Origin of the sequence: Kitasatospora sp. NPDC056181 (assembly GCF_042266225.1) — a bacterium.
In the GTDB taxonomy this organism is placed as follows: domain Bacteria; phylum Actinomycetota; class Actinomycetes; order Streptomycetales; family Streptomycetaceae; genus Kitasatospora.
In genome coordinates, this window is sequence record NZ_JBHJUK010000060.1 from 1 (window position 1) to 49,742 (window position 49,742).

Sequence of the window (49,742 nt, forward strand, 5' to 3'; positions counted from 1 at the left end):
CCGTGTCCTATTTTCCGCGGCGGGCTTGTTAAAATTTTGTCTAATAATTGTGGGGGTTACACCTTTATTCACTTGCAAAATCGCTACAACCCCGACCGGCCCGAGTACCGAATTCCGGCGCTGAAGATGGAGATATGTACCTCATCCATGTGCGCCTGCGGGCCTCGGGCGGCGCGACCGCCCCGCCCGGCCTGGCGGGAATCATCAGCTCCTATGCGGAAGAGCGCGACGGCCTGGAGCACGTCGCGGTCCATCCGGACGGGTCCGGCGGCGTGACGCTGGGGATCTTCAGCCTTGCGCCCGCCCTGGCGGAGGCCGAGGCCAGCGCGGCGCGGCTGTCGGCCCGCGCCGTGGCCGACCACCCCGGCCTGGCCGGTTTCGCCGTCCTGTCCGTCGGTGCGGCCCTGGTCCCGGGCCCGTGGTGGGACGCCTGCTGACCGGTTCGGGCCGGCCGTCACCGACGGCCGCAACCGGGTACGTCACCGCAGGTCGGAGCGGGTTTCCCCACACCGCTCCCGGGGGCCCGGCGCCGGCCGCCGAAGGCCCGGGGTGGACGGCTTAGGACAGTGCATGTTCCGTCCAGGCGACGCCTGTTCCCACCGGCCCGGCGGTCCAGCACAGTAGAGGTGTCGGCAGGGAGCGAACGCCGGCGAAGGCCCCGGGAAATCCCACCCGGGAAGAATGCGGAAAACCAATCGAGGAGAAATCCATGCTGGCCACCCGTGTCTCCAAGTTCGTCGCCCTCGCGCTCATCGCTTTCGGCGCGGTCACCGCTCAGGCGGCTTCCGCGGACTTCTCCAAGAACGCCTCGCACGAGAGCGCCGCCGTCCAGATCACCACGAACAACGACCGTGACGACGACGTCACCTGGGGCTGAAGGCCCCGGAAATGACGAACACCGGCCGGATGTCACGAAGATGACCGACAGCTCCCGGGGAAGGGCGCTGCATTCGGGCGAAGCAAAACGGGGGCGAAGATGATGGAATTCCTGGTCCTGGGTGCGCTGGAGACGCGCCAGGCAGGCGAACTGGTGGACGTCCGGGGCATGCGGCAGCAACGGCTCCTGGCCCTGCTCCTCCTCAACGCCAACCGGGTCGTTCCGATGGACGTGCTGGTCGACGAGCTCTGGGAGGACCCGCCGCTGTCGGCCCGGCCGCAGGTGCACAACGCGATCCGCGACCTGCGCCGCGTCCTGTCCGCCTCCAGCGAGTGCCGGCTGGTCACCGTGGACGTCGGATACCGGCTCGTCGTCCCCGAGGACGCCGTCGACGCACACCGCTTCACCAGCCGGGTCCGCGAGGCCAGGGCGGCGGAGCGCGAGGGCCGGCCGGCCGAGACGATCCGACTGCTCCAGTCCGCCGTCGACCTCTGGCGGGGCGACGCGTTCGCCGGAATCCACTGCCCCGCCGTCACCGGCGCCGCGGTGAAGCTCAACGAGCAGCGGCTGACCGCCGTCGAGGACCTCATGGCGCTGCGTCTGCACGTCGGTGAATCCAGCTCCCTGGTCGGCGAGTTGCACGCGCTCCTGGCGGAGTACCCGCTCCGTGACTCGCTGCGCGCCAGCCTGATGATCGCGCTCTACCGCAGCGGCCGGCAGGCCGACGCGCTCGCCGTCTACGACGAGGGCCGGCGGTTCCTCGCCGACGAACTCGGTCTCGAACCGAGCCCCCAACTACGTGCGCTCCACTCGGAGATCCTCGCCGACGCCCCCGGCGTCCACGGGCCGACGGGCCCCGGAAGCACGATCGACCGCGCCGCGGCGGCCCCCTCGCCCGGACCGGACGGCCGCCCGGCGCCCGCCGAGGCCGCGCCGCCGGCGCCGCGGAACCACCGGAACTGCCTCCCGCACGACCTCACGGACTTCACCGGCCGCACCGCCGAACAGGACACCCTGCTGGGCGCGGTCGGCCTCGGCCCCGCCGGCACGCCCCTGATGCTCGCGATCGACGGCATGGGCGGGGTCGGCAAGACGACCCTGGCGGTGCACGTCGCGCACCGGGTCACCCCGCAGTACCCGGACGGCCAGTACTTCGTCGGGCTGCACGGCTTCAGCGCGACCCGGCGGCCGCTGCCGCCCGAGCAGGCGCTCGCCACGCTGCTGCGCGCCGACGGCCTCGGTCCGGACGAGATCCCGAACGGCCTGGAGGAGCGCAGCGACCTCTGGCGCTCCCGGCTGGCCGGCCGCCGCTGCCTGGTCGTCCTCGACGACGCGGCCGACACCGCCCAGGTCAGGCCGCTGCTCCCGGGCACCGGCGGCTCGCTGGTGCTGGTGACCAGCCGGCGCAAGCTCACCGCGCTCGACGGCGCGCTGACCCTCCCGCTCGACGTGCTGCCGCCCGAGGACGCGGTGACGCTGTTCGGCCGGATCGCCGGTGAGCACCGGGTGGCCCGCGAACCGGCCCGGGTGGCGGAGGCGGTCGAGCTCTGCGGCCACCTGCCGCTGGCCGTCCGGATCGCCGCGACCCGCCTGCGCGACCGTCCGGCCTGGGACGTCGCCGACCTGGTGGACCGGCTGGCGAGCTCGGCGCGCCGCGCCCGCTGCCTGCAGACCGCCGACCGCGACGTGATGTCCCTACTGCGGGCGTCCTACCAGCACCTCGACGGCGCCCAGCAGCGCTTCAGCCGGCTGATCAGCCTGCACCCGGCCGCCTCCTTCGACCTCGACCGGGCGGCGGCCATCACCGGACTGACGGCCGACGAGGTCGAGTGCCACGTCGACGTGCTCCTGGAGAACAACCTCATCCGGCAGGAGGCGCCGGCCCTGTTCTCGTTCCACCGTCTGGTCCGGGACTGCACCCGCGAGTTGCTCGTCGAGGGGGCGGTCGCCGAATTCCCCCCGGACGCACTCCCGGTGGGGCGGCCGGCCCTGCTGGACGCGGTGTAGCAGGGGGGGATTCCCGGCCGTCGGCGGAGCAGGCCGAAGGACCCGCCGCCCGTACCCGTCGACCGCGCACCCCCCTCCACCTCGGTGTTCGTCCCGCCGTCCGTCCGGCCCACGAGGCCGACATCTTCCGGGAACGCCGGAGTCAGCACACGGCTACTCAAGGTCAGTAAGCTCCCCCCCAGATGAATCGCTGGCGCTGATCGAGGGGGTTCGCATCAATGCTGGATGTCTTGGGACTGGACGCCGAGGCGGAGGCCATTTACCGGGGAATGCTCAGCAATCCCCGGGGTGGTGTCGCGGCGCTCGCAGCCGGACTGGGAATGACCGAGGAGCGGGTCCGCACCGGCCTGGACCGGCTCAGTGAACTCGCGCTGATACAGCCCTCGGCCCGGGAGGGGATAGGTTTCCGGGCGGTCGGCCCGGAAACCGCGATGGAGGTCCTGCTGGCCAGGCAGCAGGCGGAGTTGGCGGCCCAGCAGATGCGGGTCGAGGCGTCCCGTGCCGCCGCGGCCCAGTTGATCGCCGAGTGTTCGGCGCTGCGTCCGGCCGCCACCGACGAGGCGTCCGAGCAACTGATCGGGCCGGAGGCGATCCGCGAACGGCTGGCGGAGCTGGCCGGATCGGCCCGGCAGGAGGTCGCCACCTTCGCGCCGGGCGGCGCGCACACCGAGGAGGACCTCCGGGCCAGCCGGCAGCCCAACTCCGCCTTACTCGAACGCGGGGTGCAGATGCGGACGGTCTACCTGGACAGCGTCCGCAACCACCGGCCCACGCTCGACCACGTGACCTGGCTCAACTCCCACGGCGGGCAGGTGCGCACCGTCCCGGACCTGCCCATCAGGATGATCATCTTCGACCAGCGCCAGGCGGTGCTGCCGATCGACACCGACAACACCCGGGCCGGTGCGGTGGTGCTGCGCGGTGCCGGGACGGTCGCCGCCCTGTGCGCGCTGTTCGAGAGCGTGTGGACCATGGCCATCCCGGTGGGGGACACCCCCAAGTGCGACGCCAACGGGATGCCGCCGCAGGAGCACGCCGTCCTCAAGATGCTCGCCCAGGGCTACACCGACGAGGCGATCGCCAAGCGGATGGGCGTCTCGCCACGGACCGCCCGGCGGTTCGCCGCCAACCTGATGGAACGCCTGGACGCCCGGAGCCGGTTCGAGGCCGGGGTGCACGCCGTACAGGACGGCTGGCTCCCCGCCACTCGCTGACTCCGGACGTCCCGACGACGCCTTCGGGCAGCAGGCGTCAGGCGTTCGCCCCGCTCAGGCGCGCCTCCCGGCGGTCCGCCGCGAGCAGCGCCAGGGCGGGGACCAGCGTGAGCGCGTAGACGCCCAGCAGCCAGCCGAAGGAGTGCGCGAAGGCGGCCGGCACCAGTCCGTGCCGCTCCTCGGCGGCCTGGGTGAGGACCACCGTGACCACCGCGATGGCCAGCGCCCCGCCGATCCGCTGGGTCAGGTTGAGCTGGGAGGAGGCGTCGGGGATGGACTCCTGACGGATCGACTGGAACGCCCGGGTCATCGTCGGCACGATGGTCAGCCCGGTGCCGAGGCCGCGGACCACCAGGCTGGCGCAGATCAGCAGGTAGGACGTGTCCGAGGTGAGTGTGGTCAGCGGGGCGGTGGCGAGCATCGTGAGCGTGATGCCGATGACGACGGTGGCGCCGCCGCCCAGCTTCCTGAGCAGGACGCGGGACAGCCAGGCGGCGGTCACCACGCCGAGGCCGCCGGTGGACATCAGCAGACCGGTCGTCACGGAGCTCTCGCCGCGCGCACTCTCGAAGTACAGCGGGATGAGCATCATCGGCGAGTACAGCACGAAGCCCAGGCAGAACACGTTGATCACGGCGGTCGCGTAGACGCGGTTCCGGAACAGGCGCAGATCGAGCAGCGGGAACCGGGCGCGCAGCTGGCGGACGACGAACACCGCGCCGCTCACCACGGCCAGGGCCAGCGGGGCCAGCAGGACGGGGGAGGCGGTCACGCCCTTGTCGGCGAACTCGTGGATGGCCAGCACCGTGCAGACCGTGCAGGTCGCCGAGGAGAGCAGGCCCACCACGTCCAGCGGCCGGGCGCCCCGGCCGTCCGGCGCGTCCTTGCGCACCCAGCGGAGGGTGACCGCGAACAGGGCGACGCAGAGCGGGATGTTGATCAGGTAGACGGCGGACCAGCCGCCGGCCGCGACCAGCAGGCCGCCGATGGTCGGTCCCAGCAGCGGACTGATCAGCATCACGCTGCCGTTCAACGCCTGGACGCGGCCCAGGTGTTCGCGCGGGACGCCGCGGGTGAGCAGGATGGTCGACACGGGCGTGAGCACGCCGGCGGCCGCGCCGGAGAGGCCGCGGGCGGCGATCAGCTCGGGGAGCGTCTGGCTGGCCGCGCAGCCGGCCGATCCCAGGGCGAAGAGGGCGGTCGCGGTGGCGAACACGCGCTTGGCGCCGAAGCGGGTGGCCAGCCAGCCGGTGGCCGGCATGACGGCGGCGAGGGCGATCAGGTAGGCGGTGACCACCCACTGCACCTGGTTGATGCCGCCGAACCGGGCGGTGGTGTCCTCGATGGACACGTTCACGATGGTGGTGTCGAGCAGGGCGAGGAAGCCGCCGGTGATGGCCGCGGCCATGGTCAGGAGGGCGGAGGCGGAGGGGCCGGAGGAGTCGGGGGCAGCCTCGGCCCCGGTCTTGGACCCGGTCTCGGTCTCGGCCTTGGGCTCGGGTCCGGTCTTCGGCACGGCTTCTGACGCAGCGTCAGGGATTGGCTCGGTGGCTGCTTCGGGAGCCGGTACGGAGGCCTTCCCGGTGGCGGACTCCTCGGTGTCGGCCTTCGCAACGGCGGTCTTCCCGGTGCCGGTCTTCGCGGCGGCGGCGGGCTTCCGGCTCCTCTTGGCGGCGGCCTTGCGGGTGGTGGTCCGCTTGGCGGGGGCCTTGCGTGCGGCGGGCTCGGAGACGGCCTCGGCCTGGGCGGCCGGCTCCTTCGCCGGGGCGGGGTCCGCCGGGGGTTCCACCGGTCCGGGCGGGCTCGGGGCTTCCTTGGTGCTCAGCTTGGTCGTCGGCATCTTCGAACGTCCTTCATCGTCAGCAGGGTGGTTGAGCCACGTCAGTCCGCGTCGGCGAGGCCGCGCTGGACCTCGTCGAGGACCGCCTCGGCCGCCTCGCGCGCGCCGGGGCGGTTCCGGCAGGAGAGGGTCACTTCGGTCCGGTCGTCGATCTGGCAGGTGCTGAGGAACATCTCGGCGTAGGGCACGAGCATCGGCAGCGTGAAGTACTCGGTGGGCCGGAACCGGTCGGTGCGGTAGAGCTCTGTGTCGATCCGGCCGTGGTCGGTCAGGATCGCCGTGCAGGGGAACGTGTTGCCGTCCAGCTCCTGGGCCTCGCGCAGCGAGTTGGCGAACGGGTTGCTGCGCAGGAAGTCCCGGTCCAGTACGGCCACTTCGCGCTTGCGCAGCATCGCGGCGAGGAGCTGGCTGTGCACCCGGTTCCAGCTGTCGTCCCGGTGGAGGTCGAGGACCAGCTGGGAGGTCAGGTTGGCCGTGGAGCGCACCGAGCGGTCGTGCCGGCGGAGGTCCACCGGGACGATCAGCCGGCCGGTGTCGGTGGCCAGCCGGCGGGAGACGGCGGCGGCCACCCGGGCGGTGACGGCGGACGGGCAGGCCCGCACGCTCCGCCGGAGCCAGAGCGGGGTGCCGTCGGCCGGGCCGCTGCCGAGGACCGCGGGGAAGCCTTCGACCCGGGCGGGGGCCGGTGCGGGGCGCACGGTGCCGGCCGCGGTCCGGAAGTGGGTGTCGTCGACGGTGGCGGCGGCACCGAGCGGCTCCTCGCCGCGCAGCACCCGGAACACGTCCTCGATCCAGTGCCGCAGCCCCCGGCCGTCCGTGACGATGTGACTGGCCCGCACGACCAGCCGGGTCACCGGCCCGTCGGCGAGGCCGACCTCGCAGACCGGACCGGCCACGACGTCCAGGTCGCGGTGGAAGAACGGGTGGTCGAACCCGGCCTGGGCGGGCAGTTCGACGACCGGCGGGGCGGTGCCGTCGGAGCGCCAGGACGCCCCCCGCCGCCGGACCGCGAGGCCGGGGCCGGCGAGGGTGGCGGCCCGGACCGCCTCCCGGAGGTCCTGCGGGTCGATCCGTCCCTCGCCCTCGATCACCATCTGGATCAGCTGGGGCGTCCCGGTCGCCGCGGCGTTCAGGTAGCCGCGCTCGATCTGCGAGATCCGGCGGGTGTACGGGCGGGCGGCCGGGCGGGCGGCCGTCGCGGTCGTGGTCGCGGTCGTCGTCGCGGTGGCGGTCATGCTGCTGGCTCCAAGGTCAGGGCGTCGGTGCGGGTGGCGGGCGCGGCGGGGCGGTCCTGCCACCACCACCGCACCGGGGCGGCCGCATCGGTGGCGAGGGCCAGGTGCAGGCCCCGGCCGAGGTCGGCCGACCGGACGAGGTACCCGGTGTTGGTCGGGCGCCAGCCCGGCTGCCAGGCCGGCAGCCGGACCCCGGCGAAGGTCTCCTTGCGGATGTGCGAGGCCTTGATCAGTGCCTCGCACTCGGCGAAGTCCCGCATCGTGGCCGGTTCCCCGGCCGGTCTGCCGAGCAGGTCGCCGAGCCACTGCATGGCGGCCGGGCGGTCCCGGTGGTCCTGGAGGTCCACCCCCACCTGCGGGCCGGTGGAGAAGGCGACGGTGCTGTACTCGGCGCAGTGCGCCACCGAGGCGGTCAGGCCGTACGCCGGCAGGCTCCAGCGCCGGTGCTCGTCCCGGGCGAGGTCCCGCCCGGTGACGGTGAGCCCGTACAGGCGGGCGGCCGCCCCGGTGATCAGCCAGCGGCCGGCGTCGTTCAGGCGGTGGCCCATCCGGTCCCGCGGCAGGTGGGGGTGGCGGGTGACGAGGCAGTCGATCACCGCCCCGTCCGCCCGGCCCTCCCCCGACGCTGCGTCCATCGGCGCCGTGCCCATCAGGACCTCGCGTCGAACACTGCCGCGGCGTAGCTGCCGCCGTAGGCGAAGCTGGACAGCAGCAGCCGTCCCTGCGGCTCCCCGCCGCCGAGCGCGGCCACCAGGCCGAGCGCACCGGCGCTGCCGTAGGTCTCCCCGAGCAGCGCCTTCGGCGCCACGGTGGGGCGGTCGGCCAGCCCGGCCAGGCCCAGGGCCCGGGACTGCGCGAGGTCGACCAGGCTGTAGCCGGAGGCGGCCGACACGACGGTGTCGATCTCCTCGGGCGAGGATTCGGCCTCGGCCATCGCGGCGCGCAGGGCGCGGGCCCAGGCCTCGCCGTCCCGGCCGAGCCGGCCGATGCCCACCGACTCGCCGGAGGCGCCGAAGCCCTTCACCGAGGCGAGGACGTCCGCGCCGCGGCCGGCGGCCGAGGCCTCGCTCTCCAGCAGGATCGCGGCGGCGCCCTCGCTGAGCACCGTCCCGGTGCGGCCGCCGGGGACGATCTCGGCGGTCCGCGCGTACCCGGGCAGCCGGGCCTGGGTGGCCAGGGCCTGCTCGGGGAACTCGTCGGCGACCACGACCATGATCCGGTCCGCGGCGCCGCGGGCGATGACCCGGGCCGCGAGCTGGAGGGCCAGGACCGAGCTGGTGCCGCCGTTGGCGATGGTGGCGGTGTAGCCGCGGTAGCGGTGCAGCATCGCGACGTGGCCGGCCGCCGCGTTCACCACGGTGTTGGCGAACATCGCCGGGTTGGCCCCGGTGATGCCCTGCTCCAGCACGCCCCGGTGGAACTGGAGCACCGAGGTCACCGGGCCGTAGCCGGTGGCGAAGACGATGCCGGTGCCCTCGGCCTCGGCCCGCGAGGGCTTGCCGTGCCGCTCGTACAGGTCGGCGACGGCGCCGGCGGCGAGCAGGCCCAGCGGGTCCATCCGGCGGGCCTTGCTCGGGTTGAGCTTGCGCGAGACGGCCTTGACGTCCACCCGGCCGATCGGCCGCTCGCCGACGCCCTCGACGTGCTGGAGGCCGGCGAAGCTCACCCGGCCCTCCGCCAGGGCGGCGGTGAGCTCGGCGGTGGAGCCGGCCGCCCCGGCCAGGCCGGCGACCCCGGTCACCACGACCCCGTGCACCGGGGCGGTCCGGCGCGGCGCCCTGGTCGGGCGGCCGGGCTTGTTCAGGACCACGGTGGCGTTGTTGCCGCCGAAGGCGAAGGAGTTGGAGGCGACGACCTCCAGCGCGGCCGGGCGGCCGGTGTCGGGGACGATGTCCAGCCCGAACGGGGAGGGCACGCCCCGGGTGTTGACGGTCGGCGGGATGACGCCGCGGTCGATCGCCATCGTGCTGACGATCGCCTCGACCGCCCCGGCGGCGCCGAGGGTGTGGCCGAGCATCGACTTGGTGGAGCTGGCCGGCGGCAGTTCGGAGCCGAACAGCAGCTTGACCGCCTTGGGCTCGGAGACGTCGTTGGCGGGCGTCCCGGTGCCGTGCAGGTTGACGTAGTCGACGTCCTCGGGGCCGAGGCCGGCCGTCTCCAGGGCCTGCGCCATGGCGGCGGCGGCGCCCTTGCCGCTCGGGTCCGGCGCGGTCTGGTGGTAGCCGTCGCAGGAGAGGCCGTACCCGCCGAGCTCGGCCAGGGCGCGGGCGCCGCGCTCGGCGGCCCGGTCCGCGGCCTCCAGGACCATGAAGCCGGCCCCTTCGCCGAGGGTCAGGCCGGTGGAGGCCGACATCGGGGCGCAGGGCTCCGGGTCGAGGGCGCCCAGGGCGCTGAACCCGTAGGCCGAGAGCTCGGCCAGCGGGTCGACGCCGCCGCAGATCACGTGGTCGACGTCGCCCTTCCAGAGCAGCTCCGCCGCGTAGCCCAGCGCCACCGCGCTGGCGGCGCAGGCGTTGGAGAGCACCACGCGCGGGCCGCGGAGGTCGAACTCGGCCGCGATGTAGTCGCCCACGCAGGGCAGTTGGGAGGCGGCGGCCTGCGGGGCGTCCAGCTCGCCGTTGTGCACCAGGCCCCGGTGGACGCTCTCCAGGGTCGGCATCGCGCCGAGGCTGGAGCCGACCACCACGGCGACCCGGTTCCGGTCGACCGTGTCCAGGTCGAGGCCGCTGGTGCGCAGGGCCTCCCGGATCGCGGTGGCGGCCAGCGCGTAGCAGCGGTCGAGGTCGGCCGGCTGCTCGCCGGTGACCATGCCGGCCCAGTCGGTCAGCAGCTCGGTGGTGTCGAAGAGGGTGTTGGTCTTGATGCCCGAGACCCCCTGGGAGATGGACGACCAGCTCTTCTCGACGTCGTCCCCGGCCCCGGTGATCAGCCCCAGGCCGGTGAGGGCGATGCGCTCAGTGGTCATCAGGAGATCCTCGTGGTGAGCGAGCGGGCGATGACGCGGGGCAGGGTGACGGTGCGCAGCGGGCTCTCGGCGCCGTCCTCGTTCTGCGCGGCGAGCTCCAGGCCGGGGACCCAGAACGGGGCGTTCAGGAGGGCGAAGACCAGCTCCTCGTCCGGGTTGGCGGACGGGGCCTGCCAGAGGACGGTGCCGACGCCCTGGCCGCCGGCGGTCACCTCGGTGCCGGCGGTGAACGCGGTGCCGGCCGGGGCGGCCAGGGCGGTCAGCCTGGCCAGCTCGGTGGTCGGCTTGACCAGGTCGTCCGAGCCGGTGAACTCGCCGATCCGGTTCCAGTCGATCATCCAGGCGAGGTCGGCCTCGTGGACCGGCAGGCCGGCGAAGCCGGCCGCGTAGACGGCCATGCCGGCCTCGGCCTGGACGCGGGCCAGGCCCTCCGGGCCGACCTCGGCGCCGCCCTCGGCCAGGACCGCGGCGACCGCGGCCTCGTGGGCGGCCTCCGGGGCGTTGGAGATGAGCAGGTAGCCGTACTCGCCGGTGGTGCCGACGCGGGCCAGGTGGGCCAGGGCGGTCGGGTCGGACGGCACCGAGGACTCGGTGACGCCGTGCAGGGTCAGGCCGGAGACGTCGAACTCGACGAACTTCGCGGCCGCCGCCCAGGCCCGCGGGCCCTCGAACGCGGTGGCGCCCCAGCCCTCGGGCTCGATCTCGACGGTGACGTCCCCGGTGGTGTCCAGCTCGTCGAGGTAGCTGCGCAGCGCCTCGGTGGTGATCGGGGTGCGCGGCAGCAGCCAGGAGTCGTCGCCGATCTCGAAGTGCAGCACGATCGCGAACGGGGTGCCGTCGGCGTTCAGCGCGAGGGCCTCGCGGACGGAGTCCGGCTCGACGTACTCGCTCGACTTGGCGAGGAACTGGTCGAGCAGGGTGTAGCGGTCGCCGCCCGAGACGCGCACCAGCGGGGAGCTGATCCGGTAGACGCCGATGGCGGTGCGAACGGTGGTGTAGTCGTCCTGTGCGGTGCGGGGCACGGCAACGGTCGTGGTCATGATGGGCGGTTTCCTCTCACGGGTTCGGTGTGGGGTGGTGCGCGGTGGTGCGTGGGGTGGAGCGGTGGATCAGAGGACGGGTTCGCGGTGCACGGCCAACTGCCAGGCGGCTTCGGCTCCGTGCGGGCCTGCGGCCGAGACGCAGCCGATGAGCAGGCCGGAGGCGGTGGTGCGCAGGACGATCTCCGGCTCGCCGGTACCCGGGTGGGCCGGCCGGACGTCGAGCCAGCTGCCGTCGGCGAGCCGGACTGCGGCGGCGGTGGCCCAGACCTGCCGGAACTCCGAGGAGTCGAGCTCCCACCGGGTACCGGCCGAGTCGAGCACCACGCCGGTGCGGGACGGGGTGTTCGGGGTGATCCAGAGGACGATCTCCTCCTCGGCGCCGGGGGCCCGGACGTCGACCCGGACGGGTTCGGCGGCGGACTCCGGCGCGGTGACCTCCCAGTCGATCCGCTCCTGCGGGGCGGACAGGCTGAGCGGGTGCTTCTCCTCCCATGCCGTGCCGGCCGGCACGCCCCAGCCGAGGCCGGTGGCGAGGCTGAACCGGCTGTGCTCGCGGGTGACCCACATCCCGGCCGTCCAGCGCGGGTTGCAGCCGAAGGCGCGGGTGCGCGGGTGCGGGCTGCGCAGGACCTTGACGGTGCCCTCGGTCCAGGAGGTGACCCCCGCGGCGGCGGCCCGCACCTGGAGCCTGCGGGTCTCCGCGGCCGGCCGGGCCGCCGCGGTGCCGCGTGCGGCGGCCCCGGTGGTGCCGGCGTCCGCGTCGCTGCGGAACACGGTGCGCAGCCGGGCCACGCCGTCCGCGTCCTGATCCAGGTGACGTTCGATCAGTCCGCTGTGGATCAGCCGGATCGGCCGGCCGGCCGGCACCTCGATCCGGGTCGTGCCGTCGCTCCAGGCCAGTTCGCTGCCGGCCGGGGCGACCTGGGAGGCCGCCACCACCTCGGAGGCGTCGCGGACGCCGATCCCGGTGCCGAGCAGGTGCCGCCCGGTGGTGCCGTCCGCCGGGTCGGACAGGGCGAAGGCGCCCTGCCGCAGCCCGATGGTCTGGAAGATCCGGCCGGGCCGGGTGGTGAAGGTGAAGTCCTGGCTCAGCACCCCCTCGGTGAGGGTGATGGTGCCGACGACCTCGTCCTCGCCGGACCGCTCGGCGACCCGGACCCCGTTCTCGACCGGGACGACGTCCAGGTCGCGCGGCTGGCCCTCGCGCCAGCCCGCCGACCGGTCCGCCTCGCAGCTGGGCCAGGTGGAGACGAGCAGCGGCCCGTGGTGGCCGGGCGAGCGGACGCTCACCGTGCCGTCGCCGCCGTCGACCTCGCAGACCAGGCCGTCGGACTCGAAGCGGTGCGGCTCGGCCTGCCGCGCGGTGCGGACCCGGTAGGGCGGTTCGGCGATCCGCAGCGGCCGGCTGGTCCCGTCGGGGGCGGTGAGCTCCGCGCCGAGCATCAGGCCGCGGTCCACGTCGATGTCCGCGTCGATCCGGTACTCGCCGAGGGCCAGAGCGTAGGCCACCGTGCGGACGCCGTCCAGCAGGCGGACGTCGGAACGGAGTTCGTCGTCACGGCCGCCGGCGACGCTGCCGAAGCTGCTCAGCCCGCCCAGGGCGGCGACGGCCTCGGGGTCGAGGTCGGCGAAGACGCTCCGCAGGATCAGCGGGATGTAGTTGTGCAGCTCGACGTTGCCGTCCTCGCCGGGCACGGTCTCGCCGACGGAGACGCAGCCGACCCGGCGGTACAGCTTGAACGCCACGGTGTTGGCCGGATTGACGGTCAGCCGCAGGACGAGGCAGCCGCACTTCATCATCCACTCGACCGCCTCGGTGAACAGCCGCCCGGTGATCACACCGTTGCGGTAGGCCGGGGCGACGAAGAACATGTCGGCGATGAGCTCACCGGCGCGGGCGGACCGCCGTCCGGTGCTGTGGAACAGCCCGAATGTGCCCACCACACGCCCGTCGTCGACGGCCACCAGGAACGTCGCGGTGTCCCGCTCGGCCAGCTCGCGCTCCAGTTCGTCGCCGCTGATCCCGCCGGCCACCGGGTTGGGGTTGTCGCGGTGACGGCCGTAGAGCTCTGCGATGTCGTGCGCGTCGCCCTCCTGGTACGGGCGGATCGTGATGGACATTCCACACCTCCTTGTCTTCTGGTTCCGCTGGGTGGGGGCGGGGGTCTAGCCCTTGCGTTCCGTGGTGACGATCAGCGAGCCCGCGGCGGCCAGTTCGGTGCCGACGGTGGCCCGGACGGAGACCGAGCGGAGCCCGCCCAGCTTCTGGCCGAGCTTGGCCTCCAGCTGGAGCTGGTCGCCGGGGACGACCAGCCGGGAGAACTTCATGGAGCTGATCGAGCCGAGGTAGCCGACGCTGGCCGACGGGTCGCCGGTCCCGGCGTTCTCCGACTCCAGCAGCTCGGCCACGTAGACCACGGCGACCAGCTGGGCCATCGCCTCGACGATCATCACGCCGGGCATGATCGAGTGGTCCGGGTAGTGGCCGGCGAAGAACGGCTCGTTCACCGAGACGCTCTTGATCCCGCGCCCGGACACCCCGGGCACGACGTCGTACGCACGGTCGATCATCAGCATCGGCCAGCGGTGCGGCAGCATCCGCTTGATGTCGTCCGAGGAGTAACTGAAGGTCTCCTTGGGAGCCTTGGGCTCCTTGACCGCCACGGCCCGGCGCGCGGGCGCGGTCTCCGGCGCGATCGTCATGATCAGACCTCGCGGGCTTCGATGAAGTCGACCAGGGCGTTGATCGAGCCGAAGGCCTCGAAGTCGTCGTCGCTGATCAGCACGTCGTACTCGTTGTTGATCATGACGACGATCTCCAGGGTGTCCAGCGAGTCCATCTCCAGGCCGCGGCCGAACAGCGGCTGGTTGTCGGAGACGACCTCCGGCTCGGCGTCCAGGCCGAGGCGGTCGATGATCATCGACTTGATCTTCATGTTCTTCTCCAGGCGCTGCTCGGCCTGGGCGCGGACGTCCTCGAAGGTGGCGACGGACATGGGGGTTCCCTTTCTCGGGATTGACGATTGGTCGGTTCACTTGCGCGGTGGCGCGGTTGGTCAGCTGTAGAGCATTCCGCCGTCGACCGTGAGGACCTTGGCGGTGATGTAGGACGCCGCCGGGCTGGCCAGGAAGACGGCGGCCTGGGCCACCTCCTCCGGCGTCCCCATGCGGCCGAGCGGGATCGCCTGGGCGGCCTCCTTGAGCTGCTTCGGGGGCACCTTCTTCACCATGTCGGTGTCGATGAACCCGGGGGCCACCACGTTGACCCGGATGCCGCGGCCGGCGGTCTCGTACGCCAGGGTCTTGGCCATCGAGATCACACCGCCCTTGCTGGCGGCGTAGTTGGCCTGGCCGACCCGGCCGGCGATGCCGCTGGTGGAGGCGATCAGGACGATCGAACCGCCGCTCGCGTACATCTGCTTGGTCGCCTCGCGGGCGGTGAGGAAGGCGCCGGTCAGGTTGGTGCCGATGACCTCCTGCCACTTCGCGGAGCTCATCGCGGCCATGTGGCCGTCGGCGGTCACCCCGGAGTTGAGGACGGCGACGTCGAGCGAGCCCCAGGCGGAGCGGATCTCCTTGTACATCGCGGCGACCTGGGCCTCGTCGGAGACGTCCGCCGCGACCAGCAGGGCGCTGCGGCCCAGGGCCCGGATCCGCTCGGCGACCTCCTCCGCCTTCCCGGCGCTGGAGCGGTAGTTGAGGGCGACGTCGCAGCCGTGCTCGGCCAGTGCGATCGCGATCGCCGCGCCGATGCCGCGCGAGGCGCCGGTGACCAGGGCCTTGGTGCCCTCGGCGAAGAGCCGTCCGGGGGCGCTCATGCCGTACCTCCCACGAGGGTCGAGGTGACCTTGTGGCTGCCCGGGTCGAAGCCCTCGACCTCGGTGCCCAGGCCGGCCTTGGTGGCGGCGGTGAGGACGGCCTCCGCGACCGCGAGGTCCAGGACGCCCAGGCCGAAGGGCGAGAAGACGACCGTGCGGGCCACGTCGCTGGGGGCGGTCCGCCCGTCGAGCACGGCGCCGATCTCGGCGTGGACGAACTCCCGGTGCCCGACCTGCTGTTCGGCCCGGTGCAGGGAGGTCTGCTCGCGGACTGCGTGCTGGGCGTCGTCCACCACGTTGTAGGCGGCGAGCACCGAGGAGGCGCTCAGGTCGCGCAGCGACAGGTGCAGGATCACCTGGCCGTGCGGCCGGTCCGGGTGGTCGGCCAGGTCGAGCCAGTAGCTGGAGTCGGTGGTGGCGATGGAGACGGTCTCGGCGCTCAGCGCCCGGGCCACGTCGACGGCCTGGAAGGTGATCCCCGGGTACTCCGCGGCCAGCTCCCCGGCGAACACCTTGGCCCGCTCCGGGAAGGCGTCCTGGAGGAACACCGTCTCGATGTCCGGGTGGACCTGCGTCAGGTAGGAGACGACGCGGTGGTTGATGGTGCCGCAGCCGATCAGCCCGACCGTGCGCACCGGGCGGCCGCCGTTCAGCAGACCGCTGGCGAGCGCGGCACTGGCCGCGGTCCGCACCGAGGAGATCTGGCTGCCCTCCATCAGGGCCACCGGGTAGCCGGACTCCAGGTCGTTGAGGATGCAGAGCGAGGAGGCCCGCTGCATGCCCCGGTTCAGGTTCTCGGGGAAGGACGAGATCCACTTGAGGCCCATCACCGGGGCCGGTCCGCCCAGGTAGGCGGGCAGAGCGATGATCCGGGAGTCCGGGCGCCCGAGCGGGCGCAGGAAGGTGGAGAACGGCAGGTCCGACTGGCCCTGGCCGTGCAGGACGTAGGCGGTCCGTACCGAGTCGAGGACGGCGGAGTCCAGGCCCTGCAGCGCCGCGCGGACGTCGTCGCGGCCGAGGATCCTCATGACTCACTCCTTTCGTGGTCGTGGTCCGGCAGGTACTGCCGGAGGTAGGACTCCACCCACTGGTCGGAGTAGATGGTGTCGAGGTAGCGGTCGCCGCCGTCGGGCAGCACCGCGACGCAGGTGGCGCCCGGCTCGATCCAGGCCGGGGCCTGCCGGAGGGCGGCGATGACGGCGCCCGAGGACCCGCCGGCCAGGATCGACTCCTTCGCCAGCAGCTGGTGGCAGCCGCGGATGCACTCGGAGTCGGTCACCTTGACCACCCGGTCCGCGAGCCCCGGCAGCAGCAGCGGCGGGACGACCGCCGCCCCGTGCCCGGGGATGGTGCGCTTGTGCGAGCTCTCCCACGGCTCCGGCGGGCCGAAGATGACGCTGCCGACCGCGTCCACCGCGACGACCTTGGTCTCCAGGCCGTTGTCCCGGATGTACTCGGCGCAGCCGCGCAGCGTGCCGCAGGTGCCGGCCGCCAGGAAGAGGTAGTCGGGGCCGCCCGGGATCGCCTCGCAGATCTCGCGCATCGTGGTGCGGTGCGCCCGGGCGTTGTACTCGTTGGCGTACTGGTTGGGCCACCACGCGTCGGGGACGCTCTCCAGCAGCGCCCGGACCCGGGCGATCCGGGCCGGCAGGTACTCGCCGGTCTCCGGGTCGCGGTGCTCGACGACCTCGACCCGCGCACCGTACGCCCGCATGATCGCGAGGTTCTGCGCGGTGGTCCGGGGATCGACCACGCAGATCAGGTTGAGCCGGTAGAAGTTGCAGAGCTGGGCGAGGGCGATGCCGAGGTTGCCCGAGGAGGACTCCACGACGGTGGAGACCCCGGGGACGAGCCGGCCGGTCTGGATGGCCTGCTCGATCATCGACTTGGCGGCGCGGTCCTTGATGGAGCCGCCGGGGTTGAACCGCTCGCACTTGGCGTACACCTGGAAGCGCGTGGGCGGGAACAGCCGGTCGAGGGCGACCAGCGGGGTCCCGCCGATCGTGGCCACGATGTCGGGCTTCGTCGGGGGGCGCGGGCGGACCCGCGGTGCCGCGCTGTCGGGGACGAGGACGGTCATTCCGGCACCTTCCTGCTGATCTGGAGCCGAAGCTCGCTGACGTAGCGCTCGCCGTCGGCGTCTGGCAGCCAGGACTCCTCCGGGGCCGGCAGCGGCTCGCTGACGGTCACCACGGCGTCGGGGTCGAGCTGCCGGGCCCGGCGGACGAGGTTGGCGAAGGAGAGCACCAGCGTCGGGCTGGTGAAGTCGACCAGTGAGGGCTTGGTCTCCTCGGGGAACTTGACGAAGGCCCGGTCGGGCAGGGAGTTCCCGGTGACCCAGCGGCGCACCGCCAGGTAGTCGCGGTGCCGGTCGGCCTTCGGGGCGAGGGCGACGCCCTCGGCCGGCAGCCGCCAGGTCTCGCGGAAGAGCACCAGGTTGTCGAGGGTGATCCGGGGGGCGTGGCTGCGGTCCAGGCCGATCTTGAAGGCGTCGCAGGCGATGATCGAGATCAGCACCGCGAGCAGCTCCGGAACGGTCCAGGTGCGTCCGTCCGCGGTGGTGGCGGTGACGGTGCCGCCGTCCTCGGCCAGGGTGATGGAGACCGCCGGCTCGATCCGGTCGCGCTCGTCGAACGGCGCCCGGGTGAAGCCGATCAGCCGGTCCCCCGCGCCGATCGGCGCCGGCACCATCCGGCCGCTGTTGCGCTTCCAGCCGACCGGCAGCAGCGGCACCAGCCGCGGCGCGCCGATCGCCTCGTTGACCTTGTCCCGGAGCGACCCCCGGTCGGTGGTCCAGTCGAGGAACGGCAGGTCGAGGGTGGCCAGGCAGGCGTGCAGCTCGCCGAGGACCACGGTGTGCTCGCCGGCGTTCACCGCCTCCACGGAGGGGGCGACCACCTGGAGGTCCGGGCTGTGCACCGCCAGGTGCGGCGAGCGGACCGGGCCGGTGGCGAAGACGGCGCGGGCGCGGTCCTCGATCCCGGAGACCGAGAGCCGGACCGGCTCGGCCGGCGGGGCCTGCGGGTCCAGCGCGATGACCTCGCGCCACTTCTGCGCCAGCTCGCGGGTCGCGGCCTGCACCGGGGTGTTGTGCTCGCCCCAGAACAGGGCCAGCACCTGCGGCCAGACGTCGGCCAGGTTCACCGTGCCGTGGCGCTGCGCGGCGGCCCGGACGAGGTCCGCGACCTCCGCCTCGACCAGCTCGGCCAGTCGGTTGCCGAACCAGTCCGCCGCGTCGGCGACCAGGGCCAGCGGGCGGGCGATGCCGTCCAGGAAGTCCCGCCCCAGGTCCATCCGGCAGTCCCGGAGGGCGTCCTGGTAGCAGAGCGTGCGGCCGGCGTACGCCTTGCCCTCCTCGCGGGAGGCGGCCTGCCCGGTGGTGGCCGTGAAGAACGCGTCGAGCTCGTCGAGCGCCCCCACCAGCTCCTCGGCGGTGGCCGCGCGGTCGATGCCGTCGCGCAGCCGGCCCAGTTCGGTGAGCACCGCGTCGAACCGGACGAACAGTTCCGGGTCGCCGACGGCCGACACCCGCCTGCGCAGGACCTCCTCGGCCCGCACGTCGACCGGGATGTTGGCGTCCCAGGCCAGCACCCGCTGCCGGAGCAGCCGGTTCAGGACCTTGTCCACCCGCTCCCGCGCCGTCGCCGCGTCCCACTGCCGTCCGGCGACCAGCGCGTCGGCGATGGCCTCGCCGTTGCGGTCGCCGTCGGCCAGGCGCAGCACCAGGACGTCGTCCTCGCGCAGCCGCAGCACCTTGCGGTTCGACAGGACCAGCCGGTCGCCGTCGAGGTGCACGTCGGGCCGCAGCACCGGCGGGAACCACCAGCGGGCGCCGGGCTGCCCGGCCATCCAGTCGGCCAGCGCGGCCACCGTCCAGCGTTCGAAGGACGTGCGGCTCGCCGAGGTGAGCGACGGGCCGTGCTCGAACTCGACCGCCCGCCCGGTCCGCCCGACGGAGATCCACGCGCCCGGGCCGAAGAAGCCGATCGTCTCGGCCTTGGCGCAGTACCGCAGCCAGTACATGGCCAGGGTGCGCTCGCGCTGGCGGCGCTTGGTCTCCTTGCCCCTGCCGGAGGCCAGGGAGTCGAGGATCTGGTAGACGGTGCGGTTCTGCCAGGCGATGGCCAGGCGGACCTTCTCGTCCCTGGCGAGCCCGGCCAGCTGCGCCGTCTCGGCGTCGCAGTCGGCCTGGTAGGCGGCCAGGAAGGCCTCGTGGCCGGCCTCGCCGCTCTCCAGCCGCGCCGCCGCGCGGGGGGCGTCCCCGCCGCCGAGGAGCTTCAGCCCGGAGACCGGGAAGCCCGCGTTGCGGAGCAGTCCGACCCCCCAGACCTGCCAGTCCGTGCTGCCCAGCCGGTAGGACGGGGCGAGGGCGGACCAGTCGAGGGCGCGGGGAGCCCCGCCGGTGGCGGCGGCTTCGAGGGGGCCGGCCGCCTGGAGGGTGCCGGTCATCGGTCCCCGCCTTCCGGGGCCGGCCCGGCGAGCGCGGCGGCCAGCCGGGCGACGCCCTCGGCGATCTTCTTCCTCGGGACGTGGCTGAAGCAGAGCCGCAGGCCGTCGGCGTGCTCACCGTCGACGCTGAAGTGGCCGCCGGGGACGAAGGAGACCCCGTGCTCGGCCGCCGCCGCGGCGTACCGGGCGGTGTCCACGCCGTCGCGGTGGCGCAGCCAGATGTAGAAGCCGCCGTTCGGGCGCTCCCACGTCCAGGGGCCGGAGGTGCCGAGCTCCTGCTCCAGGGCGTCGGCCATCAGGCCGCAGCGCTCCCGGTAGCTGGCGCGGTAGCCGTCGATCAGGTCGGTCCAGCCGGCCCGGGTGTGGAACGCGGCCAGTGCGGCCTGGGCGAGGGCGGACGGGGAGAGGGCGATCACCTCGGCGGTGCGGCTGAGGGCCGGCAGCACGTGGTCCGGGGCGGCGATCCAGCCGGACCGCAGGCCGGGGGCGAAGATCTTGGAGAAGGTGCCCAGGTACACCACCCGGTCCGGGTCGAGCGCCTGGAACGCGGTGGTCGTCCCGCCGTCGAAGGAGAGCAGTCCGTACGGGTTGTCCTCGATCAGCAGGAGGTCCAGCTCCCGGCAGACCGCCAGCAGCTCCTTGCGGCGCTCGACGGAGAGGGTGCGGCCGGTGGGGTTCTGGTTGGTCGGGTTGCAGTAGAGCAGCCGCGCGGTGCGCCCCTCGGCGCGCAGGCGCAGGACCGTCCGCCGCAGCTCGGCGGGGTCCATCCCGTCCCGGTCGTCGGCCACGGAGTAAAGGTCGAGGCCGGCGGTCCGGAAGGCCGCGGTGGCGCCCGGGTAGGCGGGCGTCTGGACCAGGACGGTCTCGCCCGGAGCGCCGAGCCCGAGGGCCACCGCCATCAGCCCCATCTGGGAGCCGCTGGTGGGGACGAGGTTCGCGGCCTGCGCGTGGGCGCCCTCACGGGCCATCAGGTCGTTGATCGCCGGGACGAGGGCCTTGGCGACGTGCGGGGTGGTGTACTGGAAGGCGAGCTTCCCGCCGAGCCGGACGAGGCGGGAGAGTTGACCGGAGATCGCCTCCAGCGGGAGGACGTCCAGGTCGGGCAGGCCGCCCGCGAAGGAGATGAGGTCCCCGCCCCGCTCGAAGAGCCGGGGCATCTCGGCCGCGGGTCTGGTGTCGGTCCACATGGGTATCGGTTTCCCGGTTCCTAGATCCCGGCCGGGGCCGGGGCGGCGGCCCGCGTCTGCACGTACTGCAGGAGGCCGGCGGGGGAGGCGAGTGCGGGGTCCGCGAGGGCGTCGGGGTCGACCTCGATCCCGAACTCCTCCTCGACGGCCATCACCAGGGCGATGGTGTGGAGCGAGTCCACGCCCAGGTCCACGAGCGGGGTCTGCGGGTCGGTGACCTTGACCGAGCAGATCCGCTCGACGAGCTGGTCAAACTGCGACTGGTTCATGGATGGTCCTCGTCTGTGCGAAGGGAGGCTGCGTGTCTGTCGTGGCCGCGGGGGCCGTTGCTCCGTGCTCGTCGGCCGGCTCGCCGACCAGGCGCTTGGCGGCCGCGCGGTCCGGCTTGCCGTTCGCGGTCAGCGGCACCGCGGTGATCGGGACGATGAGGTCGGGCATCCGGGCGTGGTCGAGCCGGCCCTTGAGCAGCGCGCGGATCTCGTCCGGCGACAGGGCGCTCTGCACGGCTAGGGCGAGCGGCGCCCCCTCGGCGTCGGGCCGCAGCGCGACGGCGGCGGTCACCCCGGGGATGCGCTCGGCGGCGTCCTCGATCTCGGTGAGGGCCACCCGGATGCCGCGCCGCTTGATCACGTCGTCGTCGCGGCCGACGAAGTAGAGCCGGCCGTCCTCGTCGAGGTAGCCGCGGTCGCCGGTGTGCAGCTCCAGGGAGCCGTCGGCGCGGGGGAGGAAGCGGTTCTGCTCGTCCATCGGGATGCGCCAGTAGCCGGCCATCACCGTCGGGCCCCAGACGACGATCTCACCGACCGTCCGCGGCCCGGCCGTCCGTCCGTCGGCGTCCACGATCCGCACGTGGTCGCCGGGGATCGGCCGCCCGACCGAGTCGGGGTGGGTCGCGTACTCGGCCGGGTCCAGGATCGAGATGCGCTTGCACTCGGTCATGCCGTACATCGAGGCGAACGACGATCCGGGGAAGACGTCCAGCAGTTCGGCCATCACCGCCCGGCCCGGGCGGGCGCCGGTGTTGGTGAACAGGCGCACCCTGGTCGGCCGGCGCAGCTTGCCCTGGAGCAGGGTCAGCATCTGCGCCAGCGAGGGGACCAGCGGGACGACCGTCACGCCCTCCCGCTCGATGGTCCGCAGCAGGGCGACGTCGTGGCTGCGCTTGGCCAGCACGAGGGTGCCGCCGGTCAGCGCGCAGAGCAGGGCCTGGTAGAGCCCGTAGTCGAAGGAGAGCGGCAGCCGGCAGAGGACGACGTCGTCGGCGGTGTAGCCCAGGCAGGCGTTGACCGCCTCGACCGCCGTGATCATCTGGCGGTGCGGGCAGACCACGCCCTTCGGCCGGCCGGTGGTGCCCGAGGTGTAGATCAGCATCGCGACGGCGTCGTCCGGGAGCTCGGCGCGGAAGTCGTCCTCCGGGCCGCGCAGGATCTCCTCCCAGGCGCGGTCCACCCCCACGGTGCGGCCGGCGGTGCGGCCCGCGGCGGGCGGGCAGAGCGCCAGGGCGGCGGAGCAGTCGTCGACGATGTGGCCGATCTGGCCGTCCGTCAGCTCGGGGTGCACCGGCACGAAGACGGCGCCGATCCGCAGGGTGGCGTAGAAGAGGGCGAGGAAGGCGCGGTCGTTGCCGCCGGCGTAGACGACCCGCTCGCCGGTGGTGACGCCCTGGGCCCGCAGCCAGCCTGCCGCGCGGTCCACGGCGCTGCCGAGCCCGCGGTAGTCGAGCGTGCCCTCGGTGTCGGTCACCGCGGGGTGGTCGCCGCGCTCGGCGCGCGGGTGGTCGAGGAGGTCAGACACCAGCATGAGCGGGCTCCTCCTTTCCGGCGGCGGCGGCGAGCCGCTCGTAGGCCCGGGTGAGGTCCCGGGGCGCGTTGACGGACAGGACCTCGAAGTCCGGGTGCCGGCGCTTGAGGATGTTGGCGAGCGTGCGGGCCGGCGGCAGCGAGACCGTCAGCTCGGGCGCCAGCTCGGCGAGGGTCTGCAGGCACAGGTCCCAGCGGACCGGCCGCACCACCTGGTCGACGAGCCGCCGGCGGACGTCCTCGGGCGAGGTGACCACGGTGCCGTCGGCGTTCGAGAGCAGGAGCTGGGCAGGCCGGGCGAAGTGCACCGCCCCGGCCGCGGCCGCGAAGGCCTGCCGCGCCGACTCCATGTACGGGGTGTGGAAGGCCCCCGCGACCGGCAGCGGCTTGACCGTCGCCGAGGGCGGCGGTGCGGCGGCCAGCTGCTCCAGGCGCTCGACCGGCCCGGCGGCGACGATCTGGCCGGGGCCGTTGAACGTGGCGGCGGTGAGGCCGAGTTCGTCGAGCCGGGCGAGTACGTCCGGCTGCTCCCCGCCGACCACCGCGGCCATCGAGGTGGGCGTTTCGGCGCAGGCCGCCGCCATGGCCCGGCCGCGGACGGCGGCCAGCCACACGGCGTCGGCGGCGGTCAGCACCCCGGCGAACACGGCCGCGGTGAGTTCGCCGACCGAGTGGCCGGCCGCCACCGCACTGCCCTCGGGCGTCGCCCGGTCCAGCGCCGCGTGCGCCAGCAGGCCCTGGGCGACCAGCAAGGGCTGGGTGTTCTCGGTCCGGGCGATCTCGGCGGCCGAGGCCTTGGTGCCCAGGTGGACCAGGTCGCAGTCGGCGGCCTCGGACCAGGCCCGTACGCGCTCCGCGTGGACCGGGTCCCGCAGCCAGCCGGCCAGCATCCCAGGGGTCTGGGAGCCCTGGCCCGGCGCAATGAATGCGAACATTTGTTCTATCCCCCTTTCGTGTTTGGTGCCCTTCGCACGGCGCGCTGCGCCCGGTGCGGTGTCGGTGGTGGTGCGGGGTGGTGGTGCGGGGTGGTGGTGCGCGTGGTCTGGTGCGCGTGGTGTGGTGCGCTGGCGGTGCGGGTGGTGCGGTGACCGTGGGGCGGCGGCTACTGCCGGCCGGTGCTTTTGGTGAAGCGGCGGATCGCCATGAACGAGAAGCCGGCGAACCAGGCGACGAGGTTGAAGACGGCACCCGCCACGCTGGAGTGCTCCCCGCCGAACGAGTACCCGTCGGTGAGCGGGTAGCGGGCCAGGGTCGCCACCCCGTACATCGGGGTGAACCGCGAGATCTCCAGCATGGTCCCGCCGAGCGGGATGAACAGGTTGCCGAGGAAGGCGAGCGCGGTCATGGTCAGGCCCGGCATGTGCATCACCACGTCGGGCTTCAGGGCCAGCCCCATCCCGATGCCCAGCGCGGCGAACACCGCCGCACCGAACCAGGCGACCAGCAGCGACGTCACCCAGACGCCGGCGTCGGCGTGCGCGCCGGTGGCGACCCCCAGCACCCCGACGATGGCCACCGGCACGCCCGCCATCAGGACCGAGCAGGCCACCTTGACCAGCAGGTACCCGGGCGGCGTGAGCGGGCTCAGCGCGATCGTGCGCATCCAGCCCACCGACTTCTCCACCGAGATGGTGGCCGCCGAGCTGACGGCCGCCGTCGCGGCGCCGTACACGGCCAGGCCGATCATCATCCAGGCGGCGAAGTTGCCGTGCGGCAGCGTCGCGTTGTTCGGGCTCGTCCGGAAGAGGGCGAGGTAGAGGACGGCCGGCAGCAGCACCGTGAAGATCGTGGTCTGGCGGTTGAACCGCCGCCGCAGCTCGTAGCGGACGAAGGTCGGGTTCACGCCGGCGAACGGCGAGGAGCTCGGGCGGGTGCCCGGCGCCGAGAGGGCGGCCATCAGATCCCCTTCTGGACGGAGCGGCCGTTGTTGGTGATGGCCATGAAGGCCTCTTCGAGACTGCGCGGGGCGACCTCGATCTCGGTCGCCGACGTCTCGTTGACCAGCACCCGCAGCAGGGCGTCCGAGTCGGTGCAGTTGAAGAAGGACCGGTCACCGCGCGTGGTGGCGGACCGGACACCGGCGGACCTCGCCACCAGCTCCGCCTCGTACGGGCTGATCAGGGCGGACACCGTGCGTCCGCTGATCGCGGCCCGGATCGACGAGGCCGAACCGTCGGCCACCACCGACCCCTTGTTGATCATCACCACCCGGTCGGCGAACTGGTCCGCCTCCTCCATGTAGTGCGTGGCGAACATGACGGTCATCCCGCGCGCCGCGTCCTCGCGGACGGCGGCCCAGAAGTCCCGGCGGGCCGCGACGTCCATCCCGGCCGTCGGCTCGTCCAGCACCAGGAACTCGGGGTTCGACAGCAGGGCGACCGCGAACCGCAGCCGCTGCTGCTCACCGCCCGAACACGCCGACGCCCGGCGGTTGCGCAGCTCTGCGATGCCGGCCCGGGCCATGCAGCGCTCCGCGTCGGCGCCCGGGTGGAGCGAGGCCAGCATGTGCACCGTGGCCCCGACGGTGAGGTCGGGCAGCAGTCCGCCCGACTGCAGGACGGCCGCCACCTTCCCGGCCCGCACCGCCTGCTGCGGCGCCTGCCCGAAGAGCTCCACCTGCCCCGAGTCCGGGCGGGTCAGCCCCAGCAGCATGTCGATGGTGGTCGTCTTGCCGGCGCCGTTCGGCCCGAGGAAGGCCACCACCTCGCCGCGCCGGATCCGCAGATCCAGCCCGTTCACGGCGGTGAACTCCTCGCCCTTGGCGCTGGTGAAGCGCTTGACGACCGTGCTGAGCACGGCGGCATCGACGGCGGTATCAGGGGACGTCGCCCCCCTCGACGCCGGGCGGGTCTGGTATTCGATCATCTTGAGTGTCCTCACGATTCGGCGGAGGTCGCCTTGGTGAGCACCACTCTCCCGGCCCCTGCTATCCGCCCGAACCGGCGCCGCTACCACCCGCCTATCCACGCCCTATCCATCGCACCCGCCCCATCGGGTCCACCCCGTCGGACCCCTGTCGGCGGGCCGGGGCGCGGGCCGGGGCGCGGGCCGGGGTGCCGCGCGGAGGTCTTCTCCCGGACCGGAAACGCGGACGGAGCGCCCACCCCTCGGGGGGGGGTGAGCGCTCCGTCCGTTCGTCCGTCCGGTCGGCCCGGGCCGGTCAGCCCAGCTGGGCCAGGCCCTCGGTGGCGATCTCCTCGAAGACGGCGAGGTCGTTCTCGAAGATCGAGTCCGGGACCGGCCAGTGGATGACCAGCTCGGTGATGCCCAGCTCCTGGTACTTGCCGGCCCAGTCCACGAACGCGCCCACCGACTGCAGCGGCTTCTCCGCCGTCGAGCCCTGGAGCAGCACCTTCTCCAGCGTCGCCACGTCCCGCCCGGTCGCCTCGCAGGCCGCCGTCAGCTTCTCGATCTGCTTCGCGATCACCTCGGGCGCCTGCTCCACCGGCACGTCCGCCGGCCCGCGCGGGTCCCCGTACGTCACCCAGCCCTGGCCGTACTCGGCCGCGAGCCTCAGCCCGCGCGGGCCGGTCGCCGCCACGTAGAACGGCACCCGCGGCGTCTGCACGCAGCCGGGGATGTTCCGCGCCTCGACCGCCGAGTAGTACGTGCCCTCGCGGGTCGTGGCGTCGGTGCGCAGCAGCTCGTCCAGCAGCGGCAGGAACTCCCCGAAGCGGTCCGCCCGCTCCTTGGGCGACCACGCCTCCTGGCCCATGGCCGTCGCGTCGAACCCCGTCCCGCCGGCCCCGATCCCCAGCGTCACCCGCCCGCCGGACACGTCGTCCAGCGTGATCAGCTCCTTCGCCAGGGTCACGGGGTGGCGGAAGTTCGGCGAGGTCACGAGGGTGCCCAAGCGGATCCGCTCGGTCGCCGTCGCGGCCGCCGTCAGGGTCGGCACCGAGCCGAACCACGGCTCGTCCCGGAACGACCGCCAGGACAGGTGGTCGTAGGTGTACGCGGCGTGGAAGCCGAGGTCCTCGGCCCGCCGCCAGATCTTCTGTCCTTCGGCCCACCGGTGGATGGGGAGGATCACCGTGCTCAGACGCATACCGCCGACCCTACGGTAGGCGTCAGAGGCCGGCGCCCTCCGGCTTGACGAGGCATGCCCGGGGGCCGCTCCCCCGGTTCCTGCCGGATCTGTTCACCTGGCGGGTCGAGTGCCCGGCGTTCGCCGCCGACCGGCCCGACCCCCTGGACCGCATGGGGACCGAGCCTGCCGGATTCAACGCTGCAGCCAGCTCAGCAGGGTCGTCGCCGTGAACACCGCGCCCGACGCCAGACAGACCGCGCGCGGGGTCAGCCACCCGGGGCCTTCCCGGACGGGCCCCGGGGACTGGGACTGCGGGGCCGGAGCCAGCAGCAGGTCCGCGAAGGCCCGGGCGGTCGGAGGTCGGTCCGCCGGCTCGACGGACATCGCGGTCCGTAGCAGCAGGGCGACGTGCGGTGGAAGCTCCGCTCCTGCCGGGAGCGCCGGCAGCGTCCAGGCGGTCGGCTGGTCGGTCATCAGGGCCGTGGCGCGTCCGCCCGGGCCGAACGGCTTCTGCCCGGTCAGCAGCTCGTAGGCCACGACGGCCAACGCGTACACGTCGGCCCTCGCGTCGATCCCGCCGGTCTGGAAGGCCTGTTCCGGTGCCATGTACGCGGGCGTGCCCGTGGTCACCGTCAGCCCGGATGCGTCGGCCAGGTGCTTCGCGCTGCCCAGGTCCGCCACCAGCACCGCGGCGGGCGCAGGGCCGGTGGAGAGCAGAAGGTTGGACGGCTTGACGTCGCGGTGCACCACGCCCGCCTCGTGCAGGACCTGGACCGCGTAGCCCGCCTCCGCGGCCAGCCGCAGCGCCTCCTGCGGGTCGCACTGCCCGACCCGGTCCGCCAGGGTGCCGCCGCGTACGTGGTCCATGACGAAGTAGGGCCGGTCCTCCTGCACCCCGACGTCGTGCACCCGGACCACCCGCGGGCTGGCGATGCGGCGCAGCAGCCTCGCCTCCGCCAGGAACCGCTCGCGCACATCGGCGTTGGCGGCCCAGTTCTCGGCCAGCACCTTCACCGCGACCTCGGTGTCGAGCTCCGGATCGTAGGCCTTCCAGACCGTCGCGAAGGAGCCGGCGCCGAGCCGCTCCAGGAGGAGATAACGGCCGAGCTTGTGCATGTGGCAGCATTTTGCCGGAGTCGGAGGGAGTGCGGAACTCCCGTTCGGCGGGGTGGGATGCCAGGCGGGACGAAACGGGGGGATCCGGGTGTTCGAGGAAGGTGAGCTGGAACGGCTCGTGGCGGCTGCTCAGGCGGGGGACCAGGGGGCGAGGGAGTACCTGCTGGCCAAGCTGCGGCCGGTGGTGCTGCGTCGCTGCTCGCGCTTCCTGCCCCACCACGCCGATGCGGAGGAGGCCGCGCAGGACGCGCTGCTGTCCATCAGCACGCACCTGGGCGAGTACGGCGGCCACGGCTCCTTCCTGGGCTGGGTGACGGTGATCGCCTCGAACGCCGCCCGGTCCACCTACCGCTCGATGCGCCGGCGCGCCGAGGACAGCCACGCCGACCTCCCCGAGTCCGTCGACCCGCGCACCACCAGCGTCATCGCCGGGACCCGGCTCGACCTGATGGAGGCGCTGGCCGCGCTGGAGCGGCAGCACCCCACCCTGGTGGAGTCCTTCGTGCTGCGCGACCTGGGCGACCTGACCTACGTCCAGGTGGCCGAGGAACTGAACGCCCCGCTGGGCACGGTCAAGGACCGTATCCACCAGGCCCGCCGCTTCATGCGCGGGCGCCTGGTCACCGGTCTGTGAACGGCGGCCGCGCCGTCGTCCGGCCCCGGTCCGCCGTCGCCGCCCTGGTGGCAGCCGCCGCGCTCGGGCTGGCGACCGGCCGGTTCGTCCTGCCGGCGCCCCCCGGCGCCACCGCGCACCCGGCAGCGCGGTCGGGTGCCGCGGTCGGCGGGGCGTCCCAGGGCGCGTCCGCTCTCGCGACGCCCGGCGGGTCCGTCCCGACGCCCGCGACCTCGGCCTCCGGCTCCGGCTCCGCCTCGCCGACCGGTGCTACCGGGCCGGTGACGACCGCGAACCTGCTGGAACCCGCGGCGTTCAGCCCGGAGTTCGGCACGGGGCGGATCCACGTCACCGACCGGGAGGGCGACGGGGCTTACGCCAACGCGGCCTGCACCGGCGAGAAGACCCTCGCTCAGACCCTCGGCGGGCGCGGTGCCCACTTCCGCGGGCTGATGACCAGCCCCCGAAGCGACCCGGACGACCCCACGGTGGCCGCCGAGCGCGACGGCCAGGTCGCCCGCGAGGTCGCCGCCGAGACCCCGAGCCCTTCCCGGGCGCAGAACTTCGCCGACCGCCTGCTGCTGGAGGAGGTGCCCTGCCAGGAGGAACCGCCAGGGCACTGGGTCTACGGAAGGACCACGACGCAGCAACTCGCCCCCGACATCACCGCGAGCTGGATGGGCTACTACCCGGGATCGCTCAACACCACCGGCAGGGCGCCCGAGGGCAAGGAGCCCTGCGGCGGCATCGCCGTGCTGCGCAGCGGCAGCCACTACGCGGTGCTGGAGGTCCACGCCTGCCTGGGGACGGCCGCGATGGACCGCGTCGTCAGGACCGCTCTGTCACAGCTGTGAAACAGCGGGTCAGGGCTCCAACTTTCCCTCCTCGGGCGGCATCTCCCCGGTTGTACGAGGACGCAGCAGGCGTCCCGACCAGCAGGGGGACCAGATGACCGAGAACCAGACCGTCCAGCGGAAGTCCGTTCGCCGCAACCGGGTCGCCGCCGCGGCCTGCTTCGCCGCCGCACTGATCACGGCGAGCGTCGTCGGCACCCAGTCGGCCACCGCCGACGGTGCCGCGCACGACGCCGCGCACCGCACCGCGGTCGCCGCCGCCCACCCGGCTGCGGTCACCGCGCCCGGACTCGGCTCCGCCGACCTCGTCCAGAGCGAGGACTTCCAGAAGGGCATGAACCCGGTCGGCGCGACCGTCGCACTGACCGGACGCCAGGCGCTGTCCGCGTGCTCCGGCGAGGAGACGATGCGCGACCTGACCAAGGACAAGGCCACCGCGTACGCGTCCGTGGACTGGACCTTCGACACTCCCGGCATGCTGATCGAGTCGGCCGCGAGCGCCCCCACCGGGACCGAGGCCGCCACCTGGGAGAAGCAGCTCGTCGCGCTCGTCGAGGACTGCCAGGACGAGCCCGCCGGCCACTGGCACTACGGCGCCGCCCACGCCCTGACCGTCACCGGCGGCACCGCCCGCTGGTACCCGGCCTACAACGGCGACGGCGCCGCCACCGGCGGGGTCGCGGTCCTGCGCAGCGGCACCAGGGTCGCCATCGTCGAGCTCACCGGCCAGCCCACCGACGCCCCGAACTACGTCGAAGGCATCGCCACCGCAGCACTGAAGCGTCTCTCCTCCTGAACACGGCAGCCCGGCCCCGCCCGCTCCGCCGGGCGGGGCCGGCCCCGAACCACCCGGCACGGCCCGTACGACAGCGCGGTCGAGGCCGGGAACATCCCCGGCTGCGTGCAGCCCGGCTCGGCGTGCGACGGGTGAACGAGGCTTGACCGAGGTGGCCGGCGCCCACGACCGCCTTCCACGACCCCGGTCAGCCGCTGCCGCCGCGCCCCAGGGCGGTGCTCCACCGTTCGGCGGTGGCGGCCGCGTGTGCGAAGTGCGCGGCCGCCTCGGCGTCGCGGCCGAGCAGGCGGGCGAGTTCGCCGAGCGTGTACGCGACCGGGCGGATCGCCAGGGTGAAGCCCGAGGAGGGCGGCGGCGCGTCACGGTGGGGGAGCAGGGTCGAGTACAGTTCGTCGGCCCGTTCCTCCTCACCGAGCGCCACCGTGGCCATCGCCCGGAAGGTCGCGAAGACCTTGAGGAGGTAGTCCGTGCGCAGCGGCCCGACCCGGGCGAGGACGGTGCGGGCCTCGTCCTGCCGCCCGGCGGCGCACAGGGCCGCCGCGAGCAGGTCCGCCATCGGCGGGCCGTACTCCTCGGTCAGCCGCCGGGCCTGCGGGACGAACTCGCCGAGCCTTCCCTGAGCGGTCCGAATCGTCGCCGTCGCGATCTGCAGGAAGCCGTCGGCGTGCGGAGAGCCCTGCCGGGCCATTGCGGCGGTGGCTTCGGCGTACAGCTCCTCGGCGTCCCCGGTGCGCCCTTCGATCAGCGCCCGCGTCGCCAGCGCGGTCTGACCGACCACGACGGGCCCGGGCATCCGGTAGGCCCGGGCCAGTTCCACGCACGTGTCGACGTGGCCGTAAGCACCGGCGACATCGCCTTCGGCGGCGGCGGCGGTCGACAGGCTGAACAGACCGAACCAGCGGAAGGCAGGGAGGTCGTGCTCGGTGGCGAGCCGGACGAGCTCCTCGCTCCGCAGCGCGAGCCCGCCCCCCTCGCGCTCGACGTCGAGCTCGCGGACCAGCGCCGCGAGCGCCCTCGCGCGAAGGCCGGGATCCCCCAGGGCCGTTGCGATCTCCACGGCTTCCTCGGCCGCGGCCCGCACCCGCGGGTTCCGCTCGTCGGACAGCTCGGCGCAGTAGGCGAGCAGCAGTCCGCACCGGGCGGCGGGTGTCAGGTCCGGCAGGTCCAGCGACCGGCCGAGCAGGGCGACGACGGGCTCGTCGACCGTGCCGTACGGCCGGGTCTGCCACGGCGTGGGCTCGGACCACGCGGTGAGCGCGCGGACCACCAGCTCGCTCCGTCCGGTGCCGACCGCGCACTCGATCGCCCGCTGCCGGGTCGCGCGGGCGGCCATGACCGCCCCGGCCCGCACCCGGGCGCGCAGCAGCCTGCCCAGCAGGTCGACGCGTTCCGCCTCCCGGTCCTCCGACGGGCCGGCCGGCGTCCGGTCGAAGCAGTCCAGCGCCGCGGCGAGCAGATCGGCCGCCGCGTCGTGGGCGTAGCGGGCGGCCGCCAGGTCGGCCGCGCGCAGGCAGTAGTGAACTCCCTTGGCGGCCGTGGCCGATGCCGCCGACCGCGCGAAGTGGTGGGCCAGCGCGGACACGTCGCCCGAACCGAGCCGCTCCAGGCCGGCCGCGATCCGCCCGTGCATGCGCCTGGCCCGCAGGCCGCTCAGATCGGCGAGCAGCGTGTCGCGCACCAGCGCGTGCGTGAACCGGACGCGGCCCGGGGCGGGCTCGGTCAGCAGCCCGGCGACCAGACCGGCGTCCAGCGCGCCCAGGACTCCGTCCTCGTCGGTGTCCGCAGCGCCGACCAGCAGCTCGACGTCCGCCTCGCGCCCGACGACCGCGGCCAGCCGCAGCACCGCCACCACCGCCTCGGGGAGGCGTCCGAGCCTGCGCCGGACCACGTCCCGTACGCCCTCCGGCACCTCGGACAGGGCCACCAACGCACCTTCGCTGCCGAGCAGTCGGGCGCTCTCCCAGACGTAGAAGGGGTTTCCGCCGGTGCGTTCGGCGAGCGCGGCGACCGTCCCGGCGTCCACCGGCCCGGTACCGGCCGCCTTGATCACCTCGGCGACGGCCGCCGCGGGCAGCCCCGGCAGCGGCACCCGCAGCGGCGAGCGCCCCGCGAGCACGGCGAGCTGGTCCGCGAGCGGGCCCCCGGTCTCGTCCGGACGGTAGGCGGCCACGACCAGGACCGGTGTCCCCGAGGGCAGGTCGGTCAGGCCGGTCAGCAGCGCGAGCGTCTCGGCGTCGGCCCAGTGCAGGTCGTCCAGCAGTACGGCCAACGGCCGCTCGCGGGCCACCGCCGCGAGCCACTGCGACACCGCGCGGTTGAGGCGGAACCGGCCGGCGGCCACGTCCTCGTCGGGGCCCCGGCCGGACGCGCGGTCGGAGAGCAGCGGGGCCAGGACCTCGGCCGACTCGGCCGGGGGCGGTGCGGCGGCGGCGATCGTCCGCAGCGCCGCCACCCAGGGCCACGCGGGCGGCGCGCCCTCGTCGTCGGTGGCCTGGCCTTCGGCGACCAGCCAGCCGTCACCACGGAGCCGCTCGCCGAGCCGCTCCAGCAGCTCCGACTTCCCCAGACCCGCCTCGCCGGTGACCAGCGCGACCCCGGGCCCCGCGCCGGCCGTCCGGCCGGCGGCCTCCACCAGCCGGGCGAGTTCGGCGTCGCGGCCGACGAACAGGCGCGTGCCGGTCGCGGGGCGGTGCGACGGAGCCGGGGCGTTCCGGCCTTCGGGCGAGGCCGGCGGCCGGTGCTGCGGAACCTCCGTCGCGGCCTGCAGCACCGCGGTGCGACCGCCCAGGATGGCCGCTTCGAGCTCGTTCAGCGCCGGCCCCGGATCCAGACCCACCTCGGCCGCCAGGACGGCGCGGGCCCGGCGCAGCGTCGCCAGCGCGTCGGCCTGCCGGCCCGCCGCCCACAGCGCCAGTGCGTGCAGGCGCCAGCCCTCCTCCCGCAACGGCTCGTCGAGCGTGAGCAGTTCGGCCTCGGGAACGGTCACGGCGGCATCCGCCGACCTCAGCCCGGCGACCACGTTCAACTCGCGTGCGACCAGCCGCAACTCGTCCAGACGGGCGACCTCGGCACGGGCCCAGGAGTCGTCGACGAACTCGGCGTACGCCGTGCCCTGCCACAGCGACAGTGCCTCGCCGAGCAGGCGCCGCGCGGCCTCCGGCCGCGACTGCGAGACTTCGCGCGCCTCGTGGAGCAACCGCTCGAACCGCCAGGCGTCGACGGCACCGTCGGGCAGGCGCAACGCGTACCCGGGTGGTGCGCTGACCAGCAGGGTGGCCGGAGTGCGCGGCGCCCTTCCGGGCTCCAACAGCCGTCGCAGGTTCGACACGTACGCCTGAAGTGACGTCACCGCCCGTGCGGGCGGGGCGCCTTGCCAGATCTCCTCGACCATCCGGTCGACCGAGACGACCGCGCCGCGCGCCACCGCCAGCCGGGCCAGCACCGCGCGCTGCCGCCGGCCGCCGAGCGGGACGGGCCCGCCGTTCCACTCGGCCGTGAAGGAGCCGAGCACGCGTAGGGAGACCATCACCAGGCACATCGTAGACGGCCCGCCCTCCTCCGGGCGTTCCTCCAAGTCGCTTCCAAACGCCCTCCAGGAGCCCCCGGCGAGGCTTCTCGCATGGACACCACGAACGCACCCGTACAGACCCGTCCGAACACCCGCGAGATGGTGGTCATCCACCGCGGAATGCGCCGCGAGTCGCGACTGCTCATCGAGCTGATCGCCGCCGTGGCTCCCGGAGACACCACCCGCGCCCGTGTGCTGGCGGACCACTTCCGTGACTACCGGCTCGGACTGAGCAACCACCACCACGGCGAGGACGCGTTCCTGTGGCCTCCGCTGCTGGCCAGGGTCGACCTCGAAGCCGACCTCGTCCTGCGGATGGAGGCCCAGCACGAACGCGTCGCCGCCACCCTCGCGGCGGCCGAAGCGGCCCTGGCCGCTTGGGAGCCGGGGGCCACGGAGGCGGAACGCGACGCGCTCACGGCCGTCCTCGCCGAGCACCGCGCGGTCCTCGTCGAGCACCTCGACGAGGAGGAGACCTCACTGCTCCCGCTCGCGGCACAGCACTTGTGGCTGCACGAGTGGAACGCGATGGGCGAGCACTTCCTGGCCCACACGCCCAAACCCAAGCTGCTGTTCTTCCTCGGCATGGTCCTGGAGGAGGCCGACGCGGCCGAACGCGCGGCGATCCTCGGCGGCCTGCCGCTCCCCGCCCGACTGCTCTGGTACGCCGTCGGCCGCGCGCAGTACGCCCGCGCCACCCGCCGTGTCCGGGGCTGACCACGCCGACCGCCTCCGCCCGGACCGCCCCTACTCCCCGACCACTCCCCGACCACTCCCCGACCACTCCCCGAGCACTCCCCGAACTCCCCGAAAGACAGGAAAGCCATGAAGCGCTTCACCACCGTCCTCTCCGTCCTGAGCGGCCTGTTCCTCCTGTACATCGGCCTTCTCTACCTGCTGGATCCGCAGGCGTCCGCGGCCGGATTCGGGCTGCCGAGCTGGCCCGAGCACGAGGGCACAGGCTTCCTCACCGTCAAGGGCGGGCGTGACATCTCGATCTGCCTGGGCGTCTTCGCGCTCCTGCTGACCGGCCACCGCAAGGCCCTCGGCTGGGTGCTGCTGGGGCTCGCCTTCGCGCCCCTCACGGACATGCTGACGGTTCTGGGCAACCACGGGTCGGCCGCCACCGCGTACGGCGTCCACGGCCTCGCCGCCGCGGTGGTCGTTCTGAACGCCGTACTCCTCCTGCGCGAACGCCCCACCCCGCCCGTCGCCTGAGCAGGCCGTGCACGCAACCGCGGGCGTGTCCGGGAAGGGCCCGACCGGCCGGGGGCCGCTCGGGCCCCGAGCACCGGCCGGCGTCCCTCCCCGGCCCGCCGGCGGATCTTCCGTCCTTCGGCCCGCCGGTGGACGAGGATCACCGTGCTCCAGCGCATGCGGTCGACCCTGTGCCGGCAAAGGCCGGCGAAGCCGAGGCATACCGCAGTATGCTCGTGTCATGGCGGCTACGACGCGGATCACGGTCACCCTGCCCACCGAGCAGGTGGCGGAGCTGAAGAAACTGACGGACAACGTCTCCGGCTATGTTGCCGAAGCGGTCGCCCGGCAGATCAGGCACCAGTTGCTCGGTGAGGAGCTGCGCCGCTACGAGGAGGCACACGGCGCGTTCACGGACGACGAGCTCGCCGCCGCGCATACGAAGATCTTCGGCCCGGCCGGGCCCGGGAACGCGGCGACCGCCGCGTGAGCGAGCGCGTCGAGACCGTCGTACTGGACTCCCAGGGAGTATCCGCCTGGATCTCACAGGACCGTGGCGTGCTCGCGATGATCCGGTCCTTCCACTCCATGGCGGCCGATCTGGTGGTCTGCGCCAACACGATCGTGGAGGTCATGCACGCCCGGGTGAGCGCTCCTCGGCTGAACTGGGTGCTCTCACAGGTCAAGATCGAGGCGGTCACCGAGCAGGCCGCCCGAGCCTCTGCCGAGTTGCTGAAGCAGGCGGGCCTGCACGGCCACAAGTACGCGATCGACGCGACCGTCGCCGAGATGGCACTGCGCCAACCGGGACCGGTGGCGATGCTCACGTCGGATGTCGACGACATGGCCAAGCTCTGCGGCGGTCGAGTCCGACTGATCGCGATCTGAGGCCGGGCAGCTCCCGGGCACCCTTGGTGAGCGTTTCCGCAGGTCAGGCTGCGGTGGGCGAGCGGACAGACCGAGGTTGTGAGGGTGCCGAGGGGTCCGCCCGGTGGCGGTCACGCCGTCCCCGCGGCGCGACCGCCGCTATCCTCCGGCACGGCCGCGTGGCCGGCCGGCCACGCGTTTCACCAGCCGGGCCGTGAAGTCGCCGGCATCGACGATCGAACTCCATCGCCGGTAGCAGAACCGCATCACCGTGCTGCGGATCTTCTGCAGCTTGAACCACCGCGGGAGTTCGCGGAACGGGATGAACGTCAGAACGTCCGAGACGGGGTCCTCCGCCTGGCCCTTGGGGCCCATCTCCCGCAGTCGTCGGTAGATCCCCGGCGACAGTCTCCCGAACACCCGCGTCATGTCTCCGGCGGCCGTGCAGCCGCGCTCGCGCGTGGTGAAGTCCGCCGACCGCAGTGCCCGCTCCACCCGCGACGCGACGACGTCGAAGTCCTCGCAGCTGAAGACCAGCCGGATGACGGCCGTCCCGACGTAGGGGTCGCCACGATCGAACGCCGCATCGATCTCGGCCGGTGTCCGGATCCTGTCCAGCTTCTGCGCGGCGCTCTCGGGGGTGTCCTCCGGCAGGTCGGTCACGTCGTCGTCCTCCTTCGCGGTTCCTCGGTCTCCTCGCGGACCCGGCGGCGCCGCGGTCGAGGAGGTCGCCACGCGTGCCTCCGGCCCTCCGGCCCTCCGCCGCCGGACCGGCCCGGGGTGCCCGGGCCGGTCCGGTGGCGCGCTCCTAGCCGGGCGGCTTCGTGCCGTCCGGCCAGACGCAGGGGGAGACGAAGCCGATCTGCAGCGTCCGTTCGGCGTCGCCGATCTCCATGATGCTGGCGGAGAAGTCGTTCGACTTGTTGGTGAAGTAGAGCGACGTCCCGGAGCCGGTCGAGGTGAAGCCCAGTGCCTCGGCCTTGCTGCGGAAGGCGGCGACGTACTCGGCGTGCTTCGCCAGGGGGACGCCGGGCAGCGTCTTCTCGGTGACGGCGTTGACCCGGCCGTCCTCCTCGGAGACCGCGTCGTCCTTGAAGCAGTAGCCGTCGTTCTCCCGCCCGGCGGCGGCGGTGACGGGCTGGGGGAACGCGGCCAGTACCTGGGCGATGTAGTCCTGCGTCCGCTGTTTCGCCTCGGCCCGGGTCATGGTCGGCCTGTCGGAGTCGTGGCCGCACGCCGCGACCGTGAACAGCAGTGCCAGGGCCGCGGCCACCCGCCGGGTGCTCGTCCGCTTCATCAGCCGGTCCACTTCCCGGCCGCGACCGCGCCGAACGCCGCGACCGGCGGTGTCCCGGGCTTCCAGTAGTGCGAGTGGTCGGTGTCCCCGGCCGGCAGGTGCTGGGCGCCGAACTCGTCCGCCACCGGGTCGGTGCCGAACAGCAGGCCGGTGCGCGCGGCGTTCTTGATCATGGTGTCCTCGCTGCCGCGGCACACGTAGACGTGGGAGGGGTCGATGTTCAGGTCCTTGGCGTGGTCGACGCCGACCCCGGGGCTGCCGACGAGGATGACGTCGTCGACCGGGGGCCTGAGGTCCCGCATGGTGAAGCCGACGGTGACGCTGCCGTAGCTGTGGCCCATCAGGGTGTTGTGGGACGGTGCGCCCTCGTGGGTGGTGCGCAGGCCGGTCTGGAAGCGGGCGAGGTCCTTCTCGGCGTTCTCGGCGTACGAGTTCGACGAGGCCTCGGGGACGAGGTTCTGCGGCGCGTCGTAGCCCACCCAGGCGATGGTCGCCGTCGTCTTGGTGCGGTCCGCTTCCGCGGCGGTCTTGGCCATCTCGTCCGCCTTGTCGATGTCGCCGGGAGCCTGGCCGAAGCGGGCGTGCGTACCCGGGACGAAGGTGAGCACGTTGTCCGCCGTGTCGGGGTTGTTGATCGCGATGATCGCCCGCCCCTTGCCCGTGGTGTCGAAGCCCAGCAGGAACGCCGGCCGGCCGTCACGGGCCTTCAGCTTGTCGCCGTTCAGCCGGCTCTCGATGGTGTTGATGCTGTCGAGCTTCTCCTGTGCGTCGTCGTGCAGCGTCTTCCACGCGCTGTACATGGGGTTGGTGATGATCCCGCCCGGGGTCACGACGGTCTTCGGCGGCTCCGGGCCCAGCTGGTTGAGCTGGGTCTGGAGGTCCTGCTTGGTCCGCGCCATGCGGATCTGGTTGGCCTCGTCCCGGGTGACGGCCGGGATGCCGTCGAGGTTGCCGATCTGGTCCGGGTGGTTGAGGACGAACCGGTGCTGCTGCTCGTCGGTGAGGCTGTTCCACCAGGCCTTGACGGCGTTGGGGTCGGTGCCGGCGGGGGGCGCCTGGTCGAGGGCGGCGATGGCGTCCTGGTCGGCCTTGGCGGTGCCGGCGTCCAGGCCGGTTCCGCTGGTCGCGTTGTGGGAGAGGTGGTTCAGCCGCTTGGCGATCTCCCCGTCGGAGTGGTCGGCCTCGTTCAGCGCGTCGGTGATCCGCTTGCTGATGTCCTTGGCGGCCGCCTCGGCGCCGTCGCCGGCGTAGTTCGCGGAGGTGGGCTCGTTGTCCCAGGTGATGCGGCCGTCGGCGGCGACGTTGAACTTCTTCGCCTTGGCGTCGTCGAGGGCCTTGATCAGGTGGGACTGGGCCGCCGCGAAGGCCTCGGCGGCGTCGGCGAGGGCGCGGCTGACGAAGGAGATCTCCTGGCGGGCGGCCTGGAGCTTGGTGCTGAGGTCCCGGATCTCCGCCTGTGCCTTGTCGGACGTGTCGCCCGTCCAGTGCGAGGCGGCCAGCCGGTCGGCGACCTCGCGCTGCCACGCGTCCACGTGCTGCCCGAAGGCGGTGGCCAGGGCGTCGTAGGCGTTCTTGGCGATGGTGATGTTGGTGATGTTGGCGTTGTACAGCGTCGCGATGTCCACGGCTACCGGTCCTTCCGGCCGGCGCCTGCGGTCTCGCTCGCCAGTACCGTCCCGAACGGGTCGGTGGCGGCGCCGGCCGGTGCCCCGCCGCCGGCGGCCGCGTTGCTCCCCCGCAGGTGCGCGTAGGCGCTCTGCTCGCCCTGGCGGTAGCCGGCGGCCGTCTGGACGAGCTTGCTGCCGCAGGCGGACATGTCGCCGCCGAGCTTGTCGAGCAGCGTCTTCCAGTTGGTGCTGCAGCTGTGCAGGGAGGCGGCGGTCTGCCAGCCCGCGAGGGTCGCCGACGCCTGGTCGCTCGGAGCGGTGATCTTCGTCGTCTCGCCCGGAATCTGCCCGCCGATGTGTTGTGCGCTCTGCCCGCAGCCGTCCAGTGCGGCCGGATCGACCGTGAATTGCGAGGCCAGATCAGGATTTGGCATGTGAGCTCCCCCGAGCGTTCTCTGCGGTCGGGGCCCCTGCCCCGCCACCGGTCACGGTATCCGACCGAGGCGCTAGTCTTTCCGCCGCACCTGACAATCTGATCATGCGTTAAACGGGGGTTCTTTCAGCATGTCTGCTTTCCGGGGAACGGTCACCGTCCAGCGGGTGCTCGGCGTCGGCCTGGTGGCCGTCGCGGCGCTGGGGCTCACCGCCTGCGGGCCGGACAACTCCTCCGACCAGGCGGGCGGCGGCGCGCCCGCCACCACGGCCCCGGCCACCAAGGCGCCGACCGCCGCGGCCACCGGTTCCGCGGCGCCGACCGGCGGCCAGACCGGCAAGACCGGCGGGGCGGCCAAGCCCTCGGCGGGGGCGAGCGACGGGCCCGAGGGGTTCTGCGACGCCACGCCCCTGCCGGCGGGTCAGAAGTGGGTCTACCCCGTGAAGGGGACGACGGCGACCACGCTGGTCTACAAGGACACCAAGACCGCGTGCGGCGTCAACGACGTCGTCTTCCAGCCGACCGGCGCCGACAAGAGCGCGCCGTTCGCGCCCACCGCCAAGGGGCACCTGAACTCGGTCATGACGGCCTCGAAGGACGTCAACGTCGCCGACCTGGTGAAGCACATCGGCGAGTGCCTCGCCGACCCGACCGGCACCAAGGGCTTCTACCCCTGCTCGGGCGGCGACTACAAGATCGCGATCGACTCCTCCGGCAAGGTCGTCGAGGCCACCGAGCGCGCCCACTCCTGAACCGGGTCACCGGGTCCCCATAGCCGGACCGGGCGCGACGCGCACGGTGGCAGGCCGTCAAGCCTTTGACGGGCCCGGCTACAGGCTGCTCCTGCCGTGGCGGGGGCGCCGGCCAGCACACTGGGCCGGCCGCCCCCGCACGGAAGGACTCCCACATGCCGCGTTCCGAACAAGCCCGCCTCCTGGGGAAGTTGGTGGCCGATCAGGCCGCCGCCGACCGGCTCGGGATGCCGGTCGGCGAGTACCGCGGACTGCGCGACGAGGCGCGGTCCGAGCCGGACGGTCCGTCCCGGCGCCGGCTGCTGGCCCGGGCCGCCGCGCTCGGCCTCGGCGCGGCGGCCTTCGGGCCGGCCGGCGTCCGGCCCGCCCGCGCGCAGAGCGCCGTCGCCGAGAGGTTCACCGGCCCGGCGCCCCGGATCGCCGTCATCGGCGCCGGCATCTCCGGTCTCAACGCCGCCCTCACGCTCGCCGACAAGGGGGTCGCCGCCACCGTCTACGAGGCCAACCCGGACCGGATCGGCGGCCGGATGTACTCGGGGGGCGGAGCGGTCCGGCCCGGCCTCTGGCTGAACGGACAAGTGTCCGAGTACGGCGGTGAGTTGGTGGACACCGGGCACCACACGGTGCTCCGTCTCTGCCAGCGCTTCGGGCTCGGCACCACCGACGTGGCGGCCGCGTACGGGTCGCAGGCCGAGCAGCACTTCTGGTTCCACGGCGGGTACTACCCGAGGGCGCAGGCCGACGACGACTTCAAGAAGATCTGGCAGCTGATCAAGTCCGACGTCCAGGCGGGCGGCTCCGGTCCGACCTGGAACGACCACGGCGAGGCCGCCGTCCGGCTGGACCGGACGTCCGTCCGCGAGTGGATCGACTCCCGAGTGCCGGGCGGGTCCTCCAGCCTCCTCGGGGCGCTCCTCGACGTCGCGTACAACGTCGAGTACGGAGCGGACACCACCGACCAGTCCGCGTTCGCCCTGCTGCAGATGCTCTCCTGGCAGGCCCAGCCGGGCAGCTTCAACATCTGGGGCGGCTCCGACGAGCGGTACCACATCACCGGCGGGAACGACCAACTCCCTCACGCCGTAGCCGGGGCGCTGCCCGCCGGCACCGTCCGGCCGGGTCACACGCTGACCGCCGTCACCCGCAACGCGGACGGCTCCCAGACCCTCGACTTCGACCTCGACGGCGGCGGCACCCGCACCGTCACCGCGGACCACACGATCCTGGCGCTGCCGCTGCCGATCCTCCAGCAGCGGGTCGACCTCTCCCGGGCCGGGCTCGACCCGATGATGACCGGGGTGCTGCGGAACATGCGGATGGGGGCCTGCACCAAGCTCAACATGCAGTTCTCCGGCAGACCCTGGCGCGGCACCGGCCCGTGGCCCGGCGTCTCGGCCGCCGAGTGCTTCGCCGACCTGCCGTTCCAGCAGGCCTGGGACGTCACCAAGGGGCAGCCGGGCGGCAGCGGCATCCTGGTGCAGTACGGCGGCGGCTCGCTCGCCCGCGGACTCACCCCGCCGGCCGCGTTCACGGACGCCTCGACCCCGTACACCCGGGACCTGGCCCGCGACTACCAGCGCCAGATCGACGTGCTCTGGCCCGGCACGTCCGCCGCCTGGAACGGGCGGGCCACGCTGTCCGCCTGGCACCTCAACCCGTACTCGTACGGCGCCTACTCGTACTGGCCGGTCGGCTACCTGACCGGCTGGGCGGGGTACGAGGGCACCGCCCAGGGGCGGCTGCACTTCGCCGGCGAGCACACCTCGTACGACTTCCAGGGCTACATGGAGGGCGGCGCCTCCGAGGGCGCCCGGGCGGCGGGGGAGGTGCTGGCGGCGATCGGCGCGTAGCGCGCCCGGCGCGGCGCAGCACCGGCGGTACGGCGCGGTACGGCGCATGCGGCTGCGGCCCGGTGCGGTGCGGTGCGGGTCGACGTGGTGGCGAGGGCGGGTCGGCAGCGGCGGCCGACCCGCCCATTGCGGTTCGATCACGGCGTGTCCGAATAGTCGACCATGGGTGGGAGTGCGGCGATTAACTTTGTTGGCAGGGGAGTGGACGGGCTCTCATAATTCCTGGTGAGACGCGTGACGGTCGGTCCGGGGAGCCACGGGGGGTGGCCCGCGAGGGGCCCGTGCGCGACATTCCACATGTCCCCCGGGGGAGTTCCTTGTCCGCGCCCGAAAACGTGCCGTCCGCCGCCGATCCGGCGAACACGGCGTCGTCCGAAACCGCTTCCGCACCCGATTCCGCTGCCACGTCCGCGCCCGGTGGCGGGTCCGATTCCGCTCCCGCTCCCGTGGCCGCGCCCGATTCCGCTCCCGTGACCGCGCCCACGTCGGCGTTCGCGCCCGGGGCCGCGCCCGTCGAGGGCGTCGCGTCCCCGCGACGGCTGCCGCGCGCTGTCGGAGTCGTCCTGGCCACCGCCGGCCTCCTCGCCGTGACCGCGGCCAGCGCCGCCGTCACCGTGGCCGTCGGCAAGCCCGACCCCGGGCCGGCGGTCGTCGCCGGAGCGGTCGGTGCCTCGCCGAACGCGGGGCAGAACGGCCGCAGTGTGAGTCCGGGCACCGGCCCGGGCGCGTCGGCCTCCGCCACCGCCCAGGCCACGCCCACCGCCGCGCCGACCACCGAGGCACCGGCCACCGCCGCGCCCGCACCCAAGCCGAGCAGCACCGTCAAGGGCAGCGTCAGCGGCGGCAGGCACGACGGCGACCTGCGCTACTTCCTGCTCCCGATCCCCGACGGCGGCGAGTCCTACGGCCCGGCCGACGGCATGACGATGACCGACGACGAGGTGGCCGCGAACTTCGGCAACCAGGACGGCATCATGCGCATCCTCGGCTCCTACGGGTACAAGGAGGCCGCCAACCGGACGTACCGCACGGCGGACGGCAAGGCCGAGGTCACGGTGACCCTGATGCGCTTCGCGTCGACCGGGGGAGCGGGCGACTTCGCCAGGAACTACACCATGAAGCTGGACCCGATCGACATCGACGGGGACCCGAACGCCCACGGCTACGTGCACAAGCCCAAGCAGCAGGCCTACACCGGCTCGATGACCGGCATCTCCAGCCAGGGCGACGTGCAGTACACGATCGACGTCGACGTGAAGGGCAATCCGGACAAGGCACTGCTGAGCGAACTGATGAAGCGCCAGCGCGAGTGGCTGTCCTCCGGCGGCTGAGTTCCGCCGCCGCCCGCGTCCGCCGTCACCCTTCCCCTTCTGGAGCCACTCCGTGACCACCGAACCCGTGGAGCCGTCGCCCGCCGACGCGCCCGCGCCGGTCGCCGCACCGCCTGCCGAGCCGCCGGCCGCTGCCGCACCACCGGCCGCCGCCGCGCAGCCCGCACCGGCGCCCGCCCTCCCGTACGCCTTCCCGCCCGCCGAGGCGCCCGCGCCCGTCCGCCGCCCCCGCCGCCCGCGGCCGGTGCTGCTGCTGGTGTCCGGGCTGGTGCTCGGCACCGTCGTCGGCGGCGCCGTCGGCTACGCGGTCCAGGCGAGCCGCCCGCCGACGCCGCTGCCGCCGATCCAGGTCGCGCTGCCGTCCTACCCGGCCGGGTCGGTGGACCCGGCGGCCGTGGCTGCGGCCGCGCCGAAGCCGCTCGCCATCGACGGCGACCTGCGGAAGCTGCTGATCTCCGCCCCCTCCGGCAGCACCGCGTGGGGCGACTACCCGGACACCCCCAGCTGGATCTCGGTCGGCGAACTCGCCGAGCACAGCGGCCGGTCGGCGGAGGCCTTCAAGAACCTGAACGCCAGGGAGTTCCGGCGCGCCGCCGAGGTCGACTGGATGAAGGACGGGCTGAAGGTCCGGGTCTCGCTGATCCAGTTCTCGGCCGACCGCGCCGCCGAGGCCAAGTCCCGTGCGTCCGGTTACCGGCTGAAGCCGTTCGCCGACGACGCCAACGGCGGCTACCAGGTCGACAGCGAGGCCTCGTACTGGGCCGAGACCACCGAGCAGTTCTACCTCGGCACCGCGCTCGCGCAGCGCGGCACGGTGGTGATGGAGATCAAGGTCTTCGGCACCCAGCCCGTGGACCCCGAGGTCCTGAAGGGCCTTGCCAAGCAGCAGTGGGAGCGGCTGGTATGAGCGACAGCAGCGTGACCGGGTCCACGACCCCCGAGCCGGCGCCCGCCCCCGGGGCGCCCCTGCCGCCGGCGTTCGCCGCGGCCCCGTCCGCCCCCGAGGCGCCGGCACCGGCGGGCCCCGCCCCGTCCTCGCGCCGCCTCCTGCGCGCCACCGGCGCGACCGTCGCGGCGGCCCTGGTCGGTGTGGCCATCGGCATCGGCATCATCAAGACCCAGTACGACGACCCCGCGCCCGTCACCGTCGCCGGGCCGACGGCCGCCCCCGCCCCGACCGCCACGCCGACCCCGTTCGGCGCCAAGTCCAACGGCAACCACTTCGGCTCGCTGCGCGACCTGCTGCTGCCCGTTCCGGTCGGGTACTCGCTCGGCCCGGACGAGGGCGGCTACGGCAACGACGTCGAGCTGAGCGCCGACCAGCTCTCCGCGGAGCTGGACAACGACCTCCTGCAGATCCCCAAGGACAAGCAGGAGAAGCTGCGCCAGTACTGGGAGGGCCTGCACGTCAAGGCCACCGGCGTGCGCAGCTACAAGGCCAAGGCGGACGACCTGGTCATCGGCATGAAGCTGCGCCAGTTCAACCAGCAGGAGGTGCAGAAGCTGAACGAGTACACCGCCGTCTTCACGGGCGACACCGGCATCTTCCGCATCGGCCCCGCGATCCCGAACCACCCCGAGGCGCACTGCTACCTGATGCCCGCCCCGCCGGCCGCCCCGATCGACTACCTGGAGTGCTCGGCAGCCGAGGGCGACCTCCTGGTGGTCATGACCGCCGAGGGCGTGGCACCGCTGCCCAAGGACAGGATCGTCGCCCTCTTCACCCAGCAGCTCGACCGCCTCGCCACCCCGGGAGCGTCCGCATGACCGACCACGCCACCCCGCAGGACAACGCGGTCGCTCCGCAGGACGGCGCGGTCACCCCGCAGGACGGCGCGGCGACCCCCGCCGACGCGCCCGCGCCGCCGCCCGTCGCACCCCCGGCCGCGTTCGCGCCGCCCTCGCCGGGGGCCGTCACCGGTGCGCCCGCCGCCGCACCCGCCGACCCGTGGGGCGTCCCCGTCGCCCCGCCGGTCCCCGAGCCGCTGAGCCCGGAGGAGCTCGCGGCCCGCCGCACCCGCCGGCGCCGCGCGGCGGTGCGCTGGAGCGCCGCCGTCCTGGTCTGCGCGCTCGCCGGTACGGAAGCCGCGGTGGCCGTCACCACACCCGACCGCACGGACATCCCGGGCCTGGCCACCGAGCGCGACGGCCGCTACACCTTCCCGGCCCTGGTCCTGCCGCCGCTGCCCTCCGGCAAGGCCGTGCCCAGGGAGAGCAAGAGCCGTCACGCCGCCGACCTGCGGTACCTGCTCCTGCCCGCCCCCAAGGAGGCCGGCGGCTCGCTGGCGCCGGTGGTCTTCCCCAGCCCGACCGCACCGGCGAGCGCGACGGCCTCGGCGGCCGCGTCCGGCAGCCCGGCCGCGAGCCCGACCGCGGGGGCCACGCCGTCCGCCGCCCCCACCACCGGGGCGCCGACCGCCGGGGCCACCGCCGCGGCCACGGCCGACTGGGTTCCCTGCGACGCCCTCGCCGGCGAGCAGAAGGACGCGGCCAAGGTGCGCGCCCTGCTGCTGCAGAACGCCTGCCGCGCCGCGACCGTCCGGGAGTGGACCGCCACCGACGGCACCCGCACCCAGATCCGCCTGCTCGCCTTCGGCGGCTCGCCCGAGGCCTGGGACGTCTTCGCCGACCTGCGCGCCAACGGCGACCCGAAGGACGTCCCCGGCCTGAAGACCGGCCCGACCCAGGGCTGGGACGAGGTCAACGGCGTCGACCTCGCCACCCGCGAGACCCCGGCCACCGGTCCGGACGCGGGACCGACCGGCCGGGTGGCGTACCTGTCGGCGGGCGACGTCCTCGGGGTCGTCACCATGACCAACCCCAAGGGCGTCAGGACGGCGGCGTTCCGCCAGGTCGTCACCCTGCAGTCCGACCTGCTGGCCTGATCCCCCGGGCTGGCGGCGCCGTCAAAGTGCCGCCCGCCCGGGAGGGCGCCGCCCCGGGGCACCGCCCCGCGCCGCCCCGGTGCGCACCCCCCGCGGGGCGCGTTACGCGAACCGCACCGGAGTGGCCGGCCAGTCGACCGGGCCGGTGCAGCCCAGCACCTGCTCCGCCGCCTGCCGGCTGAGCACGACGGCCAGATCGGCCATCGTCTCCTCGCCGGGCCCGGTGGCCGGCGGCCTGTCCCGCGGGCCGGCCTTCACCGTGGCCAGGTAGTGGGCGGTGCGTTCCTCCCCGGTCTCCGGCGCCTTGACCGCGCAGTCGAACCGGAGCACGCCCGTGCGGTGGTCGGCCCCGCCGCCGTCGAACCTGCGGGCCCCCTTCGGGAGCGCCCGCGCGGCGGCGTCGGCGCGTTCCTCGGCCGTCCGCGCCGCCTCGACCTCGAAGGAGAGCGCGTGCTCGCCCTGCCCGGCGGCGAAGCAGCGCAGCCGGGGTGGCCGGCCGTCCTCCGCGGGCCGGTAGTCGCTCTCCACCCGGACGGTGCGGGCCGGGCCCAGCAGCCGGCCGACCCGCTCGTCGGCGAGGGCGCCCCGGCACTCGCCGTGGCTCAGCGACACCGCGGGCGGGTGGTCCGCCGCGGCGTCGAGGTACGCGTGCCAGCCGGCCAGGCCGCCGCCGAGCAGGACCAGGACACCGAGGGCGGCGCCGGCCCGTCGTGCGCCGTCCGCGGTCGCCCTCACGCGCACACCGCCTTCCGGTAGGCGCCGAGCAGGCCCGAGGCGATGGCCTCGAAGTCCGCCCGGTCGCCGTCCGGGTGCCCGGTCCGCGCGGCCTCGCCAGGGGCCACCTCCACCACCACGTGCCGGATCGGCTGCTGCTTCCCGGGGCAGTACTCGGCCACCGCAGCGCCGGCGGGCCAGGAGGCGGAGCGGGAGCCGGCGTCGAAGCTCCTCACCTCGTCCGGCCGGGCGTCGCCGACCGGGAGCGGCTCCACGGAGCCGTCGTGCACGGTGGCCCGGACGGTCAGCGCCGTCCGGCCGTCCACCCGGACCGAACAGCCCTTCGGGTCGGTCGAGAGCACCCAGCGGGAGAGACGCTCCTCGGTCTCCTGCCCGCCGTCCGGCAGCAGCCGGCCGAGCGGCGTCCCGGCCGCGGTGGGCAGGTCGCACAGCGTCGCGGCCCGGCCGGGGGGTTCGGCCGGCCGGTGCCGGTCCCAGTCCAGCCAGCCGACGGCCCCGGCGCCCGCGACGGCCACGCCGAGGGCGCCGAGCACCAGGCGGCGCCCCGTCGGCGGGTCGGCGGCGGTGCCGGTCCGGAACGTCACCCGGAGGTTCCGGACGGGGTCGGCGCGGCGGTGGCCGGCGAGAGCGTCGGCTCCCCGCTCGGCCAGGCGACCGGAGCGGTGCAGCCGAGCACCCCGCCGGCCGCCCGCCGGGCGCTGTCGGTGGCGAGCCTGGCCCAGGCCTCCGGGGTCCACCGGGCGGCGGGCGACTCCGGTGCCGGGCCCGAGGCCCGGTACGGGGCGGCCTCGGCGGTGAAGTAGAGCGGCTTGCCGGGCTTCGCGTACGTGCCGTCGCACCGGAAGGTCAGCCGGGCGCCCCACCGGGTGACCTGGCTGCGGTCGCCGAAGCCGAGCGAGTAGACCTGCTCGCCGGGCTGCGATTCGGGCCCCTTGAGGCCGCCGCCCGGGGTCTCGCTGCCGGTCAGCCGGACGCTGAGCCCGAGGCCCTTGGCGGCCTCCGCCGTGCAGCCCAGCAGCTGGAGTCCGGGCTGCTGGGCGGCGTCGAGCTGCTTGTCGAGCTTGTACGCCGGGGCGGCGCCGTCGTCGAGCAACGCGCCCGCGCGGTCGGTGGCGACCACCCCGTCGCACGCCGTTGCGCCGCCGGCGGCCTTGCCCGAGTCGTCGCCGCCGCACGCGGTGAGGCCGAGGACGGCGGCCAGGACGAGCCCGGCGGCCGCTGCGGGGCGTGCTGCGCGCGTCATCCGGAGACCGTCCCGTTGGAGCTCTGGCTGCCGCCGGAGCCGTCGGTGTAGCCGTCGAGGGCCCGGTCGCCGGCGCTGTCGGCCAGCCGCCGGACGTCCTCGGGGCTCAGCTTCGTGCCGTTGGCGGCGTCGATGACGGCCTGCTTGGCGCCGAGCGCCGTGCCCTCCCGGCCCTCGGCGACGTAGTCGCGTCCCTCCTGGCGGCCGTCCTCGGTGGTGTCGCGCTCGTTGGCCTTGACCACGCTGTCGGTGATCTCCTCGACCAGGAAGTTGGCGGCCTCGCCCGCGATCGGCACCTTCTCGGTGACGGCGCCGATCGTGGTGGTGAACGCCGTCTTCGCGTAGCCGGCGTTCTTCTCCAGCGCCTCGTTGTACTCCTTGTCGGAGGTGGCGTGCTCCTGGTGGACCTCGTTGATCCGGGCCTCGTTGAGGATGCCGCCGATGACGCCGCCGGCCCGCGAGGTGGAGTCGATGTCGGACTCCAGCCGGGCGAAGTCGGTCCCGTTCTCGATGTGGCCGCGGACCAGCGCCGTGGAGTAGGCCTGGTTGGCGTTGGCCACCGCGCCGTACGCGTCCGGGTCGCGGCCGAGCGCGTCCAGCAGGCCGCGGACCGGGGCCTCCTTCAGGTTGGCCGGGGCGCCGTTGACCGGCAGGTCGTCCTTGTGCGGCGAGAGCGCCCGCTGGACGTCGCCGATGTAGTCGGCGGACATGTGCCCGAGGCTGTCCCGCAGCGGGGCGAACTTGGCGTCCTCGCCCTTGAGGTCGTCGAGGACGCCGCCGTTGCCGTGGGTGCCGAAGGTCTGCACGACCTTGTTCATGACGTCGGCCTGGTCGGCGGTGTGCTTGGCCGGAGTGCCGGAGTGGTCGTCGTAGGCCCGGCCGGTGGTGGCCGCCTCCAGCGCGTGGCCGAGCGCGTCCGGACCGCTCTTCATCCCCGCCTGGCGCAGTTCGTTCTTCTGCGAGACGGTGTCCGGCGTGTACTCCTTGTCGTGCGTGAAGTAGTCGAGGTAGTCGGCGGGCTTGGCCTTGCCGTTCGGGTTGACGGTGCCGTCGGTGTTGTAGGCGGTCGGCGCGTCGTGGAAGAACTTGGTGGCCGCCTCCGGGCTGTGGCCCAGCGCCTCCAGGATGGCCGTGGTCGGCTCGAAGCCCGAACCACCGTCCTGGCCCAGCAGGTTGAAGCCGCGGCGGTCGCTGCGCGGGCCGAACACCGGGGCGGGCCAGTACTTCTCGTCGGTGTCGAGCTGGGTGACGTGCTCGGCGATGGGGTTGAGGAAGTGCGGGTCGTAGTCGCCGGTGCGCAGGATGCCGGACAGCACCTGGTAGCCGTACGGCGCGTAGTCCATGCCGCTCTGCCGGTAGGGCTTGTCCCAGAGCGGTTCGGCGCCGGCCTTGCGCAGGTCGGCGGCCCACTGGTCGGGCAGGTGGGGCACGTTGGTGGTGCGGGTGGCGGTGGCCAGGTTGAGCCCGAGGTTCTTCTGGAGCTCCTGGTACTGCTTCCACCGGGCGTCGCTGGCGCCGTTGAACTGCGACTCGTCGCCGACCATGCTGTTCCAGGCCTGGAGCGTCCCCTTGGGGCCGAGGTCCTGGTAGAACCGGGTGGAGAACAGCGGGTCGTTCTGGTTGGCGGCCAACAGCGAGTTGAGCTCGGTGAGTTCGGCGTCGGAGATCTTGCCGCCCTTGCCCGCGAGCTGGGCGGCGCGGATGCCGTCCGCGTCCGGGCCGGCGCCGACCGCCTTGGCGTTGAAGGACTTCAGGTCGTCGGGGGCCGTCGCGTCGGAGCGCAGTGCCCAGGCGGCCCGCTCGTCGGCTTCGGTGGCCTCCTGGACGGCCGAGTCGATCGCCTTCCGCGCCGCCTCGGCCTTGGTGCGGTACTCGTCGTTGTAGGCCCGGCTGGCGTCCGGGTCGTGCCGGGTGGCCGAGTCGGCCGGCGGCCAGCTGACGGTGCCGTCGTCGGTCACGGTCAGCCCTGCGCCGCGGGCGTCGGCCACCGCCTTGTCCAGCTTGGCCTTGGCGGCCTTGAAGTCGTTCCCGGCGTCCTTGAAGACCGAGGCGATGGCGGTGGCCTCGGTGACGGCGGCGGTGAGCTGCTCGTTGACGCGCTGGAGCTTGGGCCGGGCCTGGTCGGCCGAGGGGC

General features: G+C 73.7%; 46 protein-coding genes. 17 read left to right on the forward strand and 29 right to left on the reverse strand.

What is annotated here, in order from left to right; genetic code table 11:
* The first annotated feature begins 134 nt into the window (after positions 1–134).
* The 4 genes from ACFC1F_RS22565 to ACFC1F_RS22580 all read left to right on the forward strand — a co-directional run bounded on the left by ACFC1F_RS22565 (position 135) and on the right by ACFC1F_RS22580 (position 4,098).
* Entirely contained in the window at positions 135–437 is a 303-nt protein-coding gene (locus tag ACFC1F_RS22565; protein WP_376160668.1) for a hypothetical protein, read from the forward strand.
* Positions 438–709: 272 nt separating this feature from the next.
* Positions 710–877, forward strand: a complete 168-nt coding sequence (locus ACFC1F_RS22570) for a hypothetical protein (protein WP_209417231.1) — start codon at positions 710–712, stop codon at positions 875–877.
* A 99-nt stretch (positions 878–976) separates the two neighbouring features.
* A complete protein-coding gene (locus ACFC1F_RS22575; RefSeq protein WP_376160670.1) occupies positions 977–2,884 on the forward strand; it encodes a BTAD domain-containing putative transcriptional regulator in 1,908 nt (635 codons plus the stop codon).
* 218 nt (positions 2,885–3,102) lie between these two features.
* Positions 3,103–4,098, forward strand: a complete 996-nt coding sequence (locus ACFC1F_RS22580; protein WP_209417230.1) for a helix-turn-helix transcriptional regulator — start codon at positions 3,103–3,105, stop codon at positions 4,096–4,098.
* A gap of 37 nt (positions 4,099–4,135) precedes the next feature.
* On the opposite strand, the gene ACFC1F_RS22585 is transcribed toward ACFC1F_RS22580, so the two are convergent.
* From ACFC1F_RS22585 to ACFC1F_RS22680, 20 genes are all read right to left on the reverse strand, one after another.
* The gene (locus tag ACFC1F_RS22585; protein ID WP_376160672.1) at positions 4,136–5,938 is read right to left on the reverse strand and encodes a DHA2 family efflux MFS transporter permease subunit; all 1,803 of its coding nucleotides are present in this window, start codon (positions 5,936–5,938) and stop codon (positions 4,136–4,138) included.
* Positions 5,939–5,979: 41 nt separating this feature from the next.
* Entirely contained in the window at positions 5,980–7,173 is a 1,194-nt protein-coding gene (locus ACFC1F_RS22590; protein ID WP_376160674.1) for a hypothetical protein, read from the reverse strand.
* Positions 7,170–7,808: a hypothetical protein gene (locus tag ACFC1F_RS22595; protein ID WP_376160676.1), complete on the reverse strand. Its 639-nt coding sequence runs from the start codon at positions 7,806–7,808 to the stop codon at positions 7,170–7,172. The genes ACFC1F_RS22590 and ACFC1F_RS22595 overlap by 4 nt, the downstream gene beginning before the upstream one ends.
* A 14-nt stretch (positions 7,809–7,822) precedes the next feature.
* The gene (locus ACFC1F_RS22600; RefSeq protein ID WP_209417228.1) at positions 7,823–10,138 is read right to left on the reverse strand and encodes a beta-ketoacyl-[acyl-carrier-protein] synthase family protein; all 2,316 of its coding nucleotides are present in this window, start codon (positions 10,136–10,138) and stop codon (positions 7,823–7,825) included.
* Positions 10,138–11,178 carry an aminomethyl transferase family protein gene (locus ACFC1F_RS22605; protein WP_376160678.1) on the reverse strand — a complete coding sequence of 347 codons (1,041 nt, stop codon included), beginning with the start codon at positions 11,176–11,178 and terminating at the stop codon, positions 10,138–10,140. The genes ACFC1F_RS22600 and ACFC1F_RS22605 overlap by 1 nt, the downstream gene beginning before the upstream one ends.
* Before the next feature lie 69 nt (positions 11,179–11,247).
* The gene (locus tag ACFC1F_RS22610; protein WP_376160680.1) at positions 11,248–13,302 is read right to left on the reverse strand and encodes a GNAT family N-acetyltransferase; all 2,055 of its coding nucleotides are present in this window, start codon (positions 13,300–13,302) and stop codon (positions 11,248–11,250) included.
* A gap of 45 nt (positions 13,303–13,347) precedes the next feature.
* Positions 13,348–13,884, reverse strand: coding sequence for a 3-hydroxyacyl-ACP dehydratase FabZ (fabZ, locus tag ACFC1F_RS22615; protein ID WP_376160682.1), 537 nt, complete (start codon positions 13,882–13,884; stop codon positions 13,348–13,350).
* 2 nt (positions 13,885–13,886) lie between these two features.
* A complete protein-coding gene (locus ACFC1F_RS22620; protein ID WP_148643704.1) occupies positions 13,887–14,177 on the reverse strand; it encodes an acyl carrier protein in 291 nt (96 codons plus the stop codon).
* A 60-nt stretch (positions 14,178–14,237) separates the two neighbouring features.
* Positions 14,238–14,999: a 3-oxoacyl-ACP reductase FabG gene (gene fabG / locus ACFC1F_RS22625; RefSeq protein WP_209417225.1), complete on the reverse strand. Its 762-nt coding sequence runs from the start codon at positions 14,997–14,999 to the stop codon at positions 14,238–14,240.
* A complete protein-coding gene (gene sbnB, locus ACFC1F_RS22630) occupies positions 14,996–16,027 on the reverse strand; it encodes a 2,3-diaminopropionate biosynthesis protein SbnB (RefSeq protein WP_376160684.1) in 1,032 nt (343 codons plus the stop codon). The genes fabG and sbnB overlap by 4 nt, the downstream gene beginning before the upstream one ends.
* Positions 16,024–17,079, reverse strand: coding sequence for a 2,3-diaminopropionate biosynthesis protein SbnA (sbnA, locus tag ACFC1F_RS22635; RefSeq protein WP_209417223.1), 1,056 nt, complete (start codon positions 17,077–17,079; stop codon positions 16,024–16,026). The genes sbnB and sbnA overlap by 4 nt, the downstream gene beginning before the upstream one ends.
* The gene (locus tag ACFC1F_RS22640) at positions 17,076–19,448 is read right to left on the reverse strand and encodes a lantibiotic dehydratase (RefSeq protein ID WP_376160686.1); all 2,373 of its coding nucleotides are present in this window, start codon (positions 19,446–19,448) and stop codon (positions 17,076–17,078) included. The genes sbnA and ACFC1F_RS22640 overlap by 4 nt, the downstream gene beginning before the upstream one ends.
* Positions 19,445–20,635, reverse strand: coding sequence for a PLP-dependent aminotransferase family protein (locus ACFC1F_RS22645; RefSeq protein ID WP_376160688.1), 1,191 nt, complete (start codon positions 20,633–20,635; stop codon positions 19,445–19,447). The genes ACFC1F_RS22640 and ACFC1F_RS22645 overlap by 4 nt, the downstream gene beginning before the upstream one ends.
* 20 nt (positions 20,636–20,655) lie before the next feature.
* Positions 20,656–20,904: an acyl carrier protein gene (locus tag ACFC1F_RS22650; protein WP_148643698.1), complete on the reverse strand. Its 249-nt coding sequence runs from the start codon at positions 20,902–20,904 to the stop codon at positions 20,656–20,658.
* Entirely contained in the window at positions 20,885–22,435 is a 1,551-nt protein-coding gene (locus ACFC1F_RS22655; protein WP_376160691.1) for a class I adenylate-forming enzyme family protein, read from the reverse strand. The genes ACFC1F_RS22650 and ACFC1F_RS22655 overlap by 20 nt, the downstream gene beginning before the upstream one ends.
* On the reverse strand, positions 22,422–23,369 hold the full coding sequence (locus tag ACFC1F_RS22660; RefSeq protein ID WP_209417219.1) for an ACP S-malonyltransferase: 948 nt from the start codon (positions 23,367–23,369) through the stop codon (positions 22,422–22,424). The genes ACFC1F_RS22655 and ACFC1F_RS22660 overlap by 14 nt, the downstream gene beginning before the upstream one ends.
* Positions 23,370–23,536: 167 nt before the next feature.
* Complete coding sequence (locus ACFC1F_RS22665) at positions 23,537–24,331, reverse strand: ABC transporter permease (RefSeq protein ID WP_376160693.1); 795 nt, start codon at positions 24,329–24,331, stop codon at positions 23,537–23,539.
* Positions 24,331–25,299, reverse strand: coding sequence for an ABC transporter ATP-binding protein (locus ACFC1F_RS22670; protein ID WP_376160695.1), 969 nt, complete (start codon positions 25,297–25,299; stop codon positions 24,331–24,333). The genes ACFC1F_RS22665 and ACFC1F_RS22670 overlap by 1 nt, the downstream gene beginning before the upstream one ends.
* A gap of 295 nt (positions 25,300–25,594) precedes the next feature.
* Entirely contained in the window at positions 25,595–26,482 is an 888-nt protein-coding gene (locus ACFC1F_RS22675; protein WP_209417216.1) for an LLM class flavin-dependent oxidoreductase, read from the reverse strand.
* Positions 26,483–26,656: 174 nt separating this feature from the next.
* Complete coding sequence (locus ACFC1F_RS22680; RefSeq protein ID WP_376160697.1) at positions 26,657–27,580, reverse strand: serine/threonine-protein kinase; 924 nt, start codon at positions 27,578–27,580, stop codon at positions 26,657–26,659.
* A gap of 88 nt (positions 27,581–27,668) precedes the next feature.
* Here ACFC1F_RS22680 and ACFC1F_RS22685 point away from each other — a divergent pair, with 88 nt between their 5' ends.
* The 3 genes from ACFC1F_RS22685 (at position 27,669) to ACFC1F_RS22695 (ending at position 29,843) form a co-directional block, all read left to right on the forward strand.
* Positions 27,669–28,214 carry an RNA polymerase sigma factor gene (locus ACFC1F_RS22685; RefSeq protein ID WP_376160699.1) on the forward strand — a complete coding sequence of 182 codons (546 nt, stop codon included), beginning with the start codon at positions 27,669–27,671 and terminating at the stop codon, positions 28,212–28,214.
* Positions 28,211–29,047, forward strand: coding sequence for a hypothetical protein (locus ACFC1F_RS22690; protein ID WP_376160701.1), 837 nt, complete (start codon positions 28,211–28,213; stop codon positions 29,045–29,047). The genes ACFC1F_RS22685 and ACFC1F_RS22690 overlap by 4 nt, the downstream gene beginning before the upstream one ends.
* 94 nt (positions 29,048–29,141) lie before the next feature.
* Positions 29,142–29,843 carry a hypothetical protein gene (locus ACFC1F_RS22695; protein WP_376160703.1) on the forward strand — a complete coding sequence of 234 codons (702 nt, stop codon included), beginning with the start codon at positions 29,142–29,144 and terminating at the stop codon, positions 29,841–29,843.
* A 187-nt stretch (positions 29,844–30,030) separates the two neighbouring features.
* On the opposite strand, the gene ACFC1F_RS22700 is transcribed toward ACFC1F_RS22695, so the two are convergent.
* Entirely contained in the window at positions 30,031–33,369 is a 3,339-nt protein-coding gene (locus tag ACFC1F_RS22700; protein WP_376160737.1) for a BTAD domain-containing putative transcriptional regulator, read from the reverse strand.
* A gap of 93 nt (positions 33,370–33,462) precedes the next feature.
* On the opposite strand from ACFC1F_RS22700, the gene ACFC1F_RS22705 reads away from it, so the two are divergent.
* From ACFC1F_RS22705 to ACFC1F_RS22720, 4 genes are all read left to right on the forward strand, one after another.
* Entirely contained in the window at positions 33,463–34,128 is a 666-nt protein-coding gene (locus ACFC1F_RS22705; RefSeq protein ID WP_376160705.1) for a hemerythrin domain-containing protein, read from the forward strand.
* A 108-nt stretch (positions 34,129–34,236) separates the two neighbouring features.
* Entirely contained in the window at positions 34,237–34,629 is a 393-nt protein-coding gene (locus ACFC1F_RS22710) for a DUF4267 domain-containing protein (RefSeq protein WP_376160707.1), read from the forward strand.
* Positions 34,630–34,849: 220 nt separating this feature from the next.
* A complete protein-coding gene (locus ACFC1F_RS22715; protein WP_376160709.1) occupies positions 34,850–35,098 on the forward strand; it encodes a hypothetical protein in 249 nt (82 codons plus the stop codon).
* Positions 35,095–35,496, forward strand: coding sequence for a DNA-binding protein (locus ACFC1F_RS22720; protein ID WP_376160711.1), 402 nt, complete (start codon positions 35,095–35,097; stop codon positions 35,494–35,496). Before ACFC1F_RS22715 ends, ACFC1F_RS22720 begins: the two co-directional genes overlap by 4 nt.
* A gap of 138 nt (positions 35,497–35,634) precedes the next feature.
* Here the strand turns inward: ACFC1F_RS22720 and ACFC1F_RS22725 are convergent, their stop codons facing one another.
* The 4 genes from ACFC1F_RS22725 to ACFC1F_RS22740 all read right to left on the reverse strand — a co-directional run bounded on the left by ACFC1F_RS22725 (position 35,635) and on the right by ACFC1F_RS22740 (position 38,813).
* Positions 35,635–36,138 (reverse strand): hypothetical protein, encoded by a 504-nt coding sequence (locus ACFC1F_RS22725; protein WP_376160712.1) that lies wholly within the window; start codon positions 36,136–36,138, stop codon positions 35,635–35,637.
* Between the two features lie 145 nt (positions 36,139–36,283).
* A complete protein-coding gene (locus ACFC1F_RS22730) occupies positions 36,284–36,772 on the reverse strand; it encodes a hypothetical protein (RefSeq protein WP_376160714.1) in 489 nt (162 codons plus the stop codon).
* Complete coding sequence (locus tag ACFC1F_RS22735; RefSeq protein ID WP_376160716.1) at positions 36,772–38,397, reverse strand: alpha/beta hydrolase; 1,626 nt, start codon at positions 38,395–38,397, stop codon at positions 36,772–36,774. The genes ACFC1F_RS22730 and ACFC1F_RS22735 overlap by 1 nt, the downstream gene beginning before the upstream one ends.
* A 2-nt stretch (positions 38,398–38,399) precedes the next feature.
* Positions 38,400–38,813 carry a hypothetical protein gene (locus ACFC1F_RS22740; protein WP_209417206.1) on the reverse strand — a complete coding sequence of 138 codons (414 nt, stop codon included), beginning with the start codon at positions 38,811–38,813 and terminating at the stop codon, positions 38,400–38,402.
* Positions 38,814–38,943: 130 nt separating this feature from the next.
* Between ACFC1F_RS22740 and ACFC1F_RS22745 the strand changes: the two genes are divergently transcribed.
* The 6 genes from ACFC1F_RS22745 (at position 38,944) to ACFC1F_RS22770 (ending at position 45,630) form a co-directional block, all read left to right on the forward strand.
* Positions 38,944–39,564 (forward strand): hypothetical protein, encoded by a 621-nt coding sequence (locus tag ACFC1F_RS22745; RefSeq protein WP_376160718.1) that lies wholly within the window; start codon positions 38,944–38,946, stop codon positions 39,562–39,564.
* Positions 39,565–39,719: 155 nt separating this feature from the next.
* Positions 39,720–41,414: a flavin monoamine oxidase family protein gene (locus tag ACFC1F_RS22750; RefSeq protein ID WP_376160720.1), complete on the forward strand. Its 1,695-nt coding sequence runs from the start codon at positions 39,720–39,722 to the stop codon at positions 41,412–41,414.
* A 470-nt stretch (positions 41,415–41,884) separates the two neighbouring features.
* Complete coding sequence (locus tag ACFC1F_RS22755; protein WP_376160722.1) at positions 41,885–42,745, forward strand: hypothetical protein; 861 nt, start codon at positions 41,885–41,887, stop codon at positions 42,743–42,745.
* Positions 42,746–42,797: 52 nt separating this feature from the next.
* Positions 42,798–43,652, forward strand: coding sequence for a hypothetical protein (locus ACFC1F_RS22760; protein ID WP_376160723.1), 855 nt, complete (start codon positions 42,798–42,800; stop codon positions 43,650–43,652).
* The gene (locus ACFC1F_RS22765) at positions 43,649–44,512 is read left to right on the forward strand and encodes a hypothetical protein (protein WP_376160725.1); all 864 of its coding nucleotides are present in this window, start codon (positions 43,649–43,651) and stop codon (positions 44,510–44,512) included. Before ACFC1F_RS22760 ends, ACFC1F_RS22765 begins: the two co-directional genes overlap by 4 nt.
* Positions 44,509–45,630, forward strand: coding sequence for a hypothetical protein (locus ACFC1F_RS22770; RefSeq protein ID WP_376160727.1), 1,122 nt, complete (start codon positions 44,509–44,511; stop codon positions 45,628–45,630). Before ACFC1F_RS22765 ends, ACFC1F_RS22770 begins: the two co-directional genes overlap by 4 nt.
* A 102-nt stretch (positions 45,631–45,732) precedes the next feature.
* On the opposite strand, the gene ACFC1F_RS22775 is transcribed toward ACFC1F_RS22770, so the two are convergent.
* From ACFC1F_RS22775 to ACFC1F_RS22790, 4 genes are all read right to left on the reverse strand, one after another.
* Entirely contained in the window at positions 45,733–46,365 is a 633-nt protein-coding gene (locus tag ACFC1F_RS22775) for a hypothetical protein (protein ID WP_376160729.1), read from the reverse strand.
* Positions 46,362–46,949, reverse strand: coding sequence for a hypothetical protein (locus tag ACFC1F_RS22780; RefSeq protein ID WP_376160731.1), 588 nt, complete (start codon positions 46,947–46,949; stop codon positions 46,362–46,364). The genes ACFC1F_RS22775 and ACFC1F_RS22780 overlap by 4 nt, the downstream gene beginning before the upstream one ends.
* Positions 46,946–47,608: a hypothetical protein gene (locus ACFC1F_RS22785; RefSeq protein WP_376160733.1), complete on the reverse strand. Its 663-nt coding sequence runs from the start codon at positions 47,606–47,608 to the stop codon at positions 46,946–46,948. The genes ACFC1F_RS22780 and ACFC1F_RS22785 overlap by 4 nt, the downstream gene beginning before the upstream one ends.
* A partial coding sequence (locus tag ACFC1F_RS22790; protein WP_376160735.1) for a hypothetical protein occupies positions 47,605–49,742 on the reverse strand: 2,138 nt, incomplete at its 5' end. The genes ACFC1F_RS22790 and ACFC1F_RS22785, both read right to left, overlap by 4 nt.

Coding starts and splice junctions, on each gene's coding strand:
- ACFC1F_RS22595 (WP_376160676.1), bottom strand. CDS start 7,808: ATGGACGCAGCGTCGGGGGAGGGCCGGGCGGACGGGGCGGTGATCGAC.
- ACFC1F_RS22650 (WP_148643698.1), bottom strand. CDS start 20,904: ATGAACCAGTCGCAGTTTGACCAGCTCGTCGAGCGGATCTGCTCGGTC.
- ACFC1F_RS22575 (WP_376160670.1), top strand. CDS start 977: ATGATGGAATTCCTGGTCCTGGGTGCGCTGGAGACGCGCCAGGCAGGC.
- ACFC1F_RS22580 (WP_209417230.1), top strand. CDS start 3,103: ATGCTGGATGTCTTGGGACTGGACGCCGAGGCGGAGGCCATTTACCGG.
- ACFC1F_RS22695 (WP_376160703.1), top strand. CDS start 29,142: ATGACCGAGAACCAGACCGTCCAGCGGAAGTCCGTTCGCCGCAACCGG.
- ACFC1F_RS22770 (WP_376160727.1), top strand. CDS start 44,509: ATGACCGACCACGCCACCCCGCAGGACAACGCGGTCGCTCCGCAGGAC.
- ACFC1F_RS22710 (WP_376160707.1), top strand. CDS start 34,237: ATGAAGCGCTTCACCACCGTCCTCTCCGTCCTGAGCGGCCTGTTCCTC.
- ACFC1F_RS22665 (WP_376160693.1), bottom strand. CDS start 24,331: ATGGCCGCCCTCTCGGCGCCGGGCACCCGCCCGAGCTCCTCGCCGTTC.
- ACFC1F_RS22730 (WP_376160714.1), bottom strand. CDS start 36,772: ATGAAGCGGACGAGCACCCGGCGGGTGGCCGCGGCCCTGGCACTGCTG.
- ACFC1F_RS22715 (WP_376160709.1), top strand. CDS start 34,850: ATGGCGGCTACGACGCGGATCACGGTCACCCTGCCCACCGAGCAGGTG.
- sbnB (WP_376160684.1), bottom strand. CDS start 16,027: ATGAGGATCCTCGGCCGCGACGACGTCCGCGCGGCGCTGCAGGGCCTG.
- ACFC1F_RS22640 (WP_376160686.1), bottom strand. CDS start 19,448: ATGACCGGCACCCTCCAGGCGGCCGGCCCCCTCGAAGCCGCCGCCACC.
- fabG (WP_209417225.1), bottom strand. CDS start 14,999: ATGAGCGCCCCCGGACGGCTCTTCGCCGAGGGCACCAAGGCCCTGGTC.
- ACFC1F_RS22705 (WP_376160705.1), top strand. CDS start 33,463: ATGGACACCACGAACGCACCCGTACAGACCCGTCCGAACACCCGCGAG.
- ACFC1F_RS22670 (WP_376160695.1), bottom strand. CDS start 25,299: ATGATCGAATACCAGACCCGCCCGGCGTCGAGGGGGGCGACGTCCCCT.
- ACFC1F_RS22660 (WP_209417219.1), bottom strand. CDS start 23,369: ATGTTCGCATTCATTGCGCCGGGCCAGGGCTCCCAGACCCCTGGGATG.
- ACFC1F_RS22675 (WP_209417216.1), bottom strand. CDS start 26,482: ATGCGTCTGAGCACGGTGATCCTCCCCATCCACCGGTGGGCCGAAGGA.
- ACFC1F_RS22590 (WP_376160674.1), bottom strand. CDS start 7,173: ATGACCGCCACCGCGACGACGACCGCGACCACGACCGCGACGGCCGCC.
- ACFC1F_RS22750 (WP_376160720.1), top strand. CDS start 39,720: ATGCCGCGTTCCGAACAAGCCCGCCTCCTGGGGAAGTTGGTGGCCGAT.
- ACFC1F_RS22700 (WP_376160737.1), bottom strand. CDS start 33,369: ATGGTCTCCCTACGCGTGCTCGGCTCCTTCACGGCCGAGTGGAACGGC.
- ACFC1F_RS22565 (WP_376160668.1), top strand. CDS start 135: ATGTACCTCATCCATGTGCGCCTGCGGGCCTCGGGCGGCGCGACCGCC.
- ACFC1F_RS22645 (WP_376160688.1), bottom strand. CDS start 20,635: ATGTGGACCGACACCAGACCCGCGGCCGAGATGCCCCGGCTCTTCGAG.
- ACFC1F_RS22605 (WP_376160678.1), bottom strand. CDS start 11,178: ATGACCACGACCGTTGCCGTGCCCCGCACCGCACAGGACGACTACACC.
- fabZ (WP_376160682.1), bottom strand. CDS start 13,884: ATGACGATCGCGCCGGAGACCGCGCCCGCGCGCCGGGCCGTGGCGGTC.
- sbnA (WP_209417223.1), bottom strand. CDS start 17,079: ATGACCGTCCTCGTCCCCGACAGCGCGGCACCGCGGGTCCGCCCGCGC.
- ACFC1F_RS22765 (WP_376160725.1), top strand. CDS start 43,649: ATGAGCGACAGCAGCGTGACCGGGTCCACGACCCCCGAGCCGGCGCCC.
- ACFC1F_RS22785 (WP_376160733.1), bottom strand. CDS start 47,608: ATGACGCGCGCAGCACGCCCCGCAGCGGCCGCCGGGCTCGTCCTGGCC.
- ACFC1F_RS22620 (WP_148643704.1), bottom strand. CDS start 14,177: ATGTCCGTCGCCACCTTCGAGGACGTCCGCGCCCAGGCCGAGCAGCGC.
- ACFC1F_RS22570 (WP_209417231.1), top strand. CDS start 710: ATGCTGGCCACCCGTGTCTCCAAGTTCGTCGCCCTCGCGCTCATCGCT.
- ACFC1F_RS22600 (WP_209417228.1), bottom strand. CDS start 10,138: ATGACCACTGAGCGCATCGCCCTCACCGGCCTGGGGCTGATCACCGGG.
- ACFC1F_RS22610 (WP_376160680.1), bottom strand. CDS start 13,302: ATGTCCATCACGATCCGCCCGTACCAGGAGGGCGACGCGCACGACATC.
- ACFC1F_RS22655 (WP_376160691.1), bottom strand. CDS start 22,435: ATGCTGGTGTCTGACCTCCTCGACCACCCGCGCGCCGAGCGCGGCGAC.
- ACFC1F_RS22745 (WP_376160718.1), top strand. CDS start 38,944: ATGTCTGCTTTCCGGGGAACGGTCACCGTCCAGCGGGTGCTCGGCGTC.
- ACFC1F_RS22740 (WP_209417206.1), bottom strand. CDS start 38,813: ATGCCAAATCCTGATCTGGCCTCGCAATTCACGGTCGATCCGGCCGCA.
- ACFC1F_RS22585 (WP_376160672.1), bottom strand. CDS start 5,938: ATGCCGACGACCAAGCTGAGCACCAAGGAAGCCCCGAGCCCGCCCGGA.
- ACFC1F_RS22680 (WP_376160697.1), bottom strand. CDS start 27,580: ATGCACAAGCTCGGCCGTTATCTCCTCCTGGAGCGGCTCGGCGCCGGC.